Raw genomic sequence first — 57,671 nt, 5'->3', positions numbered from 1 at the left:
CACATAAAGATACACTTTTAGCTTGTATTGGTGCACTTATAAATATTATATTTTATAGAAGTTACAAAAGACTATGGGGCTTAAAAAAATTTAAATAAAATACCCACCTTCAAAATAGAAGATGGGCTTTATTTCAAAATGTTTAAACTATTTAAACTATTTCTTCTTTACAGCCTTCGCATTAGGTAAATCAGTAATACTTCCGTGGAATATCTCTGCACACATACCTACAGACTCGTGTAGTGTTGGGTGAGCGTGAATTGTAAGTCCTATATCTTCTGCATCACAATCCATCTCTAGAGCTAGTGAAATTTCTCCTAATAACTCTCCTGCGTTATCTCCTACGATTGCTCCACCAATTAGTTGGTGAGTATCTTTATCGAAGATAAGTTTTGTCATACCAGCATCTGCAACATCTGCTGCTAATGCACGTCCAGAAGCAGACCATGGGAATGATGAAACTTCATAATTGATACCAGCTTCTTTAGCTTCTATTTCACTCATACCAGCTGTTGCAATCTCTGGGAATGTATAAGCGATTCCTGGGATTTGTTTTGGTTCAAAGAATACTTTGTGACCTGCAATAACTTCTGCTGCCACATGACCTTCATGTACCGCTTTATGTGCTAACATTGGTCCACCAATAATATCACCAATAGCAAAAATATGAGGAACTTTTGTTCTCATTTGGTTATCAACTGAGATAAATCCTTTATCATCAACTTCAATACCAGTATTTTCAAGACCTATTTTAAGTCCATTTGGTGTTCTTCCCATAGCAACTAAAACTGCATCATAAGTTTTTGGTTCTGGTGCATTATCGCCTTTGAATTCAACATAAATACCATCTTCTTTAGGGATAATAGCTTGAGTTTGAGTTTTAAACATAAAGTTAAATCTCTTCTCATTTGCTTTTGTATATACCTTAACGATATCTTTATCAGTTCCAGTCATAACTTGAGGTCCTCTAATAACCACATCAACTTCAGAACCTAATTTTTGGTAAACAGTACCCATCTCAAGTCCGATGATACCACCACCCATGATAAGCATTTTCTTAGGTACTTCTTTTACCTCTAATGCATTTGTAGAATCCCAAATTCTAGGATCCTCATGAGGGATAAATGACATTTTAGAACTTTGAGATCCAGCAGCAATAATACAATTATCAAATTTAACTACTGTTTTTCCATCATCTTTTGTATGATTTACAATAACAGAATTTTCATCAATAAAACTTGCAGTACCTTGGATAACTTTTACATTTCTCATCTTTGCCATACCAGCAAGTCCATCAGTAAGTCTTTTAACAACTCCACTTTTATATGCGGCTACACCTGGTAAATCAATCTCAGGTTTAGCAAACTTGATACCAGCATGATTAATATGCTCAGCTTCTTCAATAACTTTTGCTACGTGTAAAAGAGCTTTTGATGGAATACATCCAACATTTAGACAAACACCACCTAAAGTATCATGTCTCTCAACTAATACTGTATCAAGACCTAAATCTGCACATCTAAATGCAGCAGAATATCCACCAGGACCAGCACCAATAACTAAAACTTGACCTTTAACTTCACTTGCTCCACTTGTATCAGTAGAAGTTGGTGCTTGTTTTATAGGTTCTGCTTTTGGAGCTTCTGTAGTTGGTGTAGGAGCAGCAGTTGTTGCTGCTTCCTCTTCTACTTCAACTCTAGCAATTAAATCACCAGAGTTTACTTTATCACCAACTTTTACAAGAATCTCTTTAATAACTCCACCATGAGTTGTTGGTACATCCATTGATGCTTTTTCAGTTTCAAGAGTGATTAGTCCATCTTCCTCTTCAACTGTATCACCAACAGCAACCATTACATCTATTAAGTCAACATCTTTGTCAGCACCTAAATCAGGAATAACAATATCTACAATTTTTCCCATTCTAACTCCTTATAGACTTAACAATCTAATATCACTTAATAGTTGTGATAATGTAGTTGTAAATCTTGCACCATCTGCACCATCAATAACTTTATGGTCATAAGATAATGATAATGGTAACATAAGTCTTGGTGCAAACTCTTCACCATTCCATACTGGTTTCATTTGAGATTTAGATAATCCTAAAATTGCAACTTCAGGTGCGTTGATAATTGGAGTAAAGTATGTACCACCAATTCCACCTAATGATGAGATAGTAAAACTTGCACCTTGCATATCAGGAGCTTTTAACTTACCTTCTCTTGCTTTAGCAGATAAATCAGCTAATTCAAGAGCAATCTCTTTAAACCCTTTTTTATCTGCATCTTTGATAACTGGAACAACAAGTCCATTTGGAGTATCAACTGCAACACCAATATGGAAATATTTTTTCATAACCAATGATTGTCCATCAGGAGTTAATGATGCATTAAATTTAGGATGAATTGCAAGTGCTTTAGCAACAGCTTTTACTACAAATACAAGTGGAGATAATTTAAATCCATCAGCAATTGCATTTTGAGCTTTTCTAAACTCTTCCATTTCAGTTATATCTGTTTCATCAAATTGAGTAACATGAGGCATTGAAACCCAGTTTCTATGTAATGATGGTCCAGAGATTTTTTGAATTCTACTTAATTCTACAGTTTCAATCTCACCAAATTGAGAGAAATCAACCTCTTTAAGTTCTGGGAATGCAAATCCAAGACCAGTTCCACCAGCTGCAACAGCAGGTTTATTTAACTGCTCTTTTACATAAGCTTTAACATCATCTTTAAGGATTCTTCCTTTTCTACCACTACCTTTAACAAAACCTAAATCTACACCAAACTCTCTAGCTAATCTTCTAACAGAAGGTGAAGCGTAAACTTTTTTAGATTTTTCTTGAAGTACAGTTGAACTCTCAGCTGTTACACTAGCTGCTGCTGCTTGAACAGTTGCTGGTTCTTTTTCTTCTCTCTTTTCAGGTGCAGCAACTGGTGCAGCTTTTGCAGGAGTTGGTACTTTACTTTCCATAACAACAGTTTTAACCATCTTAGCAATTAAATCACCACTATTTACTTTATCTCCCACTTTAACAAACAGTTCTAAAATCTCACCAGCAAATGGTGCAGGAACATCCATAGATGCTTTTTCTGTTTCAAGAGTGATTAAACCATCGTCAAGCTCAACTGTATCTCCAACAGAAACCATAACATCGATTAAATCTACATCTTTATCAGCACCTAAATCTGGGATATAAACCTCTTCAACCACTGAACAAATAGTTTGTTCATTTACAAATTGACAAGAGATTTCAGCACCTGAAGCAGAAATTGCTTTTAGTTCATCTTCTGCTGATTTTAAATCCATTGGTTCTGAAGAATTAGCAGATTCAGTTGTAGGTGCAGAAGTAGTTGGAGCTGGAGTTTCTGCTTTTGCAGGTTTAGCAGCTGGTGCTTCTTCAGAAGTACCCTCTTCTTCAACTTCAACTCTAGCAATTAAATCACCACTATTTACTTTATCACCAACATTAACAAGAATCTCTTTAATAACTCCACCATGAGTTGTTGGAACATCCATAGATGCTTTTTCAGTTTCAAGTGTGATTAATCCATCTTCCTCTTCAACTGTATCACCAACAGCAACCATAATATCAATTAAATCAACGTCTTTATCAGCTCCTAAATCAGGAATAAAAATATCTACAATTTTACTCATCTTTTACCCCTTACGCTTTTAATGGATTGATTTTTTCTGGATCAATATTATATTTTTTCATTGCATCAACTAATACAGATTTTTCAATCTTACCTTTTTTAGCTAATTGAGCTAAAGTAGTAAATACAATAAAGTCAGTATCAACTTCAAAGAACGATCTTAAGTTTGCTCTAGAATCAGATCTTCCAAAACCATCAGTACCAAGTGCTTTAAAGTCACCTTTTACAAATGGAGCTAATTGCTCAGAGTATGCTTTAATATAATCAGTTGCAGAGATAATAATTGTGTCTTCATCACTATCAAGTGCAGTTTGGATATATGGTACTTTATCCTCTTCATCAATATGTAATAAGTTGTATCTTTCTGTCTCTTGTGCTTCTCTTGCTAACTCATTGTATGAAGTTACAGAGTAAAGCTCAGAAGCAATTCCATATTCACTAGCTAAAACTTCAGATGCCACTCTAACTTGCTCTAAAATAGAACCAGAACCAAGTAATTTAACTTTATAGCTGTTTTTAGCTTCTACATCTTTAAGTTTATAAATACCTTTTAAGATACCTTCTTGTGCACCTTCTGGCATAGCTGGTTGTTTATAGTTTTCATTTAATGTTGTAAGATAGAAGAATACATTTTCTTGTTTCTCTCCATACATTCTTTCAATACCATTTTGAACGATAACTGCAACTTCATATCCATAAGTAGGGTCATAAGTAACACAATTTGGAATTGTATTTGCAATAACATGTGAATGTCCATCTTCGTGTTGTAAACCTTCACCATTAAGTGTAGTTCTACCTGAAGTACCACCAACTAAGAAACCTCTTGCCATTTGGTCACCTGCTGCCCAACAAATATCTCCAGTTCTTTGGAATCCAAACATAGAATAGAAAATATAGAATGGAATCATAGGACAATCATTGATTGAGTAAGATGTTGCTGCTGCAACCCAAGAACCCATTGCACCTAACTCATTAATACCTTCTTGAAGTACTTGTCCTTTCTTATCCTCTTTATAGTATGCAACTTGATCTTTATCTTGAGGAATATATTTTTGCCCTTCTGATGAATAGATACCAAGTTGTCTAAACATACCTTCCATACCAAATGTTCTAGCTTCATCCGGAACAATAGGAACAATTTGTTTTCCAATTTTTTTATCTTTTACTAAGATATTTAATACTCTTACAAATGCCATAGTAGTAGAGATTTCTCTCTCACCACTTCCTTGTAATACAGCATCAAATTTATCTATTGAAGGAATCTCTAAAGCAGTTGAAAATTTTTCTCTTCTTTGTGGTACTACACCACCAAGTTCTGCTCTTCTTTCTTTCATATATTTCATTTCAGTAGAATCTTCTGCTGGTCTATAGTATTTTAAGTTTTCTACATCTTCATCAGAAATAGGAATGTCAAATCTATCTCTAAATTGTCTTAATACAGATGTATCTACTTTTTTAACACCATGTGCAATATTTTTACCTTCAGCTGCTTCACCCATACCATAACCTTTTACAGTTTTAGCAAGGATTACAGATGGTTTACCTTTAGTTTCATTTGCTTTTTTGTATGCAGCATAAACTTTAACTGGATCATGTCCACCTCTATTTAATCTCCAAATTTCATCATCACTCATATTCTCTACAAGTTTTGCAGTTTCTGGATGTTTATTAAAGAAGTGTTCTCTTGTATAAGCTCCACCTTTTTGTTTGAAGTTTTGGTACTCACCATCAACAGTTTCATCCATAAGTTGTTTTAACTTACCAGATTTATCTTTATCTAATAGAGCATCCCAGTGTCTACCCCAGATAACTTTGATAACTTCCCATCCAGCACCTCTAAATTGTCCTTCAAGTTCTTGGATGATTTTACCATTTCCTCTTACTGGACCATCAAGTCTTTGTAAGTTACAGTTAATAACAAATACTAAGTTATCTAAACCTTCTCTACCAGCTAATCCAATTGCCCCTAAAGATTCTGGTTCGTCACACTCACCATCTCCCATATAACAATATACTTTTTGTTCAGAACAATCTTTAATACCTCTATCTGTTAAGTATTTTAAAAATCTAGCTTGATAAATAGCTTGTATTGGTCCAAGCCCCATAGATACAGTTGGGAATTGCCAATAATTAGGCATCAATTTTGGGTGTGGATATGAAGATAAACCATCAGCGAATGCTTCTTGTCTAAAATTATCCATTTGTTCTTCAGTAAATCTTCCTTCAACAAAAGATCTTGCATATATACCTGGAGATATATGTCCTTGATAAAACACTAAATCCCCACCATCTTTTTCATTTGGTGCTTTAAAAAAGTGGTTAAATGCAACATCATATAAAGTAGCAGAAGATTGGAAAGATGCAATATGTCCTCCAAGTTCAAGATTCTTTTTAGAAGCTCTTAAAACCATTGCTTGCGCATTCCATCTAATAATAGATCTAATTTTTCGCTCAAGATCTCTGTCACCTGGCATTTTAGGTTCTTGGTCAACAGGGATAGTATTAAGATATGAAGTGTTAGCACTATGTGGTATATCTGCTCCATTTCTTCTAGCATTATCAATTAGTTGGTCTAATAAGAAATGAGCTCTTTGGCTCCCTTCCTCTTTAATAACTGCCTCTAAAGCATCAAGCCACTCTTGCGTTTCCTGAGGGTCGATGTCGTTTAAGTTTAATTCTGACATTCACAATTCCTTATAAAAGATTTTAATAAAATTCGCATCTTATTCTTACAATAATGAGTGAACATATGTTCATTATGTAAAAATTATGTATCATTAGATACCAATTTATCGAATTATGAACATATGATACTTTGTTTAACTTAATTTTTTTTTATTTTTAAAATTATGTCTATTTTATAAGTTTTATTCTATAAAAATGAAATTATAATGAAAAAATAGTGACAAATTTCAGTTATTTTATTTATATGACACACTTTATAAAAATAAGATTTTTTTATAATAAAAAGGTATAAAGCATTGATTAATGAACACACTAAATTTAGAGTAATTATATCAGAAAAAAATTCATCAAAAGTTAACATGGCTACAGATGAAGCATTGTTATTATCATTAAAAGATAATGATTTACCAATATTAAGACTTTACACATGGGATGAAAATAGCGTAACTATTGGTATTTCACAAAAAGTTGAAAACTATGATTTTAATAATATTGCAAAAAGAATAACTGGTGGTGGTGTACTGTTTCATGGACATGATGTATCTTATTCTTTAATACTTCCAGTAAACCTTTTAAAGGGTTTTAATATAAAAGAATCTTATGAAAAGATATGTCTTTTTATACTTGATTTTTATAAAAAACTAGGTTTAGAAGTGTGTTATGCAAAGGATAACTTGAATATACAACTATCTAAAAGTGAGTACTGTCAAGTTGGGTTTGAAGCATATGATATATTAGTAAATGGACAAAAAATTGGTGGAAATGCACAAAGAAGAACAAAAAAAGCTATATTTCAACATGGTTCAATTCCAGTTACTAGTGTGAAAAAAGGTAACACAATTGACAATAAGATTGGAATATCACTTGAAGATATTGGAAAAAATATTGATTTTGAAACAGTACAAAACAAATTAACTCAATCTTTTGAAGATACATTTAATGTAGAATTAGAATTTACACAATTAACAAAAGAGGAAGAGAATTTAAAAAATAATTTATTAAAGGAAAAATATGACAATGGCAGTAAATGAAACAAAAAAAACAGTTAATTTCAAAAAACCAGAATGGCTAAGAAAAAAACTTGTTCCAACTGCACAAAAAGAGATGGAAAACTTATTAGGTGAACATGGATTACATACTATTTGTCAAGAAGCAAAATGTCCAAATATTAGTGAGTGTTACTCAAAAAGAAATGCAACATTTTTAATCTTAGGAAATATCTGTACAAGAAGATGTACTTATTGTAATGTTCATACAGGAAAACCAACAGAAGTTGATTTAGCTGAGATTGATGGGGTTACAACTTCTGTATTAAAATTAGGATTAAAATTTGTAGTTATTACAAGTCCAGCAAGAGACGATTTAGAAGATGGTGGCGCAGAACAATTTTATAGAGTTACACAAAATATTTTAGAAAAGTCTCCTGGAACACAAGTTGAGATTTTAATTCCTGATTTTAAAGGTAAAGTTGAATCTCTACAAAGAGTTGTAGATAGCGGCGCAGTTATTATTGGGCATAACGTAGAGACAGTTCCATCTTTATATCATATTAGAAGAAACTCTACATACAAAAGAAGTCTAGAAGTTCTTAGAAAACTAAAAGAATTAGGTGGAGAAAAAGTTAAAACAAAATCAGCACTTATGGTTGGACTTGGTGAAACAGAAGAAGAGATGATTCAAGTTTTTAAAGACTTACTTGAAGTTGGATGTAAATTTTTAAGTATTGGGCAATACCTAGCACCTTCAGGAGATTATGAAAAAGTAAAAGAGTTTGTAAAACCTGAACAATTTGAGAGATACAAAAAAATAGCTTTAGATATGGGATTTGATTTTGTTCACTCTACTCCATATGCAAGAAGTTCTTATATGGCCCATGAATATTTAGCTAATCAAAAAGGAAGTCTTTAAGACTTTCTTTATAGATTATGATACCCTTTTGATATTTTAAGCATTTCATTTCCATATTTATGAAGTTTTTCTTCATCTAATCTAACAGACAAGCCAGAAATACCTACAGCACCAATAAATTTATTTTGTTTATTAAAATATGGTACGGCAACAGATTTTAAACCAAATTCATGTTCTTCATCTCCTATAGCATAACCATTTTCTTTTACATCTTCTAACTCTTTTTCAAGTTTTGAAACAGTTGTAATAGTATTTGAAGTAAATTTTGTCAAAGTAAGTGAAGTGATATCTACTTCATTTGAAAAAGCCATAATCACTTTCCCAAAGGCATTTGAATGTAAAGGTGCATGTAAACCAATTGAATCTCTAGTTTTTATTACCCTATTTGATTTATCAATTTGATTTAAATATAGGGTTGAATTATTATCTAGTATTCCTAAGTATGAAGCCTCATCTGTTAAGTAAAAGATTTCATCAAGTAAAGAAACTGTTCTTTCAACAATTTTTTCTCTATCATCTTTATTTACAATTTTTCTAAGAATATCACTTAAAATTATCTCTTTTGAATCCCCTTTATACTCTATAAAGTCTTCATTCATAAGTGTTGTTATAAGTCTTGACATTGTACTTTTATCAATATTTAATTTTTGGCATAAAACATTTGCTGTAATAGGTTTATTACAACTCATAATCTCTTTTAATACTTGAAGCCCTTTAGTAAACGATTTATTTTTACTTGGTTGCACTTTTTATTATTCTTTCGTTATTAGATTTTTTATATATTAACATCTTTTATATAAATAAATTTGTACTAAATCTATACTACATTGTTACAAAATCTGCAAAATGTGTAAAAAGTAACCACAAATTTAAAAGATTTTTTTTTATATTCTAAGATAATTTTACTAATTTTTCTCACAATGTGAAACTATCATATTCTCACTTTAAAAAAGCTCGATTTTATCGTATCTATAAGGCTTTATAAAATAAAACTTAATTATAAAATTAATAAATAAATTTCTATTTCAACTTATTTTTTCTATGGATTAATTCCCCTATCAGAATCATTAATCTGTAAAAATTAATAAAAAATAAAAAGAAAAAGAGGAAATAATTATGAGTTCATCTTTCATAGATTTATCAAAATTAACCGCTAATGATGACTTAAAACCAGTACTTGGAGGAAAATGGCCAGGTATTCAGATTTATTATCCACCAATTAAGTTTAATCCACTTGATGGGACATATGAAACTATGGAACAAGCTAAGTATAGATTACAGAAGCATGCTTATAAAACAAAAGCACATACAGTTTTATTTGACTTAGAAGATGGTTGTAGAATGAAGGAGATGTCGAGAAAACTTTTAGTTGAAGAGTTACCTAAATTTCCCGAAAGAGATTTTCAAATTGCAGTTAGAATAAATCCATTCAGAACAGCAGAGTATGAAGAAGATTTAAAAATGATTAAAAAAATCCATAAACATATTGATGCAATTGTTTTGGCAAAAGCTGGTGAAGTTTATGGGGATGCAGAGATTAGAGATTTATCTTCTTGGCTAGTATCGATCGGAAGTAATTTACAAATTCAACCAATTATTGAACATCCAAAATCTTTACAAATTGCAGATAAACTTATGAATCACTCAACTGTACAACATGTAGTATTTGGTATCCATGACTTTTCAAAAGCTATGGCGTATAAAATCACACCTGAGGGTTGGATTGAAGAGTTAAAAACTTTTTTCAATATGCTTACAATGGAAGCAAGAGTTAAAGGTAAAGGAGTTATTGGAGGAGTTGAAGTACTTTTAACACCAAACTCATTACCAGATTCATGTGTTGAGAAAAAAGATATTAGAAGATGGCTAGATTTGCATGGTGATGATGCATCTAGACATGTATATTCTCATGCACAAAGAGAAACAGCTATGGGTCTTACAGGAAAACAAGTAATTACTCCAAATCATATTAATATTTGTAAAGTTGCTTTTACTCCAAGTCCAAAAGAGATTGCAAAAGATGTTGATATATTAAATGAAGCGATTAAAACTGATGCCTTATTATCTGGTGCAATTAGATATGAAGGAGAGATGTTAGATCCACCAATGTTTGGTAAATCTTTACAAAATATCTTAAGAGCATATGCCTTAAATAGTTTAAAAGAAGAGGACAAAATATTTGCACTTAAAGTGTTAAATAGAATGCCACTTCATACATTTAAAGAAAACTGGCCTTATGGTCAAATATAATTGAGGGAGTTAAAAATGACTACAAATCTAACTATAGAAGTACCTGAATTTTTAAATATTGGTGTTGCTTGTACATCTTCTCATGTAGGTACACCTAAAGAGAATAATACAGCAATGATTATTGAAGATGATAAATTAGGTACAGATGAAATTACTTATAAAGATTTAGCTGAAAAATCTGACCAAGTATGTAACTTCCTAACATCAATTGGAATTGCTCCAAGGGATAGAGTATTAGTTTGTCTTAAAAACTCGCTTGCTTACCCTATTTCGTTTTTTGGAGCTATAAAAGCAGGGATTATTGCAGTTCCAACTTCAACACTATTAAGTGGTTCAGAAGTTAAGTATTTAGCAGAAGATTCTCAAGCAAGTGCTATTGTATTATCAGCTTCTATGTATGAAAACTTAGTTCCATATTTAGAAAATGTTGATAACCTAAAAACAATTATAGTTGCAGCAACAGATTCAGTAGAGGATTTAAAAAAGCCAAAAGGTATAAATGTATATTCTTTAAATCAGATTTTAAAAGATACAGATAAAACACCAAACCATTATAACTCGAAAGCTGGTGAGCCTGCATATTTAGTTTATACGTCAGGAACAACTGGTTATCCAAAAGGGGTTTTACATTCACATAGATCATTAGTTGGAAGAACTCCAGCAACTGAATATTGGTTTAACTTTAAAGAAAATGACAGAATTATGCACTCTGGTAAATTTAACTGGACTTATGTATTAGGTTCAGCTTTAATGGATCCATTATATAACGGTCACACTGTTATTGCATATGAAGGTGCAAATGATGCTTCAACTTGGATTGATTTAATTAAAAAACACAAATGTACTATCTTTATTGGAGTTCCAACAATCTATAGACAGATTATCCAAAAAACAGATTTTACAATTGATGATTGTCCAAGCTTAAGATATTGTATGAGTGCTGGAGAGCATTTATCAGATGAAATGATTGGTTTATGGAGAGATAGATTTAAGCAAGATATCTTTGAAGCTATTGGTATGAGTGAATGTTCTTATTACATCTCACACTCAATAAATAATCCAATTAGACCTGGAAGTGCTGGATTTGTACAACCTGGACATATTGTTAAACTTCTTAACCCAGAAACTTTAGAAGAAGTTGATGTTGAAGAGGAAGGGATGATTTGTATAGGTATGGATGACCCAGGATTATTCTTAGAATATTGGCAATTAGAAGAGGAAACAGCAAAAGCTAAACATGATGGTTATTTCTTTACTGGTGATTATGCAAAAAGAGATAAAGATGGATATATCTGGTTTATAGGTAGAAAAGATGATATTATCAATACTTTTGGATTTAGAGTATCACCACATGAAATAGAAAGAGTTGTTAAAACTCACGATTTAGTTGCGGATTGTGTTGCTTTTGGACTTGAAATTGGTAAAGATAAAACATTAGTTGCTATTGCAGTTATTGGTCACCAAGAATTAACAAAAGAACAAGAGGAAGAAGTTTTAGCTTATTCTCAAAACAATTTAGCAAAATATAAAGCTCCTAAAATGATTTTTGGATTAAAAGATTATCCAAGAACAAAAAATGGAAAAGTATTAAGAAAACAACTAGTTAAACAATTACATGAACAATATCATGCAAAAGAAACTGGTGAAGAGATCATTGAATATAAAGCAAGAAGATCAATGCTATTTGTACCAGCATACAATAAAAAGTATGTACAAAAATCAAAATCAATTCTAGCTGATTGTGTTGTATTTGATTTAGAAGCTATTTTACAAGAACAAAAAGAGATTGCAAGGGAAGTAATAAGAGAAGTTTACAAAGAAGAGGGTTCTAAATTTGGTGAATCTGAAAGAGTATTAAGAGTAAATACTATTGGTACTGAGGACTTCAAAAAGGATATGGAACTTGCTCGTGAGTTAGATGTTGATGCCATACTATTTGCACTAATAGAAACTCCGGAACAAGTTTTAGAAGCTGAAAAAGCTTTAATGGAAGTAAATCCTAATTTAACTATGATGGTTATGATAGAGACTCCACTTGCTATTTTAAACTCTCCAGAGATTTGTAGAGTTAGTTCTAAACTTGAAGTTGTAGTAGTTGGTTCAAATAAGCTTTCAAATAGACTTCAAATTGATATAAAAAGAGGTTCAAAAGCGATGTTTAATTACCTTGCAAGAATTGCATTATCTGCAAAAGCTTATGGTAAAACAGTTATTGATGGACCACACTATGATGTACACGATGAGTTTGCTTGCGAAGACTCAACAAAAGATGCCTTTAATCTTGGATTTGATGGTAAGGCATTGATTCATCCTGTTCAAGTTGAATATATCAATGATATCTTTACTCCTAAACAAAAAGAGGTTCAAGAGTATGAAGAGATGATTGCAAAATATGAAGAGGCTGAGAAAGATGGTAAAGAGGTAATTCTTTTTAAAGATAAGCTTGTTGATAAATGTAAAATCAAATGGGCTAAAAAGATGATTACACTTTATGAAACATATAAAGCTTTAGGTCAAAACCTATTTGGTAAATAAGGAGAAGAAAGTGTCAAAAATAAATATAGGTAACTTTTTTGAAGACTTTTCAATTGGTCAAGAGATTGTTCATCCACTTCCAAGAACAGTAAGCCAAGGGGATGTATCTTTATACATTGCCTTTACTGGTTCTAGATTTGCCCTACACTCTTCTGATGTAGTAGCAAAAGAGATGGGATATGACAAAAGACCAATTGATGATCTACTAATGTTTCATTTGACATTTGGTAAATCTGTACAAGATATATCTTTAAATGCAATTGCAAACTTAGGATATGCAGAGATTAGTTTTCCAAATCCAGTTTATGTAGGTGACACCGTTTCTATGACATCTACAGTAATTGGATTAAAAGAGAACTCAAATGGTAAAAGTGGAGTTGTATATGTACACTCTATTGGTTTGAATCAAAATAAAGATGAAGTTTTAAACTTCAAAAGATGGGTTATGGTTCATAAAAAAGATAAAACAACATTAACAGGTATTAAAGAGATTCCAACATTTAAAGAATCTACACCTATTAGTGACAATATCAATATGCCAATAGTAAGTATGGTTGATACAGATGCAACTGGTGGTAAATACTTTTTTGAAGATTATGAAAAAGGGGAAAGACTAAATCACCCTGAAGGTATAACAATAGATAATAGTGACCACACTTTAGCAACAAAACTGTATCAAAACAATGCAAAAGTTCACTTCAATGACCATATGATGAAATCTACACCTATGGGTGAAAGGTTGATGTATGGTGGGATTATTATCTCAATTGCAAGGGCAATTTCATTTAATGGTTTACAAAATGCACAATGGATCTATGCAATAAACAGTGGAGCACATTGTAACCCTACTTATGCAGGAGATACAATTTATGCTTATACAGAAGTGATTGATACAATTGACCATAAAAGAGATGATATTGGATTATTAAGATTAAGAACAGTTGCTGTTAAAAATCAAAAATCTAAAGAGATTAGTAATCCAAAAGATGAAGATGGTAAGTACTTAAAAAATATAGTACTTGATTTAGATTACACTGTAATCATTCCAAAAAATAAAACTAAAAAATAAAATTTAATTTAAAGAGAGGAAAATTATTATGACACACCCTAATGAAGCACTATTTGAATCTGGAAAATCTTTACCGATTATTCCTACTTGTGAGCACTTTGCAGGAAGCGAAAAACTTATCAAAAAAGGTTTTGATATGCAAAGAAAACTTGGACCTGTTTTTGATATTACTTGTGATTGTGAGGATGGAGCAGAAACTGGTAAAGAGGTTGAACATGCCCAAATGATTGTTAGAGTTGTAAACTCAGAAGAGAATCCATATGGTATGGCTGGTACAAGAATACACGATTTTTCTCATCCAGATTGGAGACAAGATGTTGATATCTTAGTTCCAGGTGCTGGTGAAAAATTAGCATATATCACATTACCAAAATCAACTTCTTATGAAGATGTTAAAACTCAAATTGAATATATTCAAGAGGTTGCTAAAAAAGCAGGAATTAGTAGAGAGATTCCAATTCATATCTTAATTGAAACTCATGGGGCATTACAAGATGTAGAGAAAATTGCTACATTACCATGGTTACAAGTTTTAGATTTTGGTTTAATGGACTTTGTTTCAGGTTACCAAGGAGCAATTCCAGCAATTAACATGAGAAGTCCAGGACAATTTGATCATAGATTAATTGGTGCAGCAAAAGCAAAAGTTTGTCAAGCAGCAATTCAAAACCATGTTATTCCTTGTCATAATGTAACATTAGACCTTAAAAATCCTTACCAAACTTATAAAGATGCCCAAAGAGCTAGAAATGAGTTTGGATTTATGAGAATGTGGTCAATTTACCCAACACAAGTACAGGCAATTGTTGATGCAATGAAACCAGACTTTACTGAGTTAGAAGCGGCACAAAATATCTTACTTGCTGCTCAAGATGCAGAATGGGGACCAATTCAGTATGATGGAGAGCTACATGATAGAGCTACATACAGATATTTTTGGGAATTAGTTCAAAGAGCAAAATTCTCTGGTGCAAAACTGTTAGATGAAACAGAAAAAAGATTTTTTTCTTAGTTTAAAATCTTAAGTTTTATTTTTGCAAGAGAGGAGTATGCTTCTCTCTTGAAAAAAGTAAAAGGAGAAAAGATGAAATATACATTACTTATGCTCGTCGTCCACTACAGTGAGAAGAGTTTATTCCGCGGTAGATTTTTATAGACAATATAGCTTAACTACACAATAAACTTCAAAAAAATTCTCACTCAAATAAATAATCACACTAAAATAAAAAAACTTATTGTCAAAATTATTTATAATTAAAGGCAAATATAATGGAAAAATATAATATTAATACAGATGAATTAAAAGATTATTTAGGATTTGGTGTTGCAGGAAACTTTGCAGGACACCTTGGTGAAGCGGGAGAAGCAGACGAATTTTCAGTTATTCAAACTACAGAACAAAATGCACCAAAAGGATTATTTCCTTTTTATATTCCTGAAGATAATTCACATTTAGGAAACTTACCCTATTCTACAGATAAAATAAACTATAACAATTTAGAAAAATTACAAGTTGAAGCTGAAGTTGCTCTACTTTGTGATTTTGTATATGAAGATGGAAAACTAATTGATTTAATTCCAAAATATTTTGGGGCGTTCAATGATTGTTCAAGTAGAGTTCAAGATGGTAAAAAATTAAGTACAAAAAAGAATTGGGGGAAAAACTCAAAAGGGATTTCTCCTGATTTTATAAAAATTGATGATTTTACAGAAAAAGGTATCCTAAGTAAATACCATATAGCTTCATTTATTAGAAGAGATGGTGTATTAAAAAACTATGGTGCAATTAGTGCAGTTAAATCATACTCATATTTTTTTGGACAATTAAAAAATTGGATGATTGAACAATTTAATAATCAACCAGATATGGGACCACTTGAGGGCTTGCCACAATATTTAGAAAATTTAACTAATTATAAAGGCTTGTTAATAGCTGCTGGTGCAACCGCATATGCTGATTTTGGTAAACACCACTTTTTAAAACAAGGTGACGAAATCTTTGTTTATGTATATGATGCACACTTTCACTCTTTTGAAGATATAAAAAAAGATATGTCAGGAGTTGATATTCATCTATCAAAATGCAGTAAATTACATCAAATAGTTGAATAAGCAACTATTATAAAACTAGAAAAAGTATTAAAATAACTAATAATTGAAACCATTCAGATACTATTTAATGATATAATAACAATATTTAAACTAGGAGATAGTGATGAAAAGTTCAAGTTTTGGCAATAAGTTATTAATAAGAATATTAGGGGCAACAACTATAGTATTTATTGTTACTATATTTTTTATCTCTAAATATTCTTATGAAACTGCTCAAGAGGGTGCAAAATCTTATGTAAAAGAGATGGCTAATAGTTACGCTACAGAAATTCAAGGAAATATGAATTTGTCTGTATCTGTTGTTAAAACATTGTGGTCTAAATATCAAGAAGCTATAAATCATGGAAAGAAACTTGATGAAAAAGAAACAATTGCTTTACTGACTTCTATCTTAAAAGACAATGACCAATTATTAGGTCTTTGGTGGACTATGAAAGATAGTACAATCCTTTTTGATAAAAAAGCTGAAAATACTACTAACCCAGATAATTGGTATGATAAATCAGGTGATTTCAATCCTTATGTGACACGTTCAAAAGATGGAATTATTGTACAAACAGGTTCCACTTATAATGAAGAAAATGGTTGGATAAAAGGTCCTAAAGAAGCGAATAAAGAGTTTATTACTGCTCCTTATATTTATCCAATAGCAGGAGTTGATACATTAATGAATACAGTTGCTATTCCATTATATAAAGATGGAAAGTATGCTGGTGTTATTGGTGCAGAAATTGCCTTAGATACATTTGGGAAGCTAGCAAAATCTATTAAAGTTTATGATCATGGATATGCTTTTATAGTAGATAACTATGGGACTGTTGTTGGACATCCTGATAAAAAACTAATTTCAAAAAAAGTATCTGAAATAACTAAAAATGATAAAGAGTATATGAATGCTTTAGAGAGTGTTAAAAAACTAAAAGATTATACATTTGTAAAAAAATCATATACTACAGGTTTAGAAACATATAATTATGTTAAACCTTTTAAAATTAATAAGGCTGACGTAAATTGGTCTATTTTTATAAATGCACCCGTTGATGAATATTTATCATTAGCAAATTTCATTAGAAACTTTTCTATAATAGCTGCTATTTTAGGTATTTTAATTGTTGGGATAACGATATTTTTAAGTGTTAAACAGCTTAAATCAAATCTTACAGTTATTACAGATGGTCTAAAATCATTCTTTTTATATCTTAATAAAGAGTCTAATACAACAAAACAAATTGATTTAATATCAAATGATGAATTTGGTCAAATGGCAAAAAATATAAATGACAATATTGTCAAAATATCAAAAAGTATAGATGAAGATAATCATCTTATTGAAAATGTTAAAAATGTTGTAAATGATGTAAGTAAAGGTTATTTGGAAAAAAGAATCAGTGAACATACATCAACAGATTCATTAAATGAATTAAAAAAATTGTTAAATGATATGCTAGATAATTTAGAATCATTAGTTGGTAAAGATATCAATAAAATAAGTGAAGTATTAAGTAAATATACACAAAGAGATTTCACAGCCAAACTAAATAAAGAGACTTCAGGTAAAATTGGTCAAGAATTAATTGAAATGAACAATATGATGACTCAAATGTTACAAGATAGTCAAAGAGATGGTGTAAATCTTCAAAAAAGTTCAGATGAATTAACTCAAAATGTTCAAACATTAAGTAAAAATGCAACTTCGCAAGCTGCTTCATTAGAAGAGACTGCTGCTTCAATTGATGAAATTACAGGAAATATTCAACAAACAAGTGTAAAAGCTCAAGAGATGTTAAATATATCAAATGAAACTAAAGAATCAGCTCAAACAGGTAAAAACTTAGCAAACGATACTGTTAAAGCAATGGATGAGATAAATGAAACTGTAATTAATATCAACGAAGCTATTTCAGTTATTGATCAAATTGCCTTCCAAACAAATATTTTATCACTAAACGCAGCTGTTGAGGCAGCCACTGCAGGTGAAGCAGGAAAAGGATTTGCAGTAGTTGCACAAGAAGTAAGAAACCTTGCAGCTAGATCAGCTGAAGCAGCTAAAGAGATTAAAGATTTAGTTGAAAATGCAACAACAAGAGCAAATAATGGTAAAGTAATTAGTACTAAAATGATTGAAGGTTTTAGTAGTCTTGAAGAAAAAATTTCAAGTACAAATAATCTGATTGATGATGTATCAAATGCAGCAAAAGAACAAAATCTAGGTATGACACAAATTGCAGATGCTATGAATCAATTAGATAAATTTACTCAAGAAAATGCTGCAATTGCAGACCAAACAAATGATATTGCAAAAGGAACTAACAATATTGCTTTAGATGTTGTAAAAAATGTTGAAATCAATGAGTTTGATGGAAAAAATAGTTAAAAAGTAGAAGCTATAAGCTTCTCTTTTAACTTATGAAGCCTTTTGTGCTAGAATAAATTCTTTATATTTTTTTGCAGTATTATAACTTATTTGAGCTGTTTTAGCTACGCTATATACTGTTATATCTCTATTTTCTAATCTTAAAACATTTACTGCATTTACAACAGCATTTTTACTTTTTTTTCTTTTTACATTATTTGCTTTTACTGTTGCTTTTATTTTCTTTTTTGTACAAGATAATACTGATTTTTTAAACTCTTCATTAACTCGGTTATATAAAGTTATATCATTTTGAAGTAATATTTTTTGTATTGCATTAAATTCATTATCTGTAATCGTAATTCTCATAATTCCCCTATTTTTCGTTTTTGAGCTCGTAATTATATATAAAAAAACTTAAAAAAAACTTTCAATATGTTATAACAATTTGAGACAATATAAAGATAAAAAAAGTCTTGCAAAAATGCAAGACTTTTTTATAAAGTTAAAAATTATAAATCAATCATTGCTTTAAAAAATGCTCCACTTCTACCAACATTATCCACATGAACATGAGATCTTTCATCTAATCTTCCATCTTCAATAAATTGTTTTTTTATCTCTAAAATAATTGGTGTTGTTTTACCTGGCAATTCAACCTCTTTATAAAACTCACAAAACAATGCAGTTTGTGTTGAAGTAATCATTGGTGGAAAATCATCTAAAGGCTTTTGAACATCAATTTCATAAGCTTTAATCTCACTCTCCTCTTTCATCAATGGCATTGCACAATTTTTAACATCATCACAATTATCTTTATTTACAAAACAAATAGTTGCTTTTTTATGTTTTCTAATATTAAAAAGTGTATCTTTTGGGCTTCCATCATCTTTTTTACCAATAGATACAATTACAACAGGTGGATTTGATGATAAAGGTACAAAATAAGAAAATGGTGCAGCATTAATTACTCCATCATCTTCTGTTATAATCCATGCAATTGGTCTAGGTACAACAGTATCGGACATAATTTTATATCTGTTTAAATCGTTTACATCAGCATAATCAAGTATCATAAATTCCCTTTTTTTAATGAATATATTATAAAAATCTGTTAAATAAAAGCTTAAAATGTAACCCTTAGGAAATTTAATTTTAAATAAAATTAGTTATAATTTTTATAAAAAGGTTATTTGTGAATAAAATAATAGAGATTTTTAAAGAGATTACTACTATTCCTAGATGTAGTGGAACTCATCAACCATTTATTGAATATATCAAAAATTATGCTAAAAAATATAATTATATCTGCCTTGTAGACAACTACAATAATATATTATGTAAAAAAGAAAATTCAAAAGCAAAACTATGTATTCAAAATCACTACGATATAGTGTGTTTAAAAGATAATTGCATACCAACAATAGTAGAAGAAGATGGTTTCTTTAAAGCAAAAGAATCAACTCTTGGAGCAGACAATGGAATTGGTTGTTCATATATGCTTTGGTTAATGTCTGAAGGTTATGATTGTGAGTACTTATTTACTTCAGATGAAGAGATAGGACTTATTGGTGCGAACCATTTAGAGTTAGAATTAAATGCTTCATATATGCTAAATATTGATAGTGAAGAGGAAGGTGAAATCTGTATAGGTTGTGCTGGAGGAGTTGATATTTTTGCAAAAAATAGCTCTAAAACAATTATTGAAAATACAGAAAATTATGAACTTTATGAGATAGAAATATCAAAGCTTCCAGGTGGTCATAGTGGAGTTGATATTCACAAAAATGTTCCAAATGGGATTAAATTAATAGCTGAATTTGTAAAAGAAAACAAGGGTTTATTGTTAGACATAAACGGTGGTGAGAGAATCAATTCAATTCCTGTAAATGTTAAAGCAATAATAGCCTTTAAGAATTATCCATCAATAAAAGTACATGATAATATTTGTATAAGTAAAATTGAGACAAAAAGTGAACATTTGAATATTTGGAATAGTAATATTACTAATTTTATTTATACATTTGCTAATGGTGTTAGAGGTTTTGATAAAGATTTAGATGTTGTTTTAAATTCAATAAATTTAGCTAAAATCACTACAAATGTTGATGATATTGAGATAGAATTAAGTGCAAGATCAATGTCAAATTTTGAATTAGAAAAAATCAAAAAAGAAACAAAAGTTTTATTAGAATCTTTTGGTTTTGAAGTTAAAACAGCAGGTAAATATCCTGCATGGAAACCAGACATAAATGAGTTTACAAATCAAGTTTTAAACATATATAAAAAATATGATGATGGTGCAAGTTTAGAAGCAATTCATGCTGGGCTTGAATGTGCAATTTTTAAAGATAAATTTCCTAATATGAAAATCGCCTCTATTGGACCAAATATTTTTAATCCCCACTCTACTAGAGAAAAAGTTGAAATAGAATCAATAAATAAACTTTCTAAAATAGTAAAAGAGATAGTAGATTCTATATAGGTAAAAAATGAATATATTTAAAGTTAAAGATAATTGGGAATATTTTAATTTAGATAATAAAATAAAAGAGATAAATCTTTTTTTTACTGAAAATAAAAACAAAGCTAATATTATCTTTGATTTTAAAGAATTAAAAAATATTGATTCATCAGGAATAATTCTAATAATAAAATATTTAGTTTTATTTGAAAAAAATAGTATTGAAACAACTATACAAAATATTAGTGATAAACATAAAAAAATGTTAGAACTATACAAAGGAAATTATGTACATAAAGATTCTATTATAGAAAAAGAACCCTCTTTTATTCAAAATATTGGAAAAGAGGTTTTTGATTCTACAAGTACTTTTAAAAAATTTCTTTATTTTATTGGAAAACTTTGTGTTTACTTTTTTTATCTTTTACTTCATCCTTCAAAATTTAGATTTAAATCTATAATTAACCAAATTGAAGTAGCAGCAATACCTATTTTACCTATTATAGCTTTAGCACTTTTTCTAGTAGGTTTTGTAACTGCTTATCAAGGAGCAGATCAACTAAATAGATTTGGAGCAGCAATCATTGTAATTGAGATGTCAACAATGTCTATGTTTAGAGAAATTGCTCCTTTTTTAGCAGCAGTAGTTATAGCAGGTAGAAGTGGCTCTTCTTATACAGCTCAAATTGGAACTATGAAAATTACTGAAGAGATAAGTGCAATGCGTACAATGGGTTTTGATATTGATATATTTTTAATAATTCCTAGAATCATTGCACTAATTATTGTATTACCTCTAATAGTATTTTTTGCGGATATGGCTTCATTGTTAGGGGAGATGATTATAGTTAAATATCATCTAGGTATTTCATATACACAATTTATCAATAGAATTTATGAATATGTTGAGATTAGACATATTATGTTAGGTATTCTAAAAGCACCCCTTTTTGGTATACTAATTGCAGTAATTGGTTGCTATAGAGGATTACAAGTAAAAAGTGGTACTGATATTGGTAAATATACAACAAAAGCTGTTGTTGATTCAATCTTCTGGCTAATCATTGTTAATGCACTTATATCATTGCTATCAATTGAGTTAGGATTTTAAGTGATAAAAGTAAGAAATATCTCAACAGCATTTGATAAAAAAATAGTTCACGACAATATCTCATTTGATATAAAAAAAGGTGAAATTTTTGGAATACTTGGAGGAAGTGGTAGTGGTAAAAGTGTACTTCTTCGTCAAATTATTATGTTAGATGAGATTCAAAGTGGCACGATAGAGATTTTTGGGAAAAATATAAATAGTTTAAATATGAAGCAAAGACATAATGTAAAAAAAGATTGGGGTGTACTTTTTCAGTTCGGTGCCCTATTCTCTTCTTTAACTGTACTTGAAAATATAGGTATTATGTTAAAAGAAAATACAAATTTTTCACAAGATCTAATAGATGATATAGCATATACAAAATTAAATATGGTGGGATTAGACCCAAGTGTTGGAAAACTTTATCCTGAAGAGTTAAGTGGAGGTATGAAAAAAAGAGTTGCACTAGCAAGAGCTTTAGCACTTGATCCTAAAATACTTTTTTTAGATGAACCAACTTCAGGTTTAGACCCAGCTAGTGCAAAAGCATTTGATACTTTAATTGCACAATTAAGAGATATGTTAGATTTAACTGTAGTAATAATTACCCATGAATTAAATACAATAAAAAATGTTTTAGATAGATTTTTAATAATCTCAAATACAAAACTAGCCATAACTGGAACATATGAAGAAGCTAAAAATGCAAATAATCCAGTTATAAATAAATTTTTAAAATTATAAAGAAGGAACCCCTTGGAAAATAAAGCTAAATATACTACTGTCGGACTTTTTGTTTTAACTTTTTCTGTTGCAATGGTTGCATTTGTACTTTGGCTTGCCAGATATGATGTTGATGAAATAACTGCAAGAGAATATAGAATCTATAGTGCAAACTCAGTTGCTGGATTAAATAAAAACTCTATAATTCAATATAAGGGCTTAAATATTGGTACAGTAAAAGATATTAGAGTAAATCCAAAAAATCTAGAAGAGATAGAGATTATACTTAAAATCACTCAACCTCAGTTAATAAAAGTTGATAGTTTTGCTATCATTGAATCACAAGGTGTAACAGGGAATAAACTTATAGAGATAAGTGGAGGTAGTCAAGATTCTGAGATTTTAGAACAAAATAAAGAACTTAACTATACAAAAATACCATTAAAAAAATCATTCTTAGATAAAATAACTTCAAGTGCAGGAAATATTACATCAAATGTTGAAACACTTTTAAAAAGAATTGAATTATTACTAAACGATAAAAATATAAAAAATATCGAAAATATTTTAAGTAACAGTAGTGACTCTACAAAAAATTTAAATATATTATTAAATAAAGCTAATAAACTAGTTGAAACCTCTCTTCCTAAAACATTAAATAATATTGATAAGATGACAAATAGTATTGATGATGTAGTAAAAAAAGATATATCAAATGTTGCTAAAGAGGTTGATATTTTAGCTAAAAATTTCAATTCTATTAGTTCAGACATTAAAATAATTATAAATGAAGATGTTAGGTTTTTATTAGAAGATTTAAGAAAAACTGCTAAATCTTCTCAAAATATTGACGAAGTATTAAATAAACTAGAAAACACTATTGAAAAAATCGATTCTACAATTGAAGATTTCAATGAAAATGGTGGAAATATGATATTTAATACAAGAGAGATTCCATATGGTCCAGGAGAAAAAAATGATTAAATCTACTATATTAGTTCTGTTTACTATTTTCCTATTAAGTGGTTGCCTATCAGTAACTAAAGAACTACCTTCATATAATACATATAATTTAAATGTAAATGAACAAAATGTAAAAGCTACAAAATATTTCGATAAAAGTATTAATGTCTTAGAGCCTAAAACTATTACTAGTTATAATTCAAAAAATATCTTATATTCAAAAGATAATTTAGAATACGATAAATATGCTATAAATAAATGGATGGATAGACCAACTAAAATGTTGCAAAAACAAATCTCTAAATATCTTACACTAACAAAAGATTACAAATATATCAGTACTTCAAATTTAAAAATTGAAAGTGATTATAATTTAATTACTCAATTAGTAGATTTTAATCAATTATTTGAACAAAATAAATCATTTGCTAAATTTACTATTCGAGTCTACTTAGTAAATAACAAAACTGAAAAAGTGTATTTTAAAAATTTTTCATATAAAAAACAATGTACAACAAATAATGCATTAGGATTTGTAAAAACTATAGAAGAGATTACAAATATCTTTTATATTGACTTAAATAATTTTATTATTTCATCTATACAGTAGTTTTTATATATTTTTTCTATAAAATAATTACATATAAATATATAATAATTTATTTAGGAAGTTAATGAAAAATTCAAATGAAAAACTCATTCTTTTAATTATTAAATATACACCACCATTTTTTATAATACTTCTGTCTATTGTAATCACTATTATATTATTTGAAAATACTAAAAATGTTTTTAAAAAAGAAAAGGAAATAACACAAAAACAATTTATTGAAAACAATAAAAAGGTTATAAAAAATGATGTTAATCATTTATATGATTTTATAAAAAAAGAGCAAGCATTAACTGAACAAAAACTAAAAGAAAATCTTAAAGAACGAATAAACGAAGCTTATTCTATTGTAATGAATATTTATAAAGAAAATAAACATCTAGGTAAAAAAAGAGTAACTAAACTGATAAAAGATGCTCTTAGAGAGATAAGATTTAATAATGGTAGAGGGTATTTCTTTATCTATTCTTTTGATTATGAATGTATCTTATTACCAATAAATAGAAAACTAGAAGGAACAAATTTTTATAATTTTCAAGATTCAAAAGGTTTATATTTAACAAGAGAAATCATCAAGAGAATAAAAAATCAAAATGAAGCATTTTTAACTTGGTCATACCATAAACCAGATGATATGGAAAAACAATATAAAAAACTAGGTTTTAATAAATACTTTGAACCCTATAAATGGTTTATTGGTACTGGTGAATATGTTGATGAGTTTGAAAATGATTTAAAAGAAAAGATATTAAAATATATAAAAAACTACAACTTTACGAATAATGAATATTTTTTTGTAATCAATTATGAAGGGAAATACCTTAACCATATAGATGAAGATTTAATAGGTACAAACGCTTATGAAATAGGTAATACAAAATCAAAAGATATAAACAAGATAATTAATGCATCAAGAAATAACTCTTCAAACTTTGTTTCTTATATACAATTAAAAAGTCCTTATAAAAATACTCCTACAAAAAAAACTAGCTATGTAAAAGGTCTAGATAATTGGAATTGGGTAATAGGAAAAGGTTTCTATGAAAATGAAGTTAATAAGATTATAAAAGAGGAAGAAAACTTAATCAATAAACGATTGAGAGACAATCTAAAGCAGCTTATATTATTTACAATTGTTTTAACTATAATTTTACTTATTATCTCTTTTTATATGTCAAAATTTTTAAAGAAACAATTTAGAAATTACCAACATCAAATTGAAGATAATTTAAAAGAATTAACTAAACAACAAGAGATATTAGCACAACAATCAAAACTTGCAGCAATTGGTACAATGATTGGTAATATAGCCCACCAATGGAGACAACCTTTATCTCTTATCTCTACAATTGCTACAGGCACAAAATTAAAAAAAGAGATGAATTCTCTTGATGATAAAGAATTAGAAGAAGGTTTAGAAACAATAAACCAAACAACCCAATATCTATCAAAAACTATAGATGACTTTAGAAATTTTTTTAATTCTAATAAAATAAAAAAAGACTTCTCTATAAAAGAAGCCTTTGAAAACTGCTTTAATCTAATTAATGTTCAATTTAAAAACCATAACATTGAAATCACTAAAAATATAACTGATACTACTATTTTCGGTATACAAACAGAATTAGTTCAAGTTTTAATCAATATATTAAATAATTCAAGAGATGAGTTACTAAAATTAGATAACCAAAAAAGAATTATTTTAATAGATACTAAAGAAGAAAATCAAGAACTAATAATACAAATAAAAGATAATGCTGGTGGAATAGATGAAAAAATCTTAAAACACCTTTTTGAACCATATTTTACTACAAAACATCAATCACAAGGAACAGGTATTGGACTTTATATGAGTGAAGAGATAATTGTAAAACATATGAGAGGTTCAATAACTATTGAAAATACTGAATTTATTTATAAAAATATTCAATGTAAAGGTGCACTTGTTACTATTAAATTAAAACTTCACAAATAATTGTGAAATAGAGTAACTTGAATTGACTTCTAGTCACTCTTATAGCTTTTTTATTTCTTTTAATAACCACAAATTAGTTATAATATTCTAAATTTTATAAAAGGCGTTTTAATGGGAAAAATCACAGAGAATGATATAAAACAAAGTATAGCAGATGCAGTACAATATATTTCGTACTACCATCCAGAAGATTTCGTAAAAGGTATGGTAGAAGCATACGAAAAAGAGAAAAGTGAATCAGCAAAAAATGCAATAGGACAAATCTTAATAAACTCAAAAATGTGTGCAATGGGACATAGACCACTTTGTCAAGATACAGGAAGTGTAAATGTATTTATAAAAGTAGGTACAAAAGCACAACTTGATATAACAAATGAATTAGAAGATATTATCAATGCAGGTGTAGCTCAAGGATATACTCACCCAGATAATACTCTAAGATACTCAATTGTAAGTGACCCAGCAGGTGAGAGAAAAAATACAAAAAATAATACTCCAGCAGTAATCCACTATAGTGTAGATAACTCAGATAAAATAGAGATAACAGTTGCAGCAAAAGGTGGAGGAAGTGAAAATAAATCTAAATTCACTGTATTAAATCCATCAGATAGTGTATATGATTGGGTAATGGAAAATGTAGCACAAATGGGAGCAGGATGGTGTCCTCCAGGAATCTTAGGTATTGGTATTGGTGGTAATCCAGAAAAAGCAATGCTTATGGCTAAAGAATCTTTAATGGGTCATGTGGATATTCATGAACTTAAAGAAAGAGGACCTAAAAATGCAGTTGAAGAGTTAAGACTTAAATTGTATGAAGATATTAATAAAATAGGAATTGGTGCACAAGGACTTGGTGGTATTACAACTGTATTAGATGTAAAAATCTTAGATTATCCCTGTCACGCCGCTTCATTACCAGTAGCTATGATTCCAAACTGTGCAGCTACTAGACATATTCATTTTGAATTAGATGGTAATGGAGCTGCTAAATTTGAGAAACCAGATTTAGACCTATGGCCAGATATTGAATTACCAATGGATACTATTAAAAAAGTAAATATAGAAGATTTAACAAAAGAGAAACTACAAGAGTTTAAATCAGGTGACACTTTACTATTAAGTGGGAAAATCTTAACTGCAAGAGATGCAGCTCATAAAAAAATAGTTGAATATAAAAATGCCAATAAACCATTACCAAATGGAGTAGATTTAAAAGATAGATTTATTTACTATGTTGGACCAGTTGATCCAGTAAGAGATGAAAAGGTTGGACCTGCGGGACCTACTACATCAACAAGAATGGATAAATTTACAAAAGATATGATGGAAATTGGAATCATGGGAATGATTGGTAAGGCTGAAAGAAAGCAACCAACAATTGATTTAATTAAAGAGTACAAATCTATGTATCTAATTGCAACAGGTGGAGCAGCTTATTTAATTTCTCAATCTATTAAAGATGCAAAAGTATTAGCATTTGAAGAGATGGGAATGGAAGCTATTTATGAATTTGAGGTTAAAGATATGCCTGTTACTGTTGCTGTTGACACAGAGGGGAACTCTATTCATACTACTGGGCCACAGAAGTGGAGAACTATTTAATAGTTTAACTTTAACAATAAGAGCTTTGCCTCTTATTGTTCTCTTTTTAAATTTTCTTTATTTTTTACACCACTTTTTTGATACTAATTATTATAATTAAAAGATAATTTGTTATAATTAAATTTTACAAAAGGATGTATTATGAATTATAGAATTGAAAAAGATACAATGGGAGAGATAAAAGTTCCCAATGATAAATATTGGGCTGCACAAACCCAAAGAAGTATTGAAAATTTTCCAATAGGTAATGAAAAAATGCCTACAGAGATAATAGAAGGTTTTGCATATCTTAAAAAAGCTTGCGCAGTTGTAAATAATGATTTAAAAAGGCTTGAAGATAATAAATGTGAAGCAATAATAAAAGCTTGCGATGAAGTATTAGATAAAAAACTTGATGGAAACTTTCCTTTAGTTGTATGGCAAACAGGTTCAGGTACTCAATCAAATATGAATATGAATGAAGTTGTAGCAAATAGAGCAACTGAAATTCTTGGATATGATTTTAGAAAAGAAAAATATGTTCATCCAAATGATGATGTAAACAAAGGTCAAAGTTCAAATGACACCTATCCTACTGCAATGAGAATCTCTTTTGTTTTAGAACTACAAAAACAATTAATACCAGCAATTGAAACTTTAAGAGATACCCTACAATTAAAAAGTGAAAAATTTAATGATATTGTAAAAATAGGAAGAACTCACTTGCAAGATGCAACACCTTTAACATTAGGACAAGAACTTTCAGGATATGTTGATATGTTAACTAAAGCCTTAATGCAAATAGACGATAGTATGAAATACTTAGTAGAGCTTGCAATTGGGGGTACTGCTGTTGGTACAGGATTGAATTCTCATCCTGAGTTTTCAAATATGGTTTGTGAAGTTTTAAATAAACACACAAATACTCAATATAGATTTAAATCTCACCCTAACAAATTCCATGCATTAACATCACATGATGGAGAAGTATTTTTAAGTGGTGCATTAAATGCTCTTGCTTCAAACCTTATGAAAATAGCAAATGACATTAGATGGTTAGCAAGTGGTCCTAGATGTGGAATTGGAGAACTTAATATACCTGAAAATGAACCAGGAAGTTCTATTATGCCAGGAAAAGTAAATCCAACACAAAGTGAAGCTATGACTATGGTAGCAGTGCAAGTTATGGGTAATCATACAACAATTTCAGTAAGTGCTAGTCAAGGTAACTTTGAATTAAATGTATTTAAACCAGTTATTGCTTATAACATCTTACAGTCAATAAAACTTTTAAGTGATACTATGCTTGCTTTTAATGATAAATGTGCAATTGGTATTGAACCAAATGATAAAAATATAGAAAAATATCTTAATGACTCTTTAATGCTTGTAACAGCATTAAACCCTTATATTGGTTATGAAAATGCTGCTAAAATAGCAAAAACAGCTCATAAAAATGGTACAACATTAAAAGAAGAAGCAATTGCGTTAGGCTTATTGTCTGAAGAGGAATTTAATAATTATATCATACCAAAAGAGATGACTTATCCAAAAAGTTAATTAAGTACAAAGCAAATGCTTTGTACTTAATTATTTAAAAATATATGGGTTTTGTGCTCTAATTTTTTTATGACAAGCTCTTTCATTTTTTTCATGGTCATGATTATGATCATGACTATGACTTCCGCATGAAGAACTTTCTTTATTTGATTCATGTTCTTTGATTATATTTTTTAATTCATCAGGTGAAAGTTCTTTTAATAGATTTTCATCAAAACTTTTTATAACATCATTAGTTGTTACTCTACCCTCTCCTGCAAATAAAACTTTTATATTCGTTTGAATAACTTTATTAAAAGGTTTTGATCCCATCTCTTTAATAACTATTTTATCAACACCTTTTTCTAAAAACCAATTTACAAGTTGTGAACCTTTTTCATATGGGTTCTTTTCAACTCTTAAATCTTTTCCATCATAAAAAGCAAAATATTTTGCTTTTCCAAATAGTGGTGAAACCGCCGCGTTCTCTTTATCCGTTTTTACTGGAAATGTAATCATTTGTTTTCTCCTTATCGTGATAATGATTGTATACATTTTCTGACATATTTATTATTAACATTAAAAAAAAGAAATATATAAATGTTCTTTTCATTAACTTAATCATCTTAAACCTTCTTAACGCTTTTTAATATAATCTTATAGGAAAGATATATAATAACAGGCCAAGAAAGTAACCATATAAATGAACTTAAATACTCCATGCTATTCTCCTAATAATTGTGAGATGAACTTTCCATCTCTTCTTTTGTAATTTTTACTCTATCCATTTGATACCAAACATAAATAATATAGGCTAAAACAAATGGTACCATCAAAGAAACATAAGACATTGTAGTTAATGTATAATGGCTACCTGAACTATTTACAATAGTTAAAGAACTCTGTAAACTTGAAATAGATGGATAATATGAGGTATTATTTAATCCCACATTTAAAAATAGTGCCATTACGGTTAAAACTACACCTAAACCACCTGTTTTAATGCAGCATGTTTTATTAAAATGTATAGTAAGAAATACTGCAACTACAACAAATAAAACACCCACAAGAAACATGAAAAAAACAATTGGCATCTCAATAAAATTTATAAAATATTTATACTCTTGAATAAACATAATTCCGTTTGAATCATAAGCAAAACCATCTTTTGTAAAAAGATAAAATAAAAAAATTAAGAAAAAAACTAAAAATATTGGCATATCAATTTTTATACTTTTTATCGCTCTTTGTCTAATAGTATTATTATCTATATTATTTATAAAATATAAAGCTCCTGTTATTCTAACTAAGAAAAAAAGTGAGAAACCTAAAGATAAATTAAAAAGATTAAATGCAGCTTCTAAGCCCCTTAAAGAACTATCCCAATGAGAGAAATTATTTTCATCAACACTAAAGTTTGAACCTGAAAAAAATGTTGCAATTGCAATACCTAAAAGAATAACTCCCAAACTACCATTTATATATAAAAATATTTCATAAGTTTTTTGACCTAAAAAATTATCTTCTTTTTTTCTATACTCATAACTAACAGCTTGAATAATAAAACAAAAAAGAATTGAGATCCAAACCCAATAGGCTCCTCCGAAACTTGTAGAATAAAATAAAGGAAATGCTGCAAATAAAGCTCCACCAAAAAGAACCAATGTAGTAAAACCCAATTCCCATTTTCTACCAAGTGAATTTATCAGCATTGTTTTTAAAACTTCATCACCTTTTGAGATTCGTCCTAATAAAGTTTGTCCCCCTTGTACAAACATTATAAAAGCAAATAAACCACCAAGTAAAGAGATTATAATCCACCAATATTGTTGTAATTGTAATAATGTAAGTTCTTCAAACATCTTAGTGTCCCCCTTCTATTCCAAGTTTTATCTGTTTTATCATAATTTTTATTTCAGCAATTAAAAGTGCTGTAAATAAAAAGGCAAACATAAAGAATGTAATTTGTACATTAGAAGATGCGATATCAGTAACTGCAATACCAACTGGCATTAAATCTTGTATTGCCCAAGGCTGTCTACCAACCTCTGCAACAATCCAACCTGCTTCACTTGCAATATAACCTAAAGGTATAGATGCAACTGCACTAATAAGTAATTTTTTTCTTAATAAAATATCTTGTTTTAATGTAAAATATAAAATCAAACTAAAAAGAACTAAAAACCAACTACCTAAAGCAACCATTATATGAAAAGAATAAAATGTAATTCCAACAGGTGGTACAATATCCTCTGGTTTTTCTAAGTGTCCATATCCAAAATACTTAATATTTTCTTCTAAAGTTTTTTCAAATTTTTGCATATTTGAAACATTATTCTCTTTTTTAGCTTTTTTATAATTTTTTAATGCTTCAATTGCTATTTTACCTTTTTGTATTTTAGATTCTACAGATTCAATTTCATATTCCTTATTTCCATAAACTAAATCTTTTAAACCTGGAACAAAGGCATTTATATCATGATATGCTAAAAAAGATAGAGCATAAGGTGCTTCTATTTCAAAAAGATATGTTTCTTCATCATTATTAACATTTTTCTTAGGGTTTAAAACACCTATCCCTACTAATCCAGCTTTTTCTTTCCCCTCATATAAACCTTCCATTGCAGCTAATTTTACTGGTTGTTTTAAAGCAACTTGATGGGCTGATTCATCACCTGTTAGAATAACAAAAATTGAAGTTATTACCCCAAATGCTGCTCCAACAACAATTGATCTTTTTGCAAAGGTAATTTCTCTTCTTTTTAATAAAAACCAAGCAGATATACCAACAACAAATAATGAAGCTACAATATAACCACTTGATATAGTATGTAAAAATTTGATTATAGCAACTGGCGAAAGAATTACATCCCAAAAATTTGACATCTCATTTCTTACAGTATCTGGATTAAACTTCATACCCACAGGATATTGCATCCAACCATTAGCAACTAAAATCCAAAGTGCACTCAAATTTGACCCAATTGCAACCAACCAAGTTGATAAAAGATGAAAACCTTTAGTAACTTTATCCCAGCCAAAAAACATTACTGCAAAAAAAGTTGATTCCATAAAGAAAGCTAATATCCCTTCAACAGCTAAAGGTGCACCAAATATATCCCCTACAAACCAAGAGTAATTTGCCCAGTTAGTACCAAACTCAAACTCCATTATAATACCTGTAGCAACTCCTATTGCAAAATTAATAGCAAATAATCCCATCCAAAATTTTGTAATTTTTTTCCAAAATTCATCACCTGTTTTAACATATATTGTTTCCATAAAAGCAACAATAAAACCTAATCCAAGAGTTAATGGAATAAAAAGCCAATGGTATATTGCAGTTAATGCAAATTGAGCCCTTGACCAATCTATTAAATGCTCTTCCATATCTATTCCTTTGTCAAATTCTTATAAACAAATTCAATTTTTTGACTATTAGATTTATATTCACTATTTATTGATTTATCATATATAAAAAGGTTAAGTATAGTAAATATTATAAGTATTTTAATAATTACTATTTTCCATAAAGTTTTTCCTAAAGTAAGGTTTTTAAAACCATCGATATATAAATTTAATATTTTATTGTATTTGTTCATCTTATAATTCTTTTATAATTATTACTTATTCGAATTATACAACTTTAATATTAAGTAAAAGTTAATTTTATTATAACTTAGGATTATAATACTAAATATATAAGTAAGAATATTATGTATAAAATATTTTTACTTTAGTTCTGTAAATAATAGTATTTAGGCTTTTCTTAGTATTTTAGTATTTACAACTGCAATATCATTTAAGCAATTAAAGATTTCTGAAGTTAATTCTTCAATATATTTTGCTTTTTCTTTTAATTCATTATTATTTGCTTTTTTAGCATTTAAATCCATAAATTTTTGAACTGCATCATGTACTGCCTCATGTTTTTCTTTTAAAATTTTCCATTCAGAAGAGTTTATAAACTCTTTGTTACTTTCTTGAGTATTAACAATCCATTTCCCTAGATTACAATTTGTATATTTAGTTACATCCACATCTCTAAACTCATTTAAAAAAGAAAAGTGCTTTTTCTTGAAATTTATATGGTCATTTTTATATTTTGATATATTTTGAATCAAATCAACATCATCAACCATATAATAATATTTTTCATTTATTTGTGCCTTTTGAGTAATTCCTAATAGTCTTGATGATAATTTTTCCACCTCTTTTGACAAATTATCAATATTTGAAGATGTTGTTGCATTTTTTTGTGTCATCATATCTAAAGTTGTAATTGCATCATTAATTTGAACCATCCCATTTTCTTGTTCTTTTATTGCTGTTGATACATTATCAATTATACTTTTTGTATCTTCAATTTTTTCAGAAAGTTTTCCATAACCTTTAATCATATTATTTGTAATACTTTTCCCTTCTAAAGATTTATTTGATGCTTCTTCAACTAAAGTTTTTATTGTTTTTGCAGCTTCTGCAGAACGACTTGCTAAATTTCTAACTTCTTGAGCTACAACAGCAAACCCTTTTCCTGCTTCTCCAGCAGTAGCAGCTTCAACGGCTGCATTAAGTGACAAAATATTTGTTTGAAAAGATATTTGATCAATAATAGATATCGCTTCACTAATCGCACTAACCTTTTCATTTATTTCATCCATTGATGAAACAGTTTTTAACGCTTGTTCATTACCTATTTTTGCAGTTTGATTCAATTCATCAGAGATACTAAGCATTTTAGATACATCATTACTGCTTGATTTCATATTACTTGTGATTTGTTCAATAGATGCCGCTGTTTCTTCTAAGGAACTTGCTTGCTCATTTGCACTATTTGATAGACTATTTGATGAAGAAGTTAAAACTCTTGTATTGCTTTCTAACTCTTTACCAGCATTTGTAATCATCGCAATTAATTGAGAAATTGATTGACCTAAAAGAACTGAACCAGCTGACAGACTACCAAAATCTCCATACATACCAATTTTTTGATTCTCTGAAAGTCTAAAATCATATTTACCAACTGCATAATTATCTAAAACAAGATTAATATTATCAACTTTTTGTTTTGTATATGAAATCATTTGATTTATTATTACTCTTAAAGATTCAACTTCATTTGTCGCACCTTTTTGATTTATATTGTATTCTAAAAAACCATTTGAAACTTTTTCAACTACATCTGTAATCTCTGCTACAACTTCTCTATCCTGTTCAATTATTGATTTAACTTTTTGCATTTGTTTATTCATATGTTCATTCATTTTTGCAAATTCATCTTTTCCATTAACTTCAATCGGTTTAAGATAGTCTTTTTCCCTAATTACATATTGAAATGAATACTCTAAATCTTTTTCAAACTCTTTTAATGCAAGAACAATTTTTCTAGTAATATAACTACTTACTATAAATACAACTAGAAGTAAAACTAAAATTATGACACTAGTTAAAATAAAACTATTTGACAATTGATTGGTTTTATTTTCAATATATTTTTCTATTTCATCTGAAATATTTTTTCCTTTTTGTGAAAAAAACTCAATACGCTTAGTTGAATCATTAAACCATTTATTAAAATTCACCCCATAAATATTATTGTTTAATTGTTTTAAAGCATTAATTGCTTCACTATCATCAACTTGAATAATAGTATTAATCTCATTTGTGTTTTTTCCACTTAAGATAGCTTCTTGTATATCAAGAGTATATCCCATATATTCATCAAATATATTCTTCAATTGTTTTACTAAACGTTTTTCTTCTTTTGTTGTACCTTTTATCCTTCTATATTTATTTAATTCTCTTGAGATACTAGAATGATATCTTTGTAATCTATTTAGATTTTTTGGATCTTTATTTAGTATATAATCTTTAAAAGTTTGAATAAAACCTCCAAAACCAGCTAAACTAGTCACTCTTGAAATTATTTCATTTTTTATTGCTTTATTTTCTATTATTTTTCTAAAATCCTCAACCTCTTTACAACTATCACAACTTTTTAAATCTTTCAATAAAAGTTCATTCTCTTTTTCATTTAAAACATCTTTATATAAAGATATATATATATTTTGAGATGAAAAACTTGAAATATACTCAGAATAATCTCTATAATCAAGTATCCCTTTTTCAAATATCTCCCTTAGTATTCTTCTTTCAAGAGATGAAAACTCAGTTATCTTTACAATAGCTAAATAAGCTTGCAACTTTTTAGATAAAACTCCATCGTTATTGTATGTTTGTGAATCATCTATAAAAAACAGAAGTTTGTTGTTAAGTTGTTTATAATAATCAAGTAACTCCTTGTTACCAATAGCTATCTCATTAACTTTTTTTCTGATCTCTTTTAATTTTCCAAAATCTTTTTTAACATCTAAAATCTTTTTTTCAATATTTGTCGAGTATTGTTTTACATCAAATGTAATTAAAAAGTTATCTATTTTATTAATTTTATCATCAGTGTTTTTTCTAACTGATTTTAAATCTTTTGAAAACTTCTTACCATATGTATTAATAAATATTAAACTATATTCTCTCTCATCTTGTATTGATTGTAATAAATTACTTGAAAGTAAAGAAAACTCTATATATTCTTTTGATTTATTAAGGTTATTTTTCTCTTTAATCTTTTCATAAATATTTTCACTAGAGAGAAAAATTATTGCGAATATAGGTAAAGCTAAGATAAGTTTTATTTTATTTTTTAAAGATAGATTATTCATATACACTCCAAATTAATTGTAATTTGAAGTGTATCTTTTTCTTATTACATATTAGTTACAAATAATTTTTTGAAACAATATTATTTATTCATATTTTCAATAGCTAAAAGTCCTTTATTACATTCATTTAAATAGGAATCACCAAATAAATTATAATGATTTAAATAGTGATATAAATTATAAATAATTTTTTTATTATTATATTCAGATGAGAGAGGCAAAGTATTATTATATGTTTCATAAAACTTATTACTAAAACCACCAAACATCTCAGTCATTGCTATATCTACTTCTCTATCTGCGAAATAAACCGCAGGGTCAATTAAATATATTTTTTCTGAGAAAAGAACATTTCCCGACCATAAATCCCCGTGAACTAATGAAGCATAATCAGTATTTGAGTTTAAAAAATCTATAATATTTTCTTTTTCTTGATTAAGTATAATTAAAAAATCTTCTTTTATAATCTTATTTTCTATCTTCTGAACTTGATATAAAAGTCTATACTTGTAAAAAAATTCACCCCAATTATTTGAAAAAATATTATTTTGATTAGATAAGCCTATGTAGTTATTATATTCCAAACCATAGGAATTAAATTTTAATTCATGTAGTTTTGCTAAAGAGTATGCAAAAGTTTCCATTTGACTTTCATCGGGATAATTATATACGATTTTTTCTAATACAAGTTCTTGTTTTGTAACACTATAAACCTTTGGAATATTAAGATTACAATTTTTGGCAGTTTTAATATATTTATTTAATAATTCTAATCCTTTAAATTCTTTGATTAAAGAATCATTGTTATAAGGATTAGTTTTTACAAACATTAATCTAATTTGTTTTTAGCAATATTAATATCGTTTTCATATTTAAAAATCATATAATCAAAAAGTGTAGCCTCAATATTTTTACTAAAAAACATTTTCATCTCTAATAGTCTATAGCAAACTCTAAAAAAAGCAGTAAAAGGCATCAAATAACTAATAATTGTTTCATATTTTCTATATGGATAATATTTATCAAATTCAAATTTTAAACGACTAAGTATCTTATTCTCTTGTAAAAGTTGCTCTTTTGTTTTTGAATTCATAGATCTTATACCAATAATCAAATTTATAAAAAACATTAATAAGTTTAAACTCCATCCATAAACAAAAATATCTGCGTAGCTCATTAAGTTTCCTCATTAATAAAAAGTAGTAATAAGATTCTATCAAATTATTATTTAATTTTCTGAAGAAATTTTATATGATATTTTTGTATAATACGAACTTTAAAGGAAACAAATGAAACTTCTTGAAGAGAATATTACTTTAACTGTAGATGAAAATTACATTATTGAAACACTAAGTCTAAATGATAAAAAAATACTTGAACTTGGCTGTGGCGCAGCTGTAATGACTCAAAAGATTGCAGCTTCTGGTTTTAGTAGAGATATTATTGCTTGTGATGTTGATAAAATTCAACATGAAAAAAACTTAAAACTTGATATTCCAAATATAAAATTTCTATTATCTGGAGCTGAAAATATAAAATTAAAAGATAACAGTATAGATGTTATTTTTATGTTTAAATCGTTTCATCATATACCAAAAGACTTAATGAAAAAGTCTTTGAAAGAGATAAAAAGGGTATTAAAGCCAAATGGTTTAGTATATATTTCAGAACCACTATTTATGGGAAAACAAAATGAGCTTGTATCTATTTTTCATAATGAAGAAGATGTAAGAGTTGATGCTTTTAATGCAATTAAAGAGTTTGTAGATAATAATGAATTAAAACTGTTTAAAGAGTTTTTCTTTCAAACAGAAGTTGTATATAAAAACTTTGAAGATTTTAAAAAAAGACAAATGCATACAAGTTACAATGACCATAATATAACAAAAGAGATAGTAGAAGAAGTTAAAAAAAGATATGAAGAACTTAGTAAAGAAGAGTTATCTTTATTAAAACCTTTTAGAGTAGATATCTTACAAAAAGTATAGAAGAGAGAATAATGACACAAAACGAATATAATGAAAAAATTGAAACTTTAATTAATTGGGCAAAGGCATATTATGTTTATGATAATCCTGTAGCAACAGATGAAGAGTATGATAAACTTGCTAGGGTTTGTTTAGCCTATGAACAAGAAAACCCAGAAAAAAGCCATCCCAATTCACCAAATAAAAGAGTTGGTGGTTTTGTATTAGAAGGATTTGAAAAAGCTTCTCATCTTTCAAGAATGTGGTCACAAGAAGATGTTTTTAATACAAAAGAGTTAGAAGATTGGATAACTAGAGCAAAAAAAGTAAATACTAATTTGGAATTTTATTGTGAACCAAAATTTGATGGAGCTAGTTTAAATCTAATTTATGAAAATGGAATGTTAAAACAAGCTATTACAAGAGGTGATGGAAGTATTGGAGAAGATGTTACAAATAATGTAAAAACAATTCACTCTATTCCACTTCAAATAAAAGAAAAATCTTTAATAGAGATTCGTGGTGAGATAGTAATTAGAAAAAAAGATTTTGAACAAATAAACCAAGAAAGACTTCAAAACAATGAAGCCCTATTTGCAAACCCAAGAAATGCAGCTTCAGGAAGTTTAAGACAATTAGATCCAAGTATTACAGCAAAAAGAAAACTATTTTTCAATGTATGGGGAGTTGGACAAAACTCTTTAGAAAGTAAAAGCTATAGTCAAATGATGGAATATATTTATTCTTTGGGTTTTGTTAAACCTCCTATGCAAACTATAGCAAAAGATGTTGAAGAGATTGAAAAGATATACCATGAAATAATCAAAGCTAGAGATAATATTGAGATGATGTTAGATGGTATGGTAATTAAAATTGACGATATAGAAACGCAAGAAGAGTTAGGATATACAGTAAAATTTCCTAAATGGTCTTGTGCATATAAATTCCCAGCAGTTGAAAAAACAACAAAAATAAAAGATATAGCTTTACAAGTTGGAAGAACTGGTGTTATCACTCCTGTAGCTATAGTTGAACCAACATTAATTGATGGTTCAACAGTAAGTCGTGCAACACTACACAATTTTGATGAGATTCAAAGACTTGATTTAAAAATAAATGATGAAGTAATTATCATAAAAAGTGGTGATATTATTCCAAAAATCACAAAAGTATTTTATGATAGAAGAGATGATACACAAATTGATATCTCTAGACCTACCTCTTGCCCTACTTGTGAAAGTGAGGTTTTAGACGAAGGGACAATGATAAAATGTCAAAATCTAGATTGTCCTAGTAAAGTTGTTAATTCTATAATCTATTTTGCTTCTAAAAACTGTATGAATATTGATGGTTTAGGAAATAAAATAGTTGAATTATTAGTAAAAGAGAAAAAGATATTTGATATTTTAGATTTATACTCTTTAAAATATGAAGATTTAGAAAATCTAGAAGGATTTAAAGAGAAAAAAATAAATAACCTTCTAAATGCAATAGAAAATACAAAAGGAACAGAACTTCATAGAGTAATAAATGCCTTAGGTATTGAACATATAGGGGAAGTTGCTTCTAAACAAATCTGCTTAGAATTTGGACTTAATGTTATAAATATAGATTATGATTCTTTAGTATCTCTTGATGGTATTGGTGAACAAATGGCAAACTCTTTTTGCGAATTTATGAGAGTAAATAAAGAGTTGGTAGAAAAACTTATTTCTATAATTAATCCAAAAGTTGAAGAAAAAGTTGAAGTTCAAGAAAATGCTTTTAAAGGTAAAACTGTAGTTTTAACCGGTACTATGAGTAGAAGTAGAGGTGTTATAAAAAAAGAGCTTGAAGCTTTAGGGGCAAAAGTTAGTTCATCTGTATCTAAAAAGACTGATTATTTAATTTTTGGTGAAGATGCAGGGAGTAAATATGATAAGGCAATAGAATTAAATGTAACTGCTTTAACTGAACAACAAATGCAAGAGATGATTTAATTCATCCTTGCAAATAATTTTCAAAATAATTTTATTTTTTAATTTAATACTTACACACTTGTTACTTTTTTCTATATTTTTCTCAATCTATAAGCAAAATTTATAAATTTTGCTTAAATTCTTCAATTAATATTCTATAATAAATTATAACAATTTGAAGGCTGTGAAAATGAGTGAAAATTATAGAAGGGAAAAATCATTAACAATGACAATGTTAATGACACCAGAAAAAGCTAATTTTACTGGTAACAATGTCCATGGTGGAGAAATCCTTAAAATGCTAGACCACGTTGCATATGCCTGTGCTGCAAGATATACAGGTATGTATGCAGTAACTTTATCAGTTGATATGGTATTATTTAAAAACCCTATAAAAATAGGTTCTTTAGTAACATTTCATGCTTCAGTAAATTATACTGGAAGAACATCTATGGAAATTGGTATTAAAGTTATTTCAGAAGATATTAAAGACCATACAATAAAAAATACAAATGTTTGTTACTTTACAATGATTGCAATGGATGAAAATGGAAATCCTACTTCTGTACCTAAATTAGAACCAGAAACAGAAGATGAAAAAAGAAGATACAATGATGCTATAAAAAGAAGGGAAATTAGAATGGCATCAAAACACTCTAAATAAAAGAAGAGAATTAATTCTCTTCTTTACTTTCAATATATTCTTCGTAGCTACCTTTAAAGTCTACAATTGAACCATCAGGTTGAATTTCAATAATTCTATTAGCATATGCGTCTAATAATTCCCTATCGTGTGATACACAAATTACAGAACCAGGATACTCTAGTAATCCTTCTCCAAGTGCAATAATAGCTTCAAGATCAAGGTGATTTGTAGGTTCATCAAGAACCATAAAATTTGGTTGCTCAAGCATAATTTTTGATAACATCATTCTATGCTTTTCTCCCCCTGAACAAGATTTTACTTTTTTCTCTTGCTCTTGACCGTTGAATAACATTCTTCCTAAACAGTTTCTAATCTCAGCAATATCAGCATCTCTATCAAAATCTCTTAACCAATCATATAAAGTCATATCTCCATCAATAATATCAGTAGCATTTTGAGGGAAATAACCATTTTGAATAGTTGCACCCCAATGAACTTCACCTGAATCTGCTTTTACATTTCCTACTAAAATCTCACATAAAGTTGTTTTACCGATACCATTTGGACCTATTAGAGCAATTTTATCACCTTTTTCAAGTGAAAATGAAATATCATTTAATACAACTTCTCCATCATAAGATTTAGAGATATTGCTAACTGTTAAAATCTCTTTACCAACTTCTCTTTTTTGTCTAAAGATAATTGAAGGATCACGTCTGCTTGAGATTTGAATTGCACCAACGTCAAGTTTATCAAGTTGTTTTTGTCTTGAAGTTGCTTGTTTTGCTTTTGAAGCATTTGCAGAGAATCTAGCGATAAATTTTTCTAACTCTTCTTTCTCTTTTTGTTTTTTATTCATATCAGCTTGTTGTTGTTTTGCCAATACAGTTGAAGCAATATACCAATCATCATAATTACCAGTAAATTCTCTAATTTGTTTATAATCAACATCTAAAATATGTGTACAAACAGCATTTAAAAAGTGTCTATCGTGAGAGATTACAACCATAGTACCATCATGATGTTGTAATTGATTTTCTAACCAACCAATTGTTTTAATATCAAGGTTATTTGTAGGCTCATCCAGGAATAAAATATCTGGTTTTGGGAAAAGCACTTGTGCTAATAAAACTTTAAATTTATCTCCACCTGTAATTGAACTCATTAGATCTTGATGCATCTCAGCAGGAAAACCTAAATCTTCTAAGATTTTAGTAATTTTTATATCATATTCATAAGTTGGGTCTTCTTCAACACTAATAATCTCTAATTCTGCTAATCTGTTATTGATTTCATCAGTGAACTCTTCACTCATGTAAAGTTTTTCTTTCTCTTTTATTGCATCATATAATCTTTTATTTCCTAAAAGAACAGTATCAAAAAGTGTGTAATTTTCATATGCAAATTGGTTTTGTCCTAATGTCCCAATTTTTTTACCACTTTGAACTTGAATATCACCCTCTGTTGCATCTTCAATCCCAGAAAGAATTTTTAAAAAAGTTGTTTTACCAGCACCATTTGCACCAATTAAACCATATCTTTTTCCTGTATCTAGTTTTAAGTTTATATCTTGAAACAGCACTCTAGGACCAAATGCTTTCTTTAAATTAACTACTTGTAACATATATTAAACTCCATTTCTTTTTATGGCGGGATTATATCAAAACTTGACTAATAATATCAAAAACCTTAATTTCTCTTCTTATAAAAAAGAAAATACTTCAAAATCTCTACTATAAAGATAATAAAAAAAGATACTAAAACTATAAATCCCCAACTATATAAGGATAAAGAAGTTGTACCAAAAGCACTATTAAACAAAGAACTGTTTGTAAATAAGATTTGTAAAATAATCATTAAAAAAACACCGTAAAGAAGATATCTATTATCAAAAGGGTTTATTTTAAACGTTGATTTTTCTAAATTTTTACAAGTAAAAAGATAAAAAATTTCTATAAATACAAAAATATTAACGGCTACCGTTCTTGCATACTCCTCATTTGCACCTTTGTTTATATAATACTCAAAGATTGTGGTTGAAGATATAAACATATAAAATCCTACAGTTAACATCATAATAATCAGTTCTTTTGAAAGAATAGGAGTAGAAGGTATCCGTGGAGGTCTTGTCATAATATTTTCCTCTTTTTTTTCAAAAACCAACATAAGTCCTAAAAATATTGCGGTGGTCATATTTATCCATAAAATCTGAACAGGTAAAATAGGTAGACTAAAGCCAAGCATAATAGAAAACAAAATAACCAAGCCCTCTCCTAAATTTGTAGGAAGCGTCCAAGTTATAAATTTTATTAGATTATCAAATACATTTCTTCCCTCTTTTACCGCTTTTGCAATAGAACTAAAGTTATCATCGGTTAAAAGCATATCTGAAGCCTCTTTTGCAACTTCGGTTCCTGATTTTCCCATTGCTATTCCAATGTCTGCTTGTTTTAATGCAGGAGCATCATTTACCCCGTCTCCCGTCATTGCTACAATTTCTCCTCTTGCTTGTAAAGCATCAACTATTCTTAGCTTTTGTTCAGGTTCTACTCTTGCAAAAACTTTTGTAGTTTTAAGTTTTTCTATTAACTGTGTATCTGATAAGTTATGCAGCTCTTTTGCATTTAATGCCGTATCTTCAAATTTATCCTCTTTATTTAAAATATTCATCATTTTTGCAATAGAAAAGGCTGTAAGAGCATGATCTCCTGTAATCATAATAATATTTATTCCCGCAGTTTTACAAGCTTTTACAGACTCTATAGCTTCTTGTCTTGGAGGATCAATCATTGCAACAAGACCTAAAAATACAAAGTCATCTTTTAATCTGCTGTCTTCTATCTCATTCTCTTCTACTCTTTTTTTAGCAACGGCTAATACTCTAAGACCTTTTGATGCCAAACTTTTTGCTTCTTTTTCAATCTCGGCTAAATTGAATTTTATAGTTCCTTTTTGAGTTAACATATTGCTACATAAAGGTAATACTCTCTCAATAGAACCTTTTAGATGTATTTCATTTATCTGCTTTTCTTCATTTCTATTCAATGTTGCCATATATTGTCTATCAGACTCAAAAGGCAAAATATCCAATCTTTTATGAGCTTTATTTATTTCATACTCATTAATTTCCATTTTTAAAGCAGCCACAATCAAGGCTCCTTCAGTAGGATCTCCGCTAATTTCATATTCCTTATCTTTTTGTATTAAATATGCTTCATTACATAAATAAGAGGATAAAAGTGTTTCGTAAAGCTCTTTTGGAATTGTTTTTAATACTTTTTTATCTAAAAAAAACTCCCCTTTTGGCTCATACCCTACTCCTTTTACTTCATACAAAGAAGAAGCTGTAAAGATATTTGTAACAAACATCTTATTTTGGGTTAGAGTTCCTGTTTTATCCGAACATATAGTTGTTACACTTCCTAAAGTTTCTACTGCTGGTAGTTTTCTTATTATTGCATTTTTCTTTGCCATTTTATGAACACCGATAGCCAAAGTTATAGTTACAGCTGCTGGTAATCCTTCAGGTATTGCACCTACTGCTAAAGCAACGGAAGCCATAAAAATATCTACAAAACTATAATCTCGTAAAAGTCCTACTGCGAGAGTAACGGCTGCTAAAAGTAAAATTATATAAAGTAGTAACTTACTAAATTGAGAAATTTTTCTTGTCAAAGGTGTCTGTAAAGAGACACTTTCATGTATTAAATTTGCTATTTTTCCTACTTGAGTATGTTTAGCAGTTGCTATGACAATCCCTTTTGCTCTTCCGTATGTAACAAAAGTACCTGAATATATCATATTGTTTCTATCATTTAACAATGTCTTTTCATCCATTGTTTCTATGTTTTTCATTATAGGTAAAGATTCTCCTGTTAACATAGATTCATCTACTTTTAAATCTTTTACGTTTATTAATCTTATATCAGCAGGAACTTTGGAACCTGATTCTAAAATTACAATATCTCCTGGAACCAAATTTTTTGAAGAGATTTCATGTTTTTTACCTTCTCTTATTACTATTGCGTTTGTATCTATTAGATTTTTTAAAGATTCTATTGCCTCTTGCGCTTTTACTTCTTGGATAAAACTTACAACTACGTTTATTATAACAACCGCAAAAATTACACTGCTGTCAATATACTCTCCTAAAAGAAAAGTGATAAAAGAAGCAGCAAGAAGAATATAGATTAAGGCATTATGAAACTGCATAAAAAACTTTTTTAATTTCGTCTCTTTATTTTTTTGTTTAATCTCGTTTAAGCCGAAATACTCTTCTCTATGTTTAATATTTAAAGGGGACAGACCTTCAGTCTCATCACTTTCAAAAAGTTCCAATGTCTCTTCTAGACTCAAAGCGTGCCAATTTTCTCCAATCAAATGTTCCATTATATACTCCGATAAAAAATCCTTATATTTATTATTCTATGTTAATAATTCTTATAAGACTTTTAGAGAATAAAATTCAATATCATATAATAAGATTATTGTTAGAATAACTTTCAAAAAACTTAGAAGGGATTAGATGAAAACAGTTTTAACGATTGCAGGAAGTGACAGCAGTGGAGGAGCAGGTATTCAAGCAGATTTGAAAACCTTTGAAGCTTTCGGTGTATTTGGATGCAGTGCCCTTACGGTTTTAACTGCACAAAATACAAAAGGAGTTACAAATATACAAGAAGTTCCCGCAAGTTTCGTAAGAGAACAAATACAAACAGTTTTGGATGACTTTGAGATTAGTGCCATAAAAATAGGTATGCTTTTTTCAAATGAAATAATTAATACAGTAAGAGAGATTATCAAAGATTTAGATATACCAATTATATTTGACCCTGTTTTTATTTCAAAAGCTGGTTCAAAACTTTTAAATGATGATGCTGTAGAAAACTTAAAAACATTATTTAAATACTCTACAATAATAACTCCAAACCTTTATGAAGCAAAAGCATTATTTAATTATGATAAATTAGATGAAGAATCTATAAAAAAAATAAATAATTTGCCTTGTAAAGTTGTCATTAAAAATGACAAAGTTCAAAAAGATGAAAAGCTTTTAAGTATTGATACACTTTTTGAAGATAAAGAAAAAAAAGTTTTTTATACAAAATTAATTGATACAACAAATACCCATGGTACTGGATGTAGTTTTTCTAGTGCAATTACAGCAAATATTGCCTTAGGAAAATCTATTGAAGAATCTATAAAGATTTCAAAAGATTTTATCTACTATGCTGTCAAGAATGCTCCAAATATTGGTCATGGTATGGGACCAATAGCTCATAAGAAAGGATTTGAATGCTTAACAAACTAAAAGGACTTTATGTAATAACAGATAATGTTTTAACACCAAAAGATACAATGTTACAACAAGTTGAAAAGGCTTTACAAGGTGGAGCTAAAATAATTCAACTAAGAGATAAAAAAAATAGTGATGAAGATATAGAAAAAGAGGTCATTGTACTTCAAAATCTATGTAGAAGTTATAGAGCTCTTTTTATATTAAATGATAGGGTTGAACTAGCTATGAAGCTTCAATGTGATGGTTTACATGTAGGAAAAAGTGATTACCATAGAATGAAAGAGATAAGAACAAATTTTTTAGGATATTTAGGCGTTTCTTGTTATGGAGATATAAAAAAGGCAAAAGAGATGGAATATCTAGGAGTAGATTATGTTGCCTTTGGTTCGTTTTTTGCTTCTTCTACTAAACCAAATGCTGCAGTTGTAAATACAAATGTTATAAATGAAGCTAAAAATATCTTAAATATCCCAATATGTGCCATTGGTGGGATCACTACAAAAAATGTTTCAAAACTAATAGAACAAAAAGTAGATATGGTAGCAGTGATAAGTGATATTTGGAAAAGTGAAAATATAATATTAAAATGTGAAGAGTTTAAAAAACAATTAGGATAAAAAATGAAAGCCTTAATAATAATTGCACATGGAAGTAAAAAAGAGTTATCAAACAGTGAGTTTATATCTATGGTAGGAAACATTAAAAATAAAGATAATAACTATGATTTTGTTGAAGCCTCTTTTTTAGAATTAGCAAGTCCAAGTATTGAAGATATAACAAATGATTTAATAAGAAAAGGTGTAAAGGAGCTAAACTACTACCCTTTTTTCTTAAATTCAGGAAGACATGTAATTAGTGATATTCCAAATATAATTGAAAAATTAGAAAATAAAAATCCAAATTTGAAATTTGAATTATTAGAACATTTTGGAAAATCTGATTTTATAGAAGATATTATATTAAGAGATATTAATATTAAATGATAAAGTAACATTTTTTTAGTACAAAAAAGAGTTTTAAATATATAAAATAAGAAATAAAATAAAAAAAGGAGAAATCATGTTAAGAGAATTAATTCTTACAACAGTTGGTGCGGGTTCTTTATTAAGAGAGAAAATTGAGGATGAAGTAAAAATTCTTGAGAAAAAAGGCAAAATTAAAAAATCTGATGCCAAAGATTTCTTGAAAAAATTAGAAAAAAAAGGAAAACTTGAAGATAAAAAAATAAAAAAAGAGCTTCGAGGTCACTTAAAAGAGCTAATAAATGAATTGGGGTTAGTTACAAAAAAAGATTTGAAGAAATTTAAAGAAGAGTTAGAAAAATAGTGGAGAATAGTATGACAGATTTGTCTAAAATGAGGCAAGAATACACTTCAAAAGGTTTAGAGATAGAGGATTTAGATGAAAATCCTTTTAAACAGTTTGAAACTTGGTTTAACAACGCTTTAGAAGCAAAACTGATAGAACCAAATGCCTTTACACTAAGTACAGTAGGCCTTGATTTAAAACCAAGTCAAAGAACTGTACTTCTAAAAATGTATGATAATACAGGTTTTAGATTTTTTTCAAATTATAATAGTAAAAAATCACTACAAATAGAAGAGAATCCTTATGTTTCAGCTCACTTTGCATGGCTTGGATTAGAAAGACAAGTAAGAATTGAAGGAAGTATAAAGAAAATCTCAAAGGGTGAGTCTTTGAAATACTTTTTATCTCGTCCAAGAGGTAGTCAAATTGGTGCCTGGGTTTCTCACCAAAGTCAAGTAGTAAACTCAAGAACAATACTTGAAACAAAATTTGATGAAATGAGAAAAAAATTTGCTAAAGGAGAAGTTCCTTTTCCTTCATTTTGGGGTGGATATGAGATTGTTCCAACATATTTTGAATTTTGGCAAGGTGGATTAAATAGACTTCACGATAGATTTGTTTATGAAATTAAAAATAACAGTTGGGAAATATATCGTTTAGAACCATAGGAGATAATATGGCTTGTAATAAATGTAATCAAAAATTTGGATTTGAAAATCTTCCATCAAAAATTTATTTTATTAGTGAATATGATGAACTAATGTCAAAAAGTAGAATATTTTTAATGAAGCTTGGTTTAGATGTTTATAAAGTTCATGATTTGCACTATATAAAGACTGAAAACACAAAAGAGTTTTTTTATTCAAATATTGATGCTATAAAATCAAACTTTAATCTACTAGAAACAGAAGATATAAAACTATTTATTGAATACGAAGACGTAGGATTTTCTTACAAAACAGTTTTAAATTCCAAACCAATGCAAAGGTTTTTGAACTTAATAGATGATAAAGATTTTTTTGATGTTATAAATAATCAATCACTAACATCACATTTCCAACCAATTATAGAATCAAAAAACAATTCAATTTATGGTTATGAATGTTTAATTAGAGGGGTAAATCCTGATGGTTCACTAATGTATCCAGATGTTTTATTTAAAAAATCAACTAGAAATGATATGAACTTTAATTTAGACAGACTTTGTAGGGAAAGTGCTTTAAAAACTGCTGCAACAAAAAAGATTGATAAAAAAATATTTATCAACTTTATACCAACTACAATTTATGACCCAGAATTTTGCCTAAGGTCAACTGTCAAATGGGCTAAACAATTAGAGTTTGACCCATCAAATATAATTTTTGAAGTTGTAGAAACAGAACAGGTGAGAGACCAAAAACACTTAAAAACTATTTTAGAATATTATAGAAATGAAGGCTTTAAGATAGCATTAGATGATGTAGGAGAAGGATATTCAGGATTAAATAGAATTATAGATTTAAAACCTGACATTATAAAAATTGATAGAAATATAATAAAAGAGATTGATACTAATGAGTTAAAACAATCAGTTTACAAAGCATTATATAATTTATCAAAAGAAAACGGTATTGAGATACTAGCTGAAGGCATCGAGACAGCTTATGAATTAGATGCTATAAAAGATATAGGTGTTGATTATATGCAAGGTTATTACTTTTCTAAACCAATGCCAGAACCAATAAGAAAAATAAAAGGATAAATTATCAAAAACTATTCACCATTTAGAATATACAAAGTATTTTTATTTTTATTAACAATCTATATGGTTATAAAAAAAAGGGATAGATTTTTAATATTTAAACCTTTATCTCCTAAAAGATTAAAAAAATATATCTTGGACTTGGGTGCAAGTTTTATTAAACTAGCTCAAGTATTAGCAACAAGAGCTGATTTTTTCTCTAAAGAGTATTTAGAAGAATTAAAATCATTGCATGACCAAATTCCACCTATGAAAGAAAAAAGATTTAATGAAGTTTTTAATACAGCTTTCAAAGATAAAAGTATATTCAAAGAGTTTGAAAATGAACCTATAGCTTCAGCTTCAATTGGACAAGTACATATTGCATACTTGCAAAATGATAAAAAAGTTGCAGTAAAACTAAGACGTTATGGAATAAAAAAACAAGTTTTAGCTGATATAAAAATAATAAATTTTTTTAATAGATTATTTAATCCCCTATTCTCTTCATATACAAAAAACTCTATTGATGCAGTTATCTCTGAGTTTTCTAAAATGATTGTTCAAGAAGTAAGTTTAAATCAAGAGTTGCAAAACTTAAAAAACTTCAAGAAAGTGTATAAAAAAGAGAAAATTAGATTTCCAAAAGCTTATAGAAAATACTCATGTGATGATGCCTTAGTTATGAGTTTTGAAGAGGGATTTAGATTTGATGATAAAGAGAATATTTTAAAACATAATATTGATTTTAAAAAAATCATTTCAAATCTAGTAAATTTTTACACTACTCAAATGCTTATAAACGGATATTTCCATGCTGATCCACATCCTGGGAATCTTCTAGTTAATACAAAAGGGGAATTGATACTTTTAGATTTTGGTATGGTAAAAACTGTTCCAAATGAAAAAAGAGTAGCAATTATTGAACTTATTAAAGCAGCAAATGAACAAGACTATGAAACATATATTAGTGCAAGTAAAAGATTAGGAACAATAGCCTATGAAGCTCCAACTGCACAATTAGCTGAGTTTACTTCAAAAATGTTTGACATATTTTCAAATGATAGTCTTGATAGTCAATCTATGCAAACTTTGGCTTTTGATGTATTAGAAGGAACTAGAGATTTACCTTTTAAACTTCCAAGTGATGCAATATATATTTTACGAGTTAGTGCAATAATCGAAGGCTTGGGAACTACTTATATTGAAAACTTTAATGGAGTAAAAGATATTTTACCTCTACTTATTAAAAATATACCAAAAGCTATTGGAGCAAAAGAATCTATAACTGAAACTATAATTGAAGAGTTTAAAGAGTTACCTTTTATTACAAAAGATTTTAAAACTATGATAAAAAAAGCTAGTGAAGGAACCCTTGAAGTTGAAGTTTCAAAAAATCAAATGGAGTATATCTTTAAGATATCTAAAGAGTATATAAAAAGTAGTTTTATCTCTTTTGCTTTTATCTTTGCATCAATTTTTTATCTTCTTTATGGATTTGAACCAAAAGAAATTTCAATAGTTTTATTCCTTTTTGGATTTATAAGGTTGTTTTACAAATGAAAAATTTAGATTTAACAAATGAAGAAAAATACAGAATAGTTGAGATGGCTTGGCAAGACAGAACAACTTTTGATGTAATAAAAACTCAATTTGATTTATCTGAGAATCAGATAAAAAATTTAATGAGAGAGTTTATATCTCCTAAAGCATATAAAAGATGGAGAAAAAGAGTTCAAGGTCGAGTTACAAAACATAGAAAAAGAGTCGAATTTAAACCAATTAGATTTCAAGGACCATGGTAATGTATAGATTTGGATTATTTTGCTCATTAAGTGATAACTCTTTATCAACAAATAGAACAATAAATTTAAAAAATCTTAAATATGAAAATATTGAAAAAAAACTACTTCAAAATGCAGAAGAGTTAGTAAAACTATTAGATTATTGTGAAGATAAAGATTTTAAAGTGTTTAGATTAGGTAATAGTTTTATCCCTTTTTTATCCCATAATCTCTTTGAAGATTCATGGTTGGAAAAGATTAAACCTATTTTAAAAGATACAAAAGAGAAAATATCTAAGTATAACACTAGAATAACTATACATCCCGGACAATATACAGTTTTAAACTCTACAAATGATATGGTTGTAAAAAACTCTTTAAGGGAGTTGGAAAGAGTTTTTTGGCTTTTTGACCAACTTGGTATAAATAATGAAGGAACAGTTTTAATCCATGGTGGTGGAGCATATGGAGATAAAACTTCAGCCATAGAGAGATTGATTAAAACAATTGAAGAAAACCCATGGCTAAAAAAACGATTAGCTTTAGAAAATGATGAGAAAGTATATACAGCAAATGAGATATTAAATATCTGTAACTTTTGCTCTATTCCTATGGTATTTGATATATATCATCATACTTTGAATCCTAGTGAATTTGAAGCAAAAGATATATTAAAAACTTGGGGAAATAAAAGACCTAAAGTACATTTATCGTCTAAAGGGGAAGGAAGATTTGGGAAGCATGGAGATGAAATTTTTTTAAAAGATTTTATTGAATTAAAAAATATGTTCAAAGAGGCTACTAAAGAGATTGATATTATGGTTGAAGCAAAGAATAAAGAGTTTGCTATAAAAAACTTAAGAAAAGAGATTTTAGAAAACAATGAATAATAAAAATAAAACTCTTTATGATATCAAAGAGGTAACAAAAGCATGTGCTAAAGGTGAAACAGTAAGTTTTGCAATCACTAGTAAAAACAAATATTCATTTTTTTATTCACCTATTATCAATATAAATACAACACAAATAAAGAGTTTAAACATATCTCGTATCAAAAACCAAAAGATTTACTTTTTTACTTTCTAAAACTAGTTTCTAAAATCTCTTTTGGATACTACAAACTAACTTATGATTATAATATTGCAAACTGCAATAAAAACTAAAATACTAAAAATAAAAAGTTAAAATATCTGTATGAAAAAAGATATTTTTGAGAAAATGGAAATCTTAGCAGATAGTGCTAAATATGATGTATCATGTAGTTCTAGTGGAAGTGACAACAACTATAAAACTGGACAAATTGGTGCAACTCATAAAAGTGGTATTTGCCACACTTTTACAGCTGATGGTAGATGTGTTTCTTTACTCAAAGTACTTTTAACAAACCATTGCATTTATGATTGTGTATACTGTATAAATAGAAAATCAAATGAGATAAAAAGAGCTGCTTTTGCCCCAAGAGAACTTGCCGATATTACTATAAACTTTTATAAAAGAAATTATATAGAAGGATTGTTTTTAAGTAGTGGAATTATTGATAGTGAAGACCATACTTCAAATCTAATATTAAGGGCTTTAAAAATACTAAGATATGAATACCATTTTAATGGATATATTCATGTAAAACTAATACCAGGGACTGATGAAAAAATTATTGAACAAATAGTTGCTTTAGCCAATAGAGTTAGCTCAAACATTGAACTTCCTAGTGACAAATCCTTAAAACTTTTAGCTCCAAATAAAACAAAAGAGAGTGTACTTCAACCTTTAAAATATGCAAGAGATATAAGCCTTGAAAAAGATACAAAACCAATAGGCATGAGTACACAACTAATAGTTGGAGCAACACCTGAAAGTGATAAAGATATTTTAAAACTAAGTTCTGTTTTATATGATAAAGCTCTTTTAAAAAGGGTTTACTATAGTGCTTATATTCCGGTAAATGATGATAAAAATCTACCTGCGATTGTTACAAAACCTCCTTTACTTCGTGAACATAGACTTTATCAAGCTGATTGGCTTTTAAGATTTTATGATTTTTCTTGGGATGAAATTGTAGATGATAGAAATCCAAATCTTGATGAAGATGTTGATCCAAAAACATTTTGGGCATTAAATAATTTACAATTTTTTCCTATGGAGATTAACAAAGCTTCAAAAGATGAACTCCTTAGAATTCCAGGTATTGGAGTAAGGGGAGTATTTAAAATACTTAAAGCAAGAAGATTTAAATCTTTAGATTTTGATGATTTAAAAAAATTAAAAATATCACTTAAAAGAGCAAAATATTTTATCACTTGCAAAGGAAAGTACCAAAAAGATACTCCTTTAGAGCAGGATAGAATTAAAACAGCTCTTCTAACATCTAAAATCAACACAAAAGTAAATCAACCTTCACTTTTTGATTTGCAATATTCTTCTATAACAGGTGAATTATGATCTTAGTTTATAATGGGAGTTTTGAAGGGTTTTTAACTCTTGTTTATGAAGTTTATTATAAAAAGTTAAACCCTGAAAAGATTTTAAAACAGATACCACAAATACTATTAATGGATGAGATAATTACGATTGAAGTTGATATACAAAAAGCAACAAAAGTATTAGATGCTATAAAAACTAATTTTGATAAAAAAAATTTTGAACTTATCTTAAATATATTTATGTGTGATACAAAAGAGTTTGAAGTAGAATTATTAAAATATATAATAGTTGGGTTCAAAGATAAAAATGAACTTTTTAATATAAACAATAGTGAAGTTTTCTTTTTACAAAATTTAGAAAAAGAGCTTTTTAGAAGTATTCATAAAATGTATGGTTTTACTAGATTTGAAGAGTTAGAAGATAATACTTTATACTCAAAAATTGATACAAAATACAACATGGTTTATTTTCTTGGCAAACACTTTTTTAGAAGATTAAACAATCAAAACTTTATAATCCATGATTTAAAAAGAGAATTGGCATTTGTCAAAGTAGGACAAAAAACTTCTATAGAAAAAGTTATAGATTTCAAACAACCTAACCTATCAGAAAATGAAGAAAAGTTTACAAAACTATGGAATAGATTTTTTAATGCAATTACAATAGAATCAAGGAAAAATAAAAAATGTCAACAAAATTTTGTACCCTTTATATATAGAACATATATGACAGAATTTTTATAAAAAGACATCAAAATTATACTAAAAATCTTAAAAATAGTATAAAATGAAATAAAAAGGAAAAAAATGAAATATATTATCTCTTCAATATTTATATTACTCTTTCTAACAGGGTGTGCAAATAAAGACCCTAGAATACAAAGTGTTGATAACTTAGACTTGCAACAATACACGGGAAAATGGTATGAGATAGCTAGATATGAACACTTCTTTGAAAAAAACTGTAAAAATGTAAGTGCTACATACTCTATAAAAAAGAATAAAAATATAAAAGTTATAAATAGATGTGAAGATATAACTACAAATGAGAAAAAAGAAGCAATTGGTGAAGCAAAAAAAGTTGATAATAAAAACTCAAAACTAAAGGTTACTTTCTTTTGGCCTTTTTATGGAGACTATTGGGTTATTATGCTAGCCGATGATTACTCTTATGCAGTTGTTAGTGAACCTACAAAAGAGTATTTATGGATACTTTCACGAACAAAAAAACTTCCAAAAAATATTCAAGATGATATTTTAGAGAAACTAAAAAATCTTGATTTCGATACAGATAAATTAATCTGGACTATTCAAGAATAGTAATGTGGTAGTGTTAAAAACCTTGTATCAATCTGATAGAATTTATAATTCTAAAAGATTGAACAATGAATCAAATATTTGATTTAAAGCTTATAAAGTCAAAATGTGAGATTTTCTAATCTTATTCTAAAATTGTGAAGATTGTGACATAACATTTAACTACATAATATCTAAAGTTAATACCAAACGCTTTTCATTTTTTATCAATTCTGGTGAACGGTGGACTAAGCCAGCACTTTCGTTACCTTTCCAAAGCGTACCTTTGAGCAATGCAACATCGCCACAATCTAGTTGTTGGATATCACTTTCACTTTGATAAAGTCCAGATTCACTGTCAGGCAAGCCGTTACAACCCCACCCCAGTTTTGTTTGATTAACCACCTCGTGTGGTAGCCATTCTGTAGCCATACCTTGATAGGTCGTCACAAGACGACAAGGCACTTTGTCCACATGAAATTTAGGGCACATCGCTCGATCTAAAACTTTCAAACGCATGCCTGCTTCTTTAAGTTCAAACAAATAACAAAACATATCCACAAGCTCAGCAATATCTTCACTAACTTCGGTCATATTGTTATCAAAAGATTCACTAATACGAGAAAGTGCATCTTGTGGTGTTAAAGTCATCTCCTTTTGAAATGTAGAATTCAATGCTAAAAATTCTTTCACCGAAAATTGTTTTTCACGTCGCCAAATAGCTATATTAATCTCTGCCTTATAGATATCACTCAAAACTGTTGGCTGTTTATCTTGAGCCATATGTCGGGTCATGCCTCTAGTAGTATTAATGTTCACCAAGCATATTCCTTATTTTTTTATACATATCTTTTGCATCTTTATTTGATAGTTTTTTTTCTTCAATCAGTTTTAAAACTTGATTTAATTCTTCAATAAAAGATACAATATCTTTTTTTGCTTCAATAATCTCTTCTTCGTCATTTCCTTTTTCTATTTCTTCATTTAATTCATCTAAAAAAACTTGTGATTCTGGTAGCATTACATTAAATATTATACTTTCTAATTCTACTTTTATATTTTTCACTTATCTCCTTATTTTTAGTTGTTTGTCATAGCCAAATTTAATTGATTCATCCTCAATTTTCTTTTTAACAAGTTCATGCTCCCAATTATGTCTTTTGGCAAAATTCTCAATCTCTATTTCTCTTTATTCCAAAGTGCAAAATATAAATATTCTCTTTAAAAATGGTTTAGGAATTTGTATTGCAAGCATTTGAAAATAGTTTTCTTTACAGCTTTTAGAACAAAAAGCTTTATTCATAGGTATTTTTTTACCACAGTAAAGGCAATTTGACATTATCTTTCCTTTTTATATCCAAAGAACTTTTTTTAAGATTGTTTTGACCCATCATAACAACTTCTATTTGCTTATCCTTTTGCAAAAACTATGCAACTTAATTACAATTAAGAATTTTATCAGATAATTATTAAGTGCAACTTAGTTGCATAATTGGTTTTCTTTGTAGTGTTTTATTTAAGATTTAAGAATTTGATTAATATTATTTACTTAACTCATCTTCATGAAATCTCTAATTAAAAGTAATATTATAAGTTTAAATTATAATGATATTCATAAGTTTTATTTAATTTTCTTATATTATAATTTCAAAAATTAAATGCAACTTAGTTGCACCAAAGGAAAGAATTGAAAAAAATATTAGTTGGGTCAATAGTTTTAAGTGGATTATTATACGCACAAAATACAAATATCACATATGAATATGGAGTAAAAGATTATAGCAATTCTATGACTAAAATAGATGGAAAAGTACAATATATAGGAATTTCACATAAGATATCTAATCATATGATTAGCTTAGGTTATCAAGGAGATAATGTAGATAGACAACACTCTATCACAAAAGCAAACCTTCCATCTCTTGATGTTGAAAAATATAGTGCAAAATATACATATAAAATAAATGATAAAGCAAATTTGAAAGTTAGTTATATAAAGATTATTGATAATTTAGCTCCAACAGATCAAGGAAAAGTTTATGGTCTTGGTGGAGATTATACTATTCTAAAAGGATTAACAGCAGGATTAAATATTTATAAAAGTGATTATGAAACTTTTGATGTAAACCAATATGATTTTATCCTTTCAAAAGGTTTTAAAATTGATAATTTAAAACTAAAAACAACTGTAATTGCTAAAAAAATAGATATTGATGGTATCAAATATGGTGGATATACTTTTAAAGATAAAGACTACTTTACTACAGGTTTAAAACTTGGAGCAAATTACAATGGTTATGTAGCAGGACTTGGTGTATTTTTTGGGAAAAGAGCATTTACAGTTCTTGATAATGGTGTAAAAGTTCAACACCATGCAATGGAACAAGATAAAACATATATGTTAAGTTTTGGAAAGAGATTTAAAGATTTTGATATTATGGCTAAATACTCCTTTCAAAATGGAAAAGAACTACCTGAAAATAGAGATGATGTAGATACAAAAGTTGTAACTTTGTCTTTAACTTATAAATTTTAATATTAATAAAATTGAAGTGGTTTATAGTTCAAAGCTATATTGCTACTTCTTTATTTCTAAAATTAGTTAATTTGAACTATTAAGAGAAAAGGGGTTAAAGAAAAATAAGTTCAATAACCTGTAGATTTTAGACAAATTTGGCTAAGTAAAATTAACTATACTAAAATTCTAAAAATTATCGAACTTTGACACAAAACTCTGAACAGTCTCAGCAATATCTACTTTAAGATATTTGCTATCTCTTTTATAGCCTCTTCATTTTTAATATTTAATTTAATCTCTATTCTTCGTGAAGCTTCTTTATCCTCTTTGCCATCTTTGTCATAGATTAAATCTAAATATGACCTTCCACTTGCAACTACCAATTGTCTTAGTTTTTCTTTGTTTTTAAAATCAAGGGAAAGAAGATAATCCATTACAGAGAATGCTCTTTTTTGAGAAAGATCCAAATTATACAAGAATCCTCCAACAGAGTTTGTATGCCCTTCTATTGCTATAG

At 28.3% G+C, this 57,671-nt stretch carries 53 protein-coding genes (2 of these 53 only partly in view); 34 read left to right on the top strand and 19 right to left on the bottom strand.

What is annotated here, in order from left to right:
• On the top strand, positions 1 to 98 hold the end of the coding sequence (locus tag ACKU4C_RS06415; protein WP_321315443.1) for a DUF2238 domain-containing protein. It extends 505 nt beyond the left edge of the window; only the last 98 of its 603 coding nucleotides appear in the window; the start codon falls outside the window, past its left edge; its stop codon occupies positions 96 to 98.
• Between the two features lie 58 nt (positions 99 to 156).
• Here the strand turns inward: ACKU4C_RS06415 and lpdA are convergent, their stop codons facing one another.
• From lpdA to aceE, 3 genes are read right to left on the bottom strand one after another with little or no spacing between them, the layout of a single operon-like run.
• Positions 157 to 1,923 carry a dihydrolipoyl dehydrogenase gene (gene lpdA, locus ACKU4C_RS06410; protein WP_321315441.1) on the bottom strand — a complete coding sequence of 589 codons (1,767 nt, stop codon included), beginning with the start codon at positions 1,921 to 1,923 and terminating at the stop codon, positions 157 to 159.
• 9 nt (positions 1,924 to 1,932) lie between these two features.
• A complete protein-coding gene (aceF, locus tag ACKU4C_RS06405) occupies positions 1,933 to 3,663 on the bottom strand; it encodes a dihydrolipoyllysine-residue acetyltransferase (RefSeq protein WP_321315439.1) in 1,731 nt (576 codons plus the stop codon).
• A gap of 10 nt (positions 3,664 to 3,673) precedes the next feature.
• Positions 3,674 to 6,346: a pyruvate dehydrogenase (acetyl-transferring), homodimeric type gene (aceE, locus tag ACKU4C_RS06400; protein ID WP_321315437.1), complete on the bottom strand. Its 2,673-nt coding sequence runs from the start codon at positions 6,344 to 6,346 to the stop codon at positions 3,674 to 3,676.
• A 297-nt stretch (positions 6,347 to 6,643) separates the two neighbouring features.
• On the opposite strand from aceE, the gene ACKU4C_RS06395 reads away from it, so the two are divergent.
• Together ACKU4C_RS06395 and lipA are read left to right on the top strand one after the other, a co-directional pair.
• Complete coding sequence (locus tag ACKU4C_RS06395) at positions 6,644 to 7,378, top strand: biotin/lipoate A/B protein ligase family protein (RefSeq protein WP_321315435.1); 735 nt, start codon at positions 6,644 to 6,646, stop codon at positions 7,376 to 7,378.
• Entirely contained in the window at positions 7,359 to 8,255 is an 897-nt protein-coding gene (gene lipA / locus ACKU4C_RS06390) for a lipoyl synthase (protein ID WP_321315434.1), read from the top strand. The genes ACKU4C_RS06395 and lipA overlap by 20 nt, the downstream gene beginning before the upstream one ends.
• A gap of 8 nt (positions 8,256 to 8,263) precedes the next feature.
• Here the strand turns inward: lipA and ACKU4C_RS06385 are convergent, their stop codons facing one another.
• Positions 8,264 to 9,001, bottom strand: coding sequence for an IclR family transcriptional regulator (locus tag ACKU4C_RS06385; RefSeq protein WP_321315432.1), 738 nt, complete (start codon positions 8,999 to 9,001; stop codon positions 8,264 to 8,266).
• A 370-nt stretch (positions 9,002 to 9,371) separates the two neighbouring features.
• Here ACKU4C_RS06385 and ACKU4C_RS06380 point away from each other — a divergent pair, with 370 nt between their 5' ends.
• The 6 genes from ACKU4C_RS06380 to ACKU4C_RS06355 all read left to right on the top strand — a co-directional run bounded on the left by ACKU4C_RS06380 (position 9,372) and on the right by ACKU4C_RS06355 (position 18,595).
• Positions 9,372 to 10,505 carry an aldolase/citrate lyase family protein gene (locus ACKU4C_RS06380; protein WP_321315429.1) on the top strand — a complete coding sequence of 378 codons (1,134 nt, stop codon included), beginning with the start codon at positions 9,372 to 9,374 and terminating at the stop codon, positions 10,503 to 10,505.
• A 15-nt stretch (positions 10,506 to 10,520) separates the two neighbouring features.
• Positions 10,521 to 13,040, top strand: coding sequence for an aldolase/citrate lyase family protein (locus ACKU4C_RS06375; protein WP_321315427.1), 2,520 nt, complete (start codon positions 10,521 to 10,523; stop codon positions 13,038 to 13,040).
• A gap of 10 nt (positions 13,041 to 13,050) precedes the next feature.
• A complete protein-coding gene (locus tag ACKU4C_RS06370) occupies positions 13,051 to 14,109 on the top strand; it encodes a MaoC family dehydratase (RefSeq protein WP_321315425.1) in 1,059 nt (352 codons plus the stop codon).
• A gap of 28 nt (positions 14,110 to 14,137) precedes the next feature.
• Positions 14,138 to 15,121: an aldolase/citrate lyase family protein gene (locus ACKU4C_RS06365; RefSeq protein ID WP_321315424.1), complete on the top strand. Its 984-nt coding sequence runs from the start codon at positions 14,138 to 14,140 to the stop codon at positions 15,119 to 15,121.
• A 257-nt stretch (positions 15,122 to 15,378) separates the two neighbouring features.
• Positions 15,379 to 16,221 carry a DUF5718 family protein gene (locus tag ACKU4C_RS06360; protein WP_321315422.1) on the top strand — a complete coding sequence of 281 codons (843 nt, stop codon included), beginning with the start codon at positions 15,379 to 15,381 and terminating at the stop codon, positions 16,219 to 16,221.
• 103 nt (positions 16,222 to 16,324) lie between these two features.
• Positions 16,325 to 18,595 carry a methyl-accepting chemotaxis protein gene (locus tag ACKU4C_RS06355; protein WP_321315420.1) on the top strand — a complete coding sequence of 757 codons (2,271 nt, stop codon included), beginning with the start codon at positions 16,325 to 16,327 and terminating at the stop codon, positions 18,593 to 18,595.
• A gap of 30 nt (positions 18,596 to 18,625) precedes the next feature.
• On the opposite strand, the gene ACKU4C_RS06350 is transcribed toward ACKU4C_RS06355, so the two are convergent.
• Positions 18,626 to 18,943, bottom strand: a complete 318-nt coding sequence (locus ACKU4C_RS06350; RefSeq protein WP_321315418.1) for a hypothetical protein — start codon at positions 18,941 to 18,943, stop codon at positions 18,626 to 18,628.
• Between the two features lie 143 nt (positions 18,944 to 19,086).
• Complete coding sequence (locus tag ACKU4C_RS06345; protein ID WP_321315417.1) at positions 19,087 to 19,650, bottom strand: flavin reductase family protein; 564 nt, start codon at positions 19,648 to 19,650, stop codon at positions 19,087 to 19,089.
• A gap of 119 nt (positions 19,651 to 19,769) precedes the next feature.
• Between ACKU4C_RS06345 and ACKU4C_RS06340 the strand changes: the two genes are divergently transcribed.
• The 8 genes from ACKU4C_RS06340 (at position 19,770) to fumC (ending at position 29,540) form a co-directional block, all read left to right on the top strand.
• The gene (locus ACKU4C_RS06340; RefSeq protein WP_321315416.1) at positions 19,770 to 21,059 is read left to right on the top strand and encodes a M20/M25/M40 family metallo-hydrolase; all 1,290 of its coding nucleotides are present in this window, start codon (positions 19,770 to 19,772) and stop codon (positions 21,057 to 21,059) included.
• Positions 21,060 to 21,066: 7 nt separating this feature from the next.
• Positions 21,067 to 22,149, top strand: a complete 1,083-nt coding sequence (locus tag ACKU4C_RS06335) for an MlaE family lipid ABC transporter permease subunit (RefSeq protein ID WP_321315415.1) — start codon at positions 21,067 to 21,069, stop codon at positions 22,147 to 22,149.
• Positions 22,150 to 22,872: an ATP-binding cassette domain-containing protein gene (locus tag ACKU4C_RS06330; RefSeq protein ID WP_321315414.1), complete on the top strand. Its 723-nt coding sequence runs from the start codon at positions 22,150 to 22,152 to the stop codon at positions 22,870 to 22,872.
• A gap of 12 nt (positions 22,873 to 22,884) precedes the next feature.
• Positions 22,885 to 23,835, top strand: a complete 951-nt coding sequence (locus ACKU4C_RS06325) for an MlaD family protein (protein WP_321315413.1) — start codon at positions 22,885 to 22,887, stop codon at positions 23,833 to 23,835.
• Positions 23,828 to 24,424 (top strand): hypothetical protein, encoded by a 597-nt coding sequence (locus ACKU4C_RS06320; RefSeq protein ID WP_321315412.1) that lies wholly within the window; start codon positions 23,828 to 23,830, stop codon positions 24,422 to 24,424. The genes ACKU4C_RS06325 and ACKU4C_RS06320 overlap by 8 nt, the downstream gene beginning before the upstream one ends.
• 64 nt (positions 24,425 to 24,488) lie before the next feature.
• Complete coding sequence (locus ACKU4C_RS06315) at positions 24,489 to 26,399, top strand: cache domain-containing protein (protein WP_321315411.1); 1,911 nt, start codon at positions 24,489 to 24,491, stop codon at positions 26,397 to 26,399.
• Positions 26,400 to 26,510: 111 nt separating this feature from the next.
• Positions 26,511 to 28,001 carry a fumarate hydratase gene (locus tag ACKU4C_RS06310; RefSeq protein WP_321315408.1) on the top strand — a complete coding sequence of 497 codons (1,491 nt, stop codon included), beginning with the start codon at positions 26,511 to 26,513 and terminating at the stop codon, positions 27,999 to 28,001.
• Positions 28,002 to 28,142: 141 nt separating this feature from the next.
• The gene (fumC, locus tag ACKU4C_RS06305; protein ID WP_321315406.1) at positions 28,143 to 29,540 is read left to right on the top strand and encodes a class II fumarate hydratase; all 1,398 of its coding nucleotides are present in this window, start codon (positions 28,143 to 28,145) and stop codon (positions 29,538 to 29,540) included.
• 30 nt (positions 29,541 to 29,570) lie between these two features.
• Here fumC and ACKU4C_RS06300 read toward each other — a convergent pair whose 3' ends face one another.
• The 7 genes from ACKU4C_RS06300 to ACKU4C_RS06270 form a co-directional block, all read right to left on the bottom strand.
• Positions 29,571 to 30,038 carry a NifB/NifX family molybdenum-iron cluster-binding protein gene (locus ACKU4C_RS06300; RefSeq protein WP_321315404.1) on the bottom strand — a complete coding sequence of 156 codons (468 nt, stop codon included), beginning with the start codon at positions 30,036 to 30,038 and terminating at the stop codon, positions 29,571 to 29,573.
• Between the two features lie 212 nt (positions 30,039 to 30,250).
• Positions 30,251 to 31,381: a cytochrome d ubiquinol oxidase subunit II gene (gene cydB, locus ACKU4C_RS06295; RefSeq protein WP_321315402.1), complete on the bottom strand. Its 1,131-nt coding sequence runs from the start codon at positions 31,379 to 31,381 to the stop codon at positions 30,251 to 30,253.
• Position 31,382: 1 nt separating this feature from the next.
• A complete protein-coding gene (locus ACKU4C_RS06290; RefSeq protein ID WP_321315401.1) occupies positions 31,383 to 32,909 on the bottom strand; it encodes a cytochrome ubiquinol oxidase subunit I in 1,527 nt (508 codons plus the stop codon).
• Between the two features lie 2 nt (positions 32,910 to 32,911).
• Positions 32,912 to 33,121 (bottom strand): DUF4492 domain-containing protein, encoded by a 210-nt coding sequence (locus ACKU4C_RS06285; protein ID WP_321315399.1) that lies wholly within the window; start codon positions 33,119 to 33,121, stop codon positions 32,912 to 32,914.
• 156 nt (positions 33,122 to 33,277) lie between these two features.
• On the bottom strand, positions 33,278 to 36,238 hold the full coding sequence (locus tag ACKU4C_RS06280; protein WP_321315398.1) for a methyl-accepting chemotaxis protein: 2,961 nt from the start codon (positions 36,236 to 36,238) through the stop codon (positions 33,278 to 33,280).
• A gap of 80 nt (positions 36,239 to 36,318) precedes the next feature.
• On the bottom strand, positions 36,319 to 37,068 hold the full coding sequence (locus ACKU4C_RS06275) for a fructosamine kinase family protein (RefSeq protein WP_321315397.1): 750 nt from the start codon (positions 37,066 to 37,068) through the stop codon (positions 36,319 to 36,321).
• Complete coding sequence (locus tag ACKU4C_RS06270) at positions 37,068 to 37,415, bottom strand: hypothetical protein (protein WP_321315395.1); 348 nt, start codon at positions 37,413 to 37,415, stop codon at positions 37,068 to 37,070. Before ACKU4C_RS06270 ends, ACKU4C_RS06275 begins: the two co-directional genes overlap by 1 nt.
• Positions 37,416 to 37,527: 112 nt before the next feature.
• On the opposite strand from ACKU4C_RS06270, the gene ACKU4C_RS06265 reads away from it, so the two are divergent.
• From ACKU4C_RS06265 to ACKU4C_RS06255, 3 genes are all read left to right on the top strand, one after another.
• The gene (locus ACKU4C_RS06265) at positions 37,528 to 38,226 is read left to right on the top strand and encodes a class I SAM-dependent methyltransferase (protein ID WP_321315393.1); all 699 of its coding nucleotides are present in this window, start codon (positions 37,528 to 37,530) and stop codon (positions 38,224 to 38,226) included.
• A gap of 11 nt (positions 38,227 to 38,237) precedes the next feature.
• Positions 38,238 to 40,184 (top strand): NAD-dependent DNA ligase LigA, encoded by a 1,947-nt coding sequence (gene ligA, locus ACKU4C_RS06260; protein ID WP_321315392.1) that lies wholly within the window; start codon positions 38,238 to 38,240, stop codon positions 40,182 to 40,184.
• Between the two features lie 169 nt (positions 40,185 to 40,353).
• Positions 40,354 to 40,827, top strand: a complete 474-nt coding sequence (locus tag ACKU4C_RS06255; RefSeq protein WP_321315390.1) for an acyl-CoA thioesterase — start codon at positions 40,354 to 40,356, stop codon at positions 40,825 to 40,827.
• Positions 40,828 to 40,837: 10 nt separating this feature from the next.
• On the opposite strand, the gene ACKU4C_RS06250 is transcribed toward ACKU4C_RS06255, so the two are convergent.
• Positions 40,838 to 42,433, bottom strand: coding sequence for an ATP-binding cassette domain-containing protein (locus ACKU4C_RS06250; RefSeq protein ID WP_321315388.1), 1,596 nt, complete (start codon positions 42,431 to 42,433; stop codon positions 40,838 to 40,840).
• 65 nt (positions 42,434 to 42,498) lie between these two features.
• Positions 42,499 to 45,198: a cation-transporting P-type ATPase gene (locus tag ACKU4C_RS06245; protein ID WP_321315386.1), complete on the bottom strand. Its 2,700-nt coding sequence runs from the start codon at positions 45,196 to 45,198 to the stop codon at positions 42,499 to 42,501.
• A 136-nt stretch (positions 45,199 to 45,334) separates the two neighbouring features.
• Here ACKU4C_RS06245 and thiD point away from each other — a divergent pair, with 136 nt between their 5' ends.
• The 13 genes from thiD to ACKU4C_RS06180 all read left to right on the top strand — a co-directional run bounded on the left by thiD (position 45,335) and on the right by ACKU4C_RS06180 (position 54,660).
• Positions 45,335 to 46,120 carry a bifunctional hydroxymethylpyrimidine kinase/phosphomethylpyrimidine kinase gene (thiD, locus tag ACKU4C_RS06240; protein ID WP_321315385.1) on the top strand — a complete coding sequence of 262 codons (786 nt, stop codon included), beginning with the start codon at positions 45,335 to 45,337 and terminating at the stop codon, positions 46,118 to 46,120.
• The gene (thiE, locus tag ACKU4C_RS06235; RefSeq protein ID WP_321315384.1) at positions 46,105 to 46,725 is read left to right on the top strand and encodes a thiamine phosphate synthase; all 621 of its coding nucleotides are present in this window, start codon (positions 46,105 to 46,107) and stop codon (positions 46,723 to 46,725) included. Before thiD ends, thiE begins: the two co-directional genes overlap by 16 nt.
• Positions 46,726 to 46,728: 3 nt before the next feature.
• Positions 46,729 to 47,091 (top strand): CbiX/SirB N-terminal domain-containing protein, encoded by a 363-nt coding sequence (locus ACKU4C_RS06230; RefSeq protein WP_321315383.1) that lies wholly within the window; start codon positions 46,729 to 46,731, stop codon positions 47,089 to 47,091.
• A gap of 76 nt (positions 47,092 to 47,167) precedes the next feature.
• Positions 47,168 to 47,434: a hypothetical protein gene (locus ACKU4C_RS06225; RefSeq protein WP_321315382.1), complete on the top strand. Its 267-nt coding sequence runs from the start codon at positions 47,168 to 47,170 to the stop codon at positions 47,432 to 47,434.
• 11 nt (positions 47,435 to 47,445) lie between these two features.
• Positions 47,446 to 48,084, top strand: coding sequence for a pyridoxamine 5'-phosphate oxidase (gene pdxH / locus ACKU4C_RS06220; RefSeq protein WP_321315380.1), 639 nt, complete (start codon positions 47,446 to 47,448; stop codon positions 48,082 to 48,084).
• A gap of 8 nt (positions 48,085 to 48,092) precedes the next feature.
• Positions 48,093 to 49,157, top strand: coding sequence for an EAL domain-containing protein (locus tag ACKU4C_RS06215; protein ID WP_321315378.1), 1,065 nt, complete (start codon positions 48,093 to 48,095; stop codon positions 49,155 to 49,157).
• 63 nt (positions 49,158 to 49,220) lie between these two features.
• Complete coding sequence (locus ACKU4C_RS06210) at positions 49,221 to 50,699, top strand: AarF/UbiB family protein (RefSeq protein ID WP_321315375.1); 1,479 nt, start codon at positions 49,221 to 49,223, stop codon at positions 50,697 to 50,699.
• Complete coding sequence (locus tag ACKU4C_RS06205) at positions 50,696 to 50,941, top strand: TIGR03643 family protein (RefSeq protein WP_321315373.1); 246 nt, start codon at positions 50,696 to 50,698, stop codon at positions 50,939 to 50,941. Before ACKU4C_RS06210 ends, ACKU4C_RS06205 begins: the two co-directional genes overlap by 4 nt.
• Entirely contained in the window at positions 50,941 to 51,810 is an 870-nt protein-coding gene (uvsE, locus tag ACKU4C_RS06200; protein WP_321315371.1) for a UV DNA damage repair endonuclease UvsE, read from the top strand. Before ACKU4C_RS06205 ends, uvsE begins: the two co-directional genes overlap by 1 nt.
• On the top strand, positions 51,803 to 52,006 hold the full coding sequence (locus tag ACKU4C_RS06195; protein ID WP_321315369.1) for a hypothetical protein: 204 nt from the start codon (positions 51,803 to 51,805) through the stop codon (positions 52,004 to 52,006). Before uvsE ends, ACKU4C_RS06195 begins: the two co-directional genes overlap by 8 nt.
• A gap of 108 nt (positions 52,007 to 52,114) precedes the next feature.
• Entirely contained in the window at positions 52,115 to 53,359 is a 1,245-nt protein-coding gene (locus tag ACKU4C_RS06190; protein ID WP_321315367.1) for a putative DNA modification/repair radical SAM protein, read from the top strand.
• Positions 53,356 to 54,084, top strand: a complete 729-nt coding sequence (locus ACKU4C_RS06185) for a TIGR03915 family putative DNA repair protein (RefSeq protein ID WP_321315365.1) — start codon at positions 53,356 to 53,358, stop codon at positions 54,082 to 54,084. Before ACKU4C_RS06190 ends, ACKU4C_RS06185 begins: the two co-directional genes overlap by 4 nt.
• Before the next feature lie 63 nt (positions 54,085 to 54,147).
• Positions 54,148 to 54,660, top strand: a complete 513-nt coding sequence (locus ACKU4C_RS06180; RefSeq protein ID WP_321315364.1) for a lipocalin family protein — start codon at positions 54,148 to 54,150, stop codon at positions 54,658 to 54,660.
• Positions 54,661 to 54,819: 159 nt separating this feature from the next.
• On the opposite strand, the gene ACKU4C_RS06175 is transcribed toward ACKU4C_RS06180, so the two are convergent.
• The 3 genes from ACKU4C_RS06175 to ACKU4C_RS06165 form a co-directional block, all read right to left on the bottom strand.
• Positions 54,820 to 55,455, bottom strand: coding sequence for a DUF1826 domain-containing protein (locus ACKU4C_RS06175; protein ID WP_321315852.1), 636 nt, complete (start codon positions 55,453 to 55,455; stop codon positions 54,820 to 54,822).
• The gene (locus ACKU4C_RS06170) at positions 55,445 to 55,702 is read right to left on the bottom strand and encodes a hypothetical protein (RefSeq protein ID WP_321315361.1); all 258 of its coding nucleotides are present in this window, start codon (positions 55,700 to 55,702) and stop codon (positions 55,445 to 55,447) included. Before ACKU4C_RS06170 ends, ACKU4C_RS06175 begins: the two co-directional genes overlap by 11 nt.
• A gap of 123 nt (positions 55,703 to 55,825) precedes the next feature.
• On the bottom strand, positions 55,826 to 55,975 hold the full coding sequence (locus tag ACKU4C_RS06165; RefSeq protein WP_321315357.1) for a DUF2116 family Zn-ribbon domain-containing protein: 150 nt from the start codon (positions 55,973 to 55,975) through the stop codon (positions 55,826 to 55,828).
• A 348-nt stretch (positions 55,976 to 56,323) separates the two neighbouring features.
• Here ACKU4C_RS06165 and ACKU4C_RS06160 point away from each other — a divergent pair, with 348 nt between their 5' ends.
• Positions 56,324 to 57,172, top strand: a complete 849-nt coding sequence (locus ACKU4C_RS06160; RefSeq protein ID WP_321315356.1) for a hypothetical protein — start codon at positions 56,324 to 56,326, stop codon at positions 57,170 to 57,172.
• A 218-nt stretch (positions 57,173 to 57,390) separates the two neighbouring features.
• Here the strand turns inward: ACKU4C_RS06160 and ACKU4C_RS06155 are convergent, their stop codons facing one another.
• Positions 57,391 to 57,671, bottom strand: partial view of an OmpA family protein gene (locus ACKU4C_RS06155; RefSeq protein WP_321315354.1) — the 3' end only. Its footprint extends 919 nt past the window's final position; the window shows 281 of its 1,200 coding nt (coding positions 920-1,200); the start codon falls outside the window, past its right edge; the stop codon is at positions 57,391 to 57,393.

This window comes from Halarcobacter sp. (assembly GCF_963676935.1).
GTDB lineage: Bacteria > Campylobacterota > Campylobacteria > Campylobacterales > Arcobacteraceae > Halarcobacter.
This window is presented reverse-complemented; position numbering and strand designations above follow the sequence as displayed.

Coding starts and splice junctions, on each gene's coding strand:
- ACKU4C_RS06265 (WP_321315393.1), top strand. CDS start 37,528: ATGAAACTTCTTGAAGAGAATATTACTTTAACTGTAGATGAAAATTAC.
- ACKU4C_RS06250 (WP_321315388.1), bottom strand. CDS start 42,433: ATGTTACAAGTAGTTAATTTAAAGAAAGCATTTGGTCCTAGAGTGCTG.
- fumC (WP_321315406.1), top strand. CDS start 28,143: ATGAATTATAGAATTGAAAAAGATACAATGGGAGAGATAAAAGTTCCC.
- ACKU4C_RS06345 (WP_321315417.1), bottom strand. CDS start 19,650: ATGATACTTGATTATGCTGATGTAAACGATTTAAACAGATATAAAATT.
- ACKU4C_RS06210 (WP_321315375.1), top strand. CDS start 49,221: ATGGTTATAAAAAAAAGGGATAGATTTTTAATATTTAAACCTTTATCT.
- ACKU4C_RS06360 (WP_321315422.1), top strand. CDS start 15,379: ATGGAAAAATATAATATTAATACAGATGAATTAAAAGATTATTTAGGA.
- ACKU4C_RS06180 (WP_321315364.1), top strand. CDS start 54,148: ATGAAATATATTATCTCTTCAATATTTATATTACTCTTTCTAACAGGG.
- ACKU4C_RS06315 (WP_321315411.1), top strand. CDS start 24,489: ATGAAAAATTCAAATGAAAAACTCATTCTTTTAATTATTAAATATACA.
- aceF (WP_321315439.1), bottom strand. CDS start 3,663: ATGAGTAAAATTGTAGATATTTTTATTCCTGATTTAGGAGCTGATAAA.
- ACKU4C_RS06245 (WP_321315386.1), bottom strand. CDS start 45,198: ATGGAACATTTGATTGGAGAAAATTGGCACGCTTTGAGTCTAGAAGAG.
- ACKU4C_RS06225 (WP_321315382.1), top strand. CDS start 47,168: ATGTTAAGAGAATTAATTCTTACAACAGTTGGTGCGGGTTCTTTATTA.
- lipA (WP_321315434.1), top strand. CDS start 7,359: ATGACAATGGCAGTAAATGAAACAAAAAAAACAGTTAATTTCAAAAAA.
- ACKU4C_RS06185 (WP_321315365.1), top strand. CDS start 53,356: ATGATCTTAGTTTATAATGGGAGTTTTGAAGGGTTTTTAACTCTTGTT.
- ACKU4C_RS06165 (WP_321315357.1), bottom strand. CDS start 55,975: ATGTCAAATTGCCTTTACTGTGGTAAAAAAATACCTATGAATAAAGCT.
- ACKU4C_RS06195 (WP_321315369.1), top strand. CDS start 51,803: ATGAATAATAAAAATAAAACTCTTTATGATATCAAAGAGGTAACAAAA.
- ACKU4C_RS06275 (WP_321315397.1), bottom strand. CDS start 37,068: ATGTTTGTAAAAACTAATCCTTATAACAATGATTCTTTAATCAAAGAA.
- thiE (WP_321315384.1), top strand. CDS start 46,105: ATGCTTAACAAACTAAAAGGACTTTATGTAATAACAGATAATGTTTTA.
- ligA (WP_321315392.1), top strand. CDS start 38,238: ATGACACAAAACGAATATAATGAAAAAATTGAAACTTTAATTAATTGG.
- ACKU4C_RS06190 (WP_321315367.1), top strand. CDS start 52,115: ATGAAAAAAGATATTTTTGAGAAAATGGAAATCTTAGCAGATAGTGCT.
- ACKU4C_RS06335 (WP_321315415.1), top strand. CDS start 21,067: ATGAATATATTTAAAGTTAAAGATAATTGGGAATATTTTAATTTAGAT.
- ACKU4C_RS06300 (WP_321315404.1), bottom strand. CDS start 30,038: ATGATTACATTTCCAGTAAAAACGGATAAAGAGAACGCGGCGGTTTCA.
- uvsE (WP_321315371.1), top strand. CDS start 50,941: ATGTATAGATTTGGATTATTTTGCTCATTAAGTGATAACTCTTTATCA.
- aceE (WP_321315437.1), bottom strand. CDS start 6,346: ATGTCAGAATTAAACTTAAACGACATCGACCCTCAGGAAACGCAAGAG.
- ACKU4C_RS06270 (WP_321315395.1), bottom strand. CDS start 37,415: ATGAGCTACGCAGATATTTTTGTTTATGGATGGAGTTTAAACTTATTA.
- ACKU4C_RS06350 (WP_321315418.1), bottom strand. CDS start 18,943: ATGAGAATTACGATTACAGATAATGAATTTAATGCAATACAAAAAATA.
- pdxH (WP_321315380.1), top strand. CDS start 47,446: ATGACAGATTTGTCTAAAATGAGGCAAGAATACACTTCAAAAGGTTTA.
- lpdA (WP_321315441.1), bottom strand. CDS start 1,923: ATGGGAAAAATTGTAGATATTGTTATTCCTGATTTAGGTGCTGACAAA.
- ACKU4C_RS06320 (WP_321315412.1), top strand. CDS start 23,828: ATGATTAAATCTACTATATTAGTTCTGTTTACTATTTTCCTATTAAGT.
- cydB (WP_321315402.1), bottom strand. CDS start 31,381: ATGTTTGAAGAACTTACATTATTACAATTACAACAATATTGGTGGATT.
- ACKU4C_RS06230 (WP_321315383.1), top strand. CDS start 46,729: ATGAAAGCCTTAATAATAATTGCACATGGAAGTAAAAAAGAGTTATCA.
- ACKU4C_RS06285 (WP_321315399.1), bottom strand. CDS start 33,121: ATGAACAAATACAATAAAATATTAAATTTATATATCGATGGTTTTAAA.
- ACKU4C_RS06355 (WP_321315420.1), top strand. CDS start 16,325: ATGAAAAGTTCAAGTTTTGGCAATAAGTTATTAATAAGAATATTAGGG.
- ACKU4C_RS06205 (WP_321315373.1), top strand. CDS start 50,696: ATGAAAAATTTAGATTTAACAAATGAAGAAAAATACAGAATAGTTGAG.
- ACKU4C_RS06310 (WP_321315408.1), top strand. CDS start 26,511: ATGGGAAAAATCACAGAGAATGATATAAAACAAAGTATAGCAGATGCA.
- ACKU4C_RS06365 (WP_321315424.1), top strand. CDS start 14,138: ATGACACACCCTAATGAAGCACTATTTGAATCTGGAAAATCTTTACCG.
- ACKU4C_RS06280 (WP_321315398.1), bottom strand. CDS start 36,238: ATGAATAATCTATCTTTAAAAAATAAAATAAAACTTATCTTAGCTTTA.
- ACKU4C_RS06290 (WP_321315401.1), bottom strand. CDS start 32,909: ATGGAAGAGCATTTAATAGATTGGTCAAGGGCTCAATTTGCATTAACT.
- ACKU4C_RS06215 (WP_321315378.1), top strand. CDS start 48,093: ATGGCTTGTAATAAATGTAATCAAAAATTTGGATTTGAAAATCTTCCA.
- ACKU4C_RS06380 (WP_321315429.1), top strand. CDS start 9,372: ATGAGTTCATCTTTCATAGATTTATCAAAATTAACCGCTAATGATGAC.
- ACKU4C_RS06255 (WP_321315390.1), top strand. CDS start 40,354: ATGAGTGAAAATTATAGAAGGGAAAAATCATTAACAATGACAATGTTA.
- thiD (WP_321315385.1), top strand. CDS start 45,335: ATGAAAACAGTTTTAACGATTGCAGGAAGTGACAGCAGTGGAGGAGCA.
- ACKU4C_RS06375 (WP_321315427.1), top strand. CDS start 10,521: ATGACTACAAATCTAACTATAGAAGTACCTGAATTTTTAAATATTGGT.